The 57,671-nt window shown below is 57.7% G+C and carries 50 protein-coding genes and 1 pseudogene; 9 read left to right on the forward strand and 42 right to left on the reverse strand.

The genetic code is table 11. The annotated features are described in order from the left end of the window. From AC2FEE_RS12805 to AC2FEE_RS12815, 3 genes are all read right to left on the reverse strand, one after another. Positions 1-542 (reverse strand): sugar phosphate nucleotidyltransferase (locus tag AC2FEE_RS12805; protein ID WP_496865715.1); only part of this gene is annotated, 542 nt, incomplete at its 3' end. Between the two features lie 515 nt (positions 543-1,057). After that, positions 1,058-1,399, reverse strand: a complete 342-nt coding sequence (locus tag AC2FEE_RS12810; RefSeq protein ID WP_496865716.1) for a Pepco domain-containing protein — start codon at positions 1,397-1,399, stop codon at positions 1,058-1,060. Between the two features lie 18 nt (positions 1,400-1,417). Then, complete coding sequence (locus tag AC2FEE_RS12815) at positions 1,418-4,525, reverse strand: CHAT domain-containing protein (protein ID WP_496865717.1); 3,108 nt, start codon at positions 4,523-4,525, stop codon at positions 1,418-1,420. Positions 4,526-4,935: 410 nt separating this feature from the next. Between AC2FEE_RS12815 and AC2FEE_RS12820 the strand changes: the two genes are divergently transcribed. The 3 genes from AC2FEE_RS12820 to AC2FEE_RS12830 all read left to right on the forward strand — a co-directional run bounded on the left by AC2FEE_RS12820 (position 4,936) and on the right by AC2FEE_RS12830 (position 6,751). Continuing rightward, on the forward strand, positions 4,936-5,178 hold the full coding sequence (locus tag AC2FEE_RS12820) for a hypothetical protein (RefSeq protein WP_496865718.1): 243 nt from the start codon (positions 4,936-4,938) through the stop codon (positions 5,176-5,178). A gap of 222 nt (positions 5,179-5,400) precedes the next feature. Beyond that, entirely contained in the window at positions 5,401-6,501 is a 1,101-nt protein-coding gene (locus AC2FEE_RS12825) for a hypothetical protein (RefSeq protein WP_496865719.1), read from the forward strand. Positions 6,502-6,535: 34 nt separating this feature from the next. Continuing rightward, positions 6,536-6,751 (forward strand): hypothetical protein, encoded by a 216-nt coding sequence (locus tag AC2FEE_RS12830; protein WP_496865720.1) that lies wholly within the window; start codon positions 6,536-6,538, stop codon positions 6,749-6,751. 186 nt (positions 6,752-6,937) lie between these two features. On the opposite strand, the gene AC2FEE_RS12835 is transcribed toward AC2FEE_RS12830, so the two are convergent. From AC2FEE_RS12835 to AC2FEE_RS12920, 18 genes are all read right to left on the reverse strand, one after another. Beyond that, a complete protein-coding gene (locus AC2FEE_RS12835; RefSeq protein ID WP_496865721.1) occupies positions 6,938-8,884 on the reverse strand; it encodes a DUF6519 domain-containing protein in 1,947 nt (648 codons plus the stop codon). A gap of 12 nt (positions 8,885-8,896) precedes the next feature. After that, positions 8,897-11,473, reverse strand: coding sequence for a hypothetical protein (locus tag AC2FEE_RS12840; protein ID WP_496865722.1), 2,577 nt, complete (start codon positions 11,471-11,473; stop codon positions 8,897-8,899). Continuing rightward, a complete protein-coding gene (locus AC2FEE_RS12845; protein WP_496865723.1) occupies positions 11,470-14,880 on the reverse strand; it encodes a putative baseplate assembly protein in 3,411 nt (1,136 codons plus the stop codon). The genes AC2FEE_RS12840 and AC2FEE_RS12845 overlap by 4 nt, the downstream gene beginning before the upstream one ends. Then, a complete protein-coding gene (locus tag AC2FEE_RS12850; protein WP_496865724.1) occupies positions 14,877-17,510 on the reverse strand; it encodes a putative baseplate assembly protein in 2,634 nt (877 codons plus the stop codon). The genes AC2FEE_RS12845 and AC2FEE_RS12850 overlap by 4 nt, the downstream gene beginning before the upstream one ends. Beyond that, positions 17,507-18,049 (reverse strand): GPW/gp25 family protein, encoded by a 543-nt coding sequence (locus AC2FEE_RS12855; RefSeq protein ID WP_496865725.1) that lies wholly within the window; start codon positions 18,047-18,049, stop codon positions 17,507-17,509. The genes AC2FEE_RS12850 and AC2FEE_RS12855 overlap by 4 nt, the downstream gene beginning before the upstream one ends. A gap of 139 nt (positions 18,050-18,188) precedes the next feature. Beyond that, positions 18,189-18,686, reverse strand: coding sequence for a phage baseplate assembly protein V (locus tag AC2FEE_RS12860; protein ID WP_496865726.1), 498 nt, complete (start codon positions 18,684-18,686; stop codon positions 18,189-18,191). Next, positions 18,683-19,819 carry a hypothetical protein gene (locus tag AC2FEE_RS12865; RefSeq protein ID WP_496865727.1) on the reverse strand — a complete coding sequence of 379 codons (1,137 nt, stop codon included), beginning with the start codon at positions 19,817-19,819 and terminating at the stop codon, positions 18,683-18,685. Before AC2FEE_RS12865 ends, AC2FEE_RS12860 begins: the two co-directional genes overlap by 4 nt. After that, positions 19,816-20,115, reverse strand: coding sequence for a hypothetical protein (locus AC2FEE_RS12870; protein ID WP_496865728.1), 300 nt, complete (start codon positions 20,113-20,115; stop codon positions 19,816-19,818). Before AC2FEE_RS12870 ends, AC2FEE_RS12865 begins: the two co-directional genes overlap by 4 nt. 9 nt (positions 20,116-20,124) lie before the next feature. After that, entirely contained in the window at positions 20,125-20,742 is a 618-nt protein-coding gene (locus AC2FEE_RS12875; protein WP_480595092.1) for a hypothetical protein, read from the reverse strand. Positions 20,743-20,793: 51 nt separating this feature from the next. Further along, positions 20,794-22,080, reverse strand: a complete 1,287-nt coding sequence (locus AC2FEE_RS12880) for an eCIS core domain-containing protein (RefSeq protein ID WP_496865729.1) — start codon at positions 22,078-22,080, stop codon at positions 20,794-20,796. A 164-nt stretch (positions 22,081-22,244) separates the two neighbouring features. After that, positions 22,245-22,475: a hypothetical protein gene (locus tag AC2FEE_RS12885; protein ID WP_496865730.1), complete on the reverse strand. Its 231-nt coding sequence runs from the start codon at positions 22,473-22,475 to the stop codon at positions 22,245-22,247. Next, complete coding sequence (locus AC2FEE_RS12890; RefSeq protein WP_496865731.1) at positions 22,472-24,580, reverse strand: ATP-binding protein; 2,109 nt, start codon at positions 24,578-24,580, stop codon at positions 22,472-22,474. Before AC2FEE_RS12890 ends, AC2FEE_RS12885 begins: the two co-directional genes overlap by 4 nt. Next, complete coding sequence (locus AC2FEE_RS12895; RefSeq protein WP_496865732.1) at positions 24,577-25,878, reverse strand: Pvc16 family protein; 1,302 nt, start codon at positions 25,876-25,878, stop codon at positions 24,577-24,579. The genes AC2FEE_RS12890 and AC2FEE_RS12895 overlap by 4 nt, the downstream gene beginning before the upstream one ends. Continuing rightward, on the reverse strand, positions 25,875-26,927 hold the full coding sequence (locus AC2FEE_RS12900) for a hypothetical protein (RefSeq protein ID WP_496865733.1): 1,053 nt from the start codon (positions 26,925-26,927) through the stop codon (positions 25,875-25,877). The genes AC2FEE_RS12895 and AC2FEE_RS12900 overlap by 4 nt, the downstream gene beginning before the upstream one ends. After that, positions 26,924-27,646, reverse strand: coding sequence for a T4 family baseplate hub assembly chaperone (locus AC2FEE_RS12905; RefSeq protein ID WP_496865734.1), 723 nt, complete (start codon positions 27,644-27,646; stop codon positions 26,924-26,926). The genes AC2FEE_RS12900 and AC2FEE_RS12905 overlap by 4 nt, the downstream gene beginning before the upstream one ends. Before the next feature lie 6 nt (positions 27,647-27,652). Beyond that, entirely contained in the window at positions 27,653-28,180 is a 528-nt protein-coding gene (locus AC2FEE_RS12910; RefSeq protein ID WP_496865735.1) for a phage tail protein, read from the reverse strand. A gap of 26 nt (positions 28,181-28,206) precedes the next feature. Next, positions 28,207-29,805: a phage tail sheath family protein gene (locus AC2FEE_RS12915; RefSeq protein ID WP_496865736.1), complete on the reverse strand. Its 1,599-nt coding sequence runs from the start codon at positions 29,803-29,805 to the stop codon at positions 28,207-28,209. A 401-nt stretch (positions 29,806-30,206) separates the two neighbouring features. Continuing rightward, positions 30,207-31,103: an AfsR/SARP family transcriptional regulator gene (locus AC2FEE_RS12920; protein WP_496865737.1), complete on the reverse strand. Its 897-nt coding sequence runs from the start codon at positions 31,101-31,103 to the stop codon at positions 30,207-30,209. A gap of 139 nt (positions 31,104-31,242) precedes the next feature. Between AC2FEE_RS12920 and AC2FEE_RS12925 the strand changes: the two genes are divergently transcribed. Together AC2FEE_RS12925 and AC2FEE_RS12930 are read left to right on the forward strand one after the other, a co-directional pair. Further along, entirely contained in the window at positions 31,243-31,488 is a 246-nt protein-coding gene (locus tag AC2FEE_RS12925; protein WP_496865738.1) for a hypothetical protein, read from the forward strand. Positions 31,489-32,483: 995 nt separating this feature from the next. After that, positions 32,484-32,912, forward strand: a pseudogene (locus AC2FEE_RS12930) (IS6 family transposase); the annotation flags it as partial. 294 nt (positions 32,913-33,206) lie between these two features. Here AC2FEE_RS12930 and AC2FEE_RS12935 read toward each other — a convergent pair. The 13 genes from AC2FEE_RS12935 to AC2FEE_RS12995 form a co-directional block, all read right to left on the reverse strand. After that, positions 33,207-34,757, reverse strand: a complete 1,551-nt coding sequence (locus AC2FEE_RS12935) for a polyamine aminopropyltransferase (protein ID WP_496865739.1) — start codon at positions 34,755-34,757, stop codon at positions 33,207-33,209. A gap of 77 nt (positions 34,758-34,834) precedes the next feature. Next, positions 34,835-35,422, reverse strand: a complete 588-nt coding sequence (locus AC2FEE_RS12940; RefSeq protein WP_496865740.1) for a hypothetical protein — start codon at positions 35,420-35,422, stop codon at positions 34,835-34,837. A 19-nt stretch (positions 35,423-35,441) separates the two neighbouring features. Then, a complete protein-coding gene (locus tag AC2FEE_RS12945; protein ID WP_496865741.1) occupies positions 35,442-36,641 on the reverse strand; it encodes a GNAT family N-acetyltransferase in 1,200 nt (399 codons plus the stop codon). Positions 36,642-36,747: 106 nt separating this feature from the next. Continuing rightward, positions 36,748-37,137, reverse strand: coding sequence for an adenosylmethionine decarboxylase (gene speD / locus AC2FEE_RS12950; protein WP_496865742.1), 390 nt, complete (start codon positions 37,135-37,137; stop codon positions 36,748-36,750). A 284-nt stretch (positions 37,138-37,421) separates the two neighbouring features. Continuing rightward, complete coding sequence (locus tag AC2FEE_RS12955) at positions 37,422-38,993, reverse strand: GMC family oxidoreductase (protein WP_496865743.1); 1,572 nt, start codon at positions 38,991-38,993, stop codon at positions 37,422-37,424. A 15-nt stretch (positions 38,994-39,008) separates the two neighbouring features. Further along, complete coding sequence (locus AC2FEE_RS12960) at positions 39,009-39,530, reverse strand: Twin-arginine translocation pathway signal (protein WP_496865744.1); 522 nt, start codon at positions 39,528-39,530, stop codon at positions 39,009-39,011. 26 nt (positions 39,531-39,556) lie between these two features. Further along, complete coding sequence (locus tag AC2FEE_RS12965) at positions 39,557-39,952, reverse strand: VOC family protein (RefSeq protein WP_496865745.1); 396 nt, start codon at positions 39,950-39,952, stop codon at positions 39,557-39,559. A 104-nt stretch (positions 39,953-40,056) separates the two neighbouring features. Further along, positions 40,057-40,350: a ribbon-helix-helix domain-containing protein gene (locus AC2FEE_RS12970; protein WP_496865746.1), complete on the reverse strand. Its 294-nt coding sequence runs from the start codon at positions 40,348-40,350 to the stop codon at positions 40,057-40,059. A gap of 235 nt (positions 40,351-40,585) precedes the next feature. Next, positions 40,586-41,050 carry a preQ(1) synthase gene (queF, locus tag AC2FEE_RS12975; protein ID WP_496865747.1) on the reverse strand — a complete coding sequence of 155 codons (465 nt, stop codon included), beginning with the start codon at positions 41,048-41,050 and terminating at the stop codon, positions 40,586-40,588. A 15-nt stretch (positions 41,051-41,065) separates the two neighbouring features. Next, complete coding sequence (gene queE / locus AC2FEE_RS12980; RefSeq protein ID WP_496865748.1) at positions 41,066-41,776, reverse strand: 7-carboxy-7-deazaguanine synthase QueE; 711 nt, start codon at positions 41,774-41,776, stop codon at positions 41,066-41,068. Continuing rightward, entirely contained in the window at positions 41,773-42,126 is a 354-nt protein-coding gene (gene queD / locus AC2FEE_RS12985; RefSeq protein WP_496865749.1) for a 6-carboxytetrahydropterin synthase QueD, read from the reverse strand. Before queD ends, queE begins: the two co-directional genes overlap by 4 nt. After that, positions 42,126-42,827, reverse strand: a complete 702-nt coding sequence (queC, locus tag AC2FEE_RS12990; protein WP_496865750.1) for a 7-cyano-7-deazaguanine synthase QueC — start codon at positions 42,825-42,827, stop codon at positions 42,126-42,128. Before queC ends, queD begins: the two co-directional genes overlap by 1 nt. A gap of 623 nt (positions 42,828-43,450) precedes the next feature. Then, a complete protein-coding gene (locus AC2FEE_RS12995; protein WP_496865751.1) occupies positions 43,451-44,143 on the reverse strand; it encodes a winged helix-turn-helix transcriptional regulator in 693 nt (230 codons plus the stop codon). 96 nt (positions 44,144-44,239) lie between these two features. Between AC2FEE_RS12995 and AC2FEE_RS13000 the strand changes: the two genes are divergently transcribed. Continuing rightward, entirely contained in the window at positions 44,240-45,046 is an 807-nt protein-coding gene (locus AC2FEE_RS13000) for a class I SAM-dependent methyltransferase (RefSeq protein ID WP_496865752.1), read from the forward strand. Between the two features lie 77 nt (positions 45,047-45,123). Here AC2FEE_RS13000 and AC2FEE_RS13005 read toward each other — a convergent pair whose 3' ends face one another. Further along, positions 45,124-45,978: a DUF1868 domain-containing protein gene (locus tag AC2FEE_RS13005; RefSeq protein ID WP_496865753.1), complete on the reverse strand. Its 855-nt coding sequence runs from the start codon at positions 45,976-45,978 to the stop codon at positions 45,124-45,126. Here AC2FEE_RS13005 and AC2FEE_RS13010 point away from each other — a divergent pair. Continuing rightward, positions 45,978-46,211: a MerR family transcriptional regulator gene (locus AC2FEE_RS13010; RefSeq protein WP_496865754.1), complete on the forward strand. Its 234-nt coding sequence runs from the start codon at positions 45,978-45,980 to the stop codon at positions 46,209-46,211. The genes AC2FEE_RS13005 and AC2FEE_RS13010 overlap by 1 nt on opposite strands. 128 nt (positions 46,212-46,339) lie before the next feature. Then, positions 46,340-47,218 (forward strand): DMT family transporter, encoded by an 879-nt coding sequence (locus AC2FEE_RS13015; protein WP_496865755.1) that lies wholly within the window; start codon positions 46,340-46,342, stop codon positions 47,216-47,218. A gap of 91 nt (positions 47,219-47,309) precedes the next feature. On the opposite strand, the gene AC2FEE_RS13020 is transcribed toward AC2FEE_RS13015, so the two are convergent. From AC2FEE_RS13020 to AC2FEE_RS13040, 5 genes are read right to left on the reverse strand one after another with little or no spacing between them, the layout of a single operon-like run. Continuing rightward, complete coding sequence (locus AC2FEE_RS13020; protein ID WP_496865756.1) at positions 47,310-48,320, reverse strand: Ldh family oxidoreductase; 1,011 nt, start codon at positions 48,318-48,320, stop codon at positions 47,310-47,312. A gap of 12 nt (positions 48,321-48,332) precedes the next feature. After that, complete coding sequence (locus AC2FEE_RS13025; protein WP_496865757.1) at positions 48,333-48,962, reverse strand: DUF3726 domain-containing protein; 630 nt, start codon at positions 48,960-48,962, stop codon at positions 48,333-48,335. After that, positions 48,959-50,647 (reverse strand): hypothetical protein, encoded by a 1,689-nt coding sequence (locus AC2FEE_RS13030; protein WP_496865758.1) that lies wholly within the window; start codon positions 50,645-50,647, stop codon positions 48,959-48,961. The genes AC2FEE_RS13025 and AC2FEE_RS13030 overlap by 4 nt, the downstream gene beginning before the upstream one ends. Beyond that, complete coding sequence (locus AC2FEE_RS13035; protein WP_496865839.1) at positions 50,619-51,626, reverse strand: membrane dipeptidase; 1,008 nt, start codon at positions 51,624-51,626, stop codon at positions 50,619-50,621. The genes AC2FEE_RS13030 and AC2FEE_RS13035 overlap by 29 nt, the downstream gene beginning before the upstream one ends. Next, positions 51,626-53,083: an aldehyde dehydrogenase family protein gene (locus AC2FEE_RS13040; RefSeq protein WP_496865840.1), complete on the reverse strand. Its 1,458-nt coding sequence runs from the start codon at positions 53,081-53,083 to the stop codon at positions 51,626-51,628. The genes AC2FEE_RS13035 and AC2FEE_RS13040 overlap by 1 nt, the downstream gene beginning before the upstream one ends. Before the next feature lie 87 nt (positions 53,084-53,170). Between AC2FEE_RS13040 and AC2FEE_RS13045 the strand changes: the two genes are divergently transcribed. Then, on the forward strand, positions 53,171-54,043 hold the full coding sequence (locus tag AC2FEE_RS13045) for a LysR family transcriptional regulator (protein WP_496865759.1): 873 nt from the start codon (positions 53,171-53,173) through the stop codon (positions 54,041-54,043). A 166-nt stretch (positions 54,044-54,209) separates the two neighbouring features. Here AC2FEE_RS13045 and AC2FEE_RS13050 read toward each other — a convergent pair whose 3' ends face one another. Both AC2FEE_RS13050 and AC2FEE_RS13055 read right to left on the reverse strand, forming a co-directional pair. Beyond that, on the reverse strand, positions 54,210-55,208 hold the full coding sequence (locus AC2FEE_RS13050) for an isopenicillin N synthase family dioxygenase (RefSeq protein WP_496865760.1): 999 nt from the start codon (positions 55,206-55,208) through the stop codon (positions 54,210-54,212). A gap of 491 nt (positions 55,209-55,699) precedes the next feature. After that, a complete protein-coding gene (locus AC2FEE_RS13055; RefSeq protein WP_496865761.1) occupies positions 55,700-57,514 on the reverse strand; it encodes an ATP-binding protein in 1,815 nt (604 codons plus the stop codon). Positions 57,515-57,671: the final 157 nt, after the last annotated feature.

Here is a 57,671-nt window from a genome sequence, read left to right on the forward strand (position 1 = left end):
TTTTCGACAAACTGCTTCAGCGGGACGGGGGACCCGTCGCCGTTTGCCGCGCTTGTCAGTTCGAGATAGCCATAGGCGGTTTCCGGATGCGTCGGGGTGATCCCGAAGGTCACCAGCTGCCCCTGCGCCACGGCGTCCAGCCCGCGAGCAACCGCCGCCTGGAATGCGGCGGCATCGGGGACAACGTGATCGGAGGGCGCCACCAGCAACACGGCATCCGCGTCCTCAGCATGGGCGCGCAGCGCCGCAGCCAGCACGGCGGGGGCGGTGTTGCGCCCCTCGGGTTCGATCAGAATGGCACCGGGGTCGATTCCGACGGCCTGCAGTTGCTCGGCCACGATGAACCGGAAATCCGAGTTGGTCAGGACCATGGGGGCCGCAAACGTCAGCCCGTCCGTGGCACCGGACAGGCGCCGCGCAGAGGCCTGAAACAGGGTTTCATCGCCGATAAGAGATACAAATTGTTTAGGATAGCTCTTACGCGACAAGGGCCACAAACGGGTTCCAGAACCCCCGCAAAGGAGGATGGGCGTAATCAACATAACTGAACCATTCGATTAGAGGTAATTCGCGCTCGGTCCTAGAGAATGGCTATTCCTTTGACAAGCCTCGGGGCTTTTTTTTGATGGAGTTTTCGCAAAACTGCAAAAAATGGGACGTAGCGTGCATATTTGCCCGGAAAATACTCTTAACAGATTGGTTATCGGCTCCGGTGCAACTCCATCCAAGTGGTCCAGATCGATTGCTCAGGCATGACTTGCCTTTGGTCCATCGCGACGACGGTTTCCGGGGCTGGTGGATGATAGCTCAGAACAGTATGCGGTCATTTAGTTTTGCAGTGTTTCTTCCATTTCCCGATCAGGATTTGTGTCTCACGCATGCTGCGGAAAAGCCCTTTTAGCTGGCATCTATTCAACTGGAAACGGTTGGTTTGTCTGCGCCTTTGTCCAGAATATTGCCTGTCCGATGAACCGTAACGATCTCTGCTCGCGAACCTTCGCATCAGCGTCGGAGGCGATTGATCAGAACTTCAATCGTTCTCGTGGTGACCCGAGTCCTAGTTTTCCCTGGTTCTTCTTTTGAACACGATTTTCATGCTGGAGGTTGCGTTGGCGCCCAGGCCTATGCCCATGAACCCCACTTTTCCGTCTGCGCCGACCTGAACGGATATCTCAACGGTATCAAGGTTCACTTCGCCAACCACCGCCTTTTCAGCGGCATCGATCATCGTGGAGACACTTTCAACGAAAGAGGTAACGTTCTGCTCCATCACATCCACACCAATTTCTACAGCGTTCGCCAGTTGTGTGCTCCGGGATTCGCCACGCGCAGAGGTGGGCCGTCCCAGCGCCGAACTCTGAGGTTCAGGAGCGAATATAACAACCTTGTCGGATTTCATTGGTCTACTCCGTTTGTTTCAGGAAATTGCGGGCGGTACACCAAAATGCTGGAACCCAGCCCAGTAAAGCGGTGCGTTAAAGGGTTTTTCGGGCCCTGCAAAACTCTCCTTCAGCCACTGCTCCTGCTCTACCAGGGCGTTAAGCACCGCATCAGAGTCACCAGAAGCGCCTGTCCCCGCCCCCGTTTTTAGCCCGGAAAGACAATCAAGCGTTTCATGGGCCGAAAGCTGTCTGAGCCAGTGGCTGGCCAAACCTACCGCACGCGCCTGAGCGCATCCGTTACCCAGCTCAAGCAGCATGCGTGACACCAACAGGCATGTTGCCAGATCGTCCACGCGCCACGTCGGCGCAATTACGCAGGAAACTCCGGCGGCCTGAAGAATGCTTGGAAAACCGAAAGGCTCGTCCGAATTGCTGGATTGCGACAGGCCCGCCTCGCAACATGATAGGATCATAAGGCGGGTCGCCAGCCGACGTTCGGATACAAGATCGGACAGCGCCATACGACCATCTGAAAACGCTATTTGAGATGACCACGGATCGTTCGGGCAGAATTCGCCATGTGCTGAAACCAATACGCGCGCGTCTTCTGAAATGGCGTTCAGAAACTCTTGCCTTGTGGCCTGTTTGCCCATTGCTACCCGTTCGGCAGGGACGTCGCATGCCTCGAGCCGCGCAAAGGGCAGATCGCCGCACGGATCAAGTATCAGGCGTGGACCAACACCCGTTTCTGAACTGCGGAGATCGGTGCCTGTGTCGGTATTCAGGAACTCGGCAATCGAATGCGCGACCGAAACCTCATCAAACAGTTGGGATAGAAACGTGCCATCGGGCAATCGTGCATTGCACAGCGGCATAGACCGAAGGACCCGATGAGGCACAATGACGAGCTGGCTGCCGCCACGTCTCAGCTGTGGCGCCAGTTCGTCGATCAAGCTGCCAAGTTTATCAAGAACCATGCTGCTCATGGATTCTGCAGCGTCCAAAAGCAGGTCCGGCGGGGCGCGTTGGGATGCAAGCGCTTGCTGAATCCGGCGATCGAGTGACCAGTCTGTTACTTTCTGCCACGGAGAAAAGACATGATCGCGAAACTCGTCATAGATACAACCATCCATCCAGCGATACGCAACGTCGGCCTCTGAGCCTTGAACAGTGAACAATGCCAGACCGTTGGTGCTGCAAAAGAACGAGAGAATCTGGCGCCCGGATTTCGCCCGAACCCAATCTCTGGCGGCCTCGACTGCGGGCATCATGCCTATAGGTGCCAGCAACCTCTTTTCGTCATCGCCCCCGACGCGGGTGAGCAGCCGCATGAGCCGACCCTTCGCCGCTTCGGCAAATCCCAATGTTTCGTCGGGCGGGCGTTCTGCTTTGACCTTTGTCAGCATCCCAAGCCCGTCAAATCTGCTCCATTCCTGAAGCATCGAGGTCCAAACGATGGGGTCTGCACCCCCATGCGTCAGGCGCTCGAACAATTGGTCGATTGCGTGTTCACATGTCTCGTGTGCTTTGGTGTATTCACCTTTCTGCAGCAGAACCTGAGTGCGCAGCCCGGCTGATCGAATTTTCTCATCACCGATTGGTGCATTTGCTGCCATCAGACGTGCGGCTTCGTCGATTTCATGTTCCGCTTCTTCTGGGCGCGATAGCTCCAGCAGAATGCGGCCGCGGTTCGTATGAAGCATCGGCCCCAGTTGATCGATGTATTCACCGGGGTCGGGTTTCACTGCGATCGCTTTGTCTATCGAAACAAGCGCCCGATCAAACAGCTGCAATTCGCGCAGCGCGTTGGAAAAGGAGTTCCAGAATATGCAGCGCGTCCGTGCGTCGGTCTCTTGCATTAGCGGTTCAAGGTCTTCGTGCAGCAGAAGGGCCTCCCGCTTTCTGCGCGCTTCGGATAGCCGCATCGCCTTTTCCAGCAAAACATCGATGCGTCGTTCCCCTTCAAGACCGGGCAGCATCTGATCCAGCACCTCGAGGGCAAAATCCGGCTGCGCGATGGCGCTCAATAGGTTGTTGTATTGAAGGCCGATCAGAAAAACCTGATCCTTGTCGCCAATTTCCCTTGCAGCAGTATATGAGGCTTCCAGTGCCGCGCGCGCTTCTCCCAGGCCTGAGATGCCGGTATCCGCCGCAATGCCCAACTGTACTGCATAGTCGAGCACTCTCTTCAAGAGGTCGACCAACCTGTTTTCATCGACCGTGTTGGAGGCCGCGCGTTTGAGGCGCAATGCGGTGGTATAGGCCGCAAATGTCCGGGCAACGTCCAGATTCCCGGGGCGGCCGGTTCCTTGCCCAAGCGCCAGCCACAAATCCGCATGAAGGTCCGGATCGAGCGGAACTTGCGTCGTCTCAACAATATCCAAACCGCGGCGCGCCAGCCTGACGGCCTTGCGCAAACCGTGATCCGACGGCTGGCCTTCGGATTCATGAAACGAGAAATCCCGCAGATAGCAGGCCAGCTCAGCCAACGCGTGACGCGCTGCATTTTCGTTGCTGCCTGCTTCGGCTGCGCGAAAAACAAACTCGAGCCCGTAATCGAGCGCGTCAGCGGTGACGAGCCGTGCCAAAGACAGTTGCTGAAACCCATCGAAAAGAAGTTTCGTGTCCGCCCCGTCCTTGGCCAGATCCCTGGCTTGCGCCAGGTAGTCGTCGAAGTTGACCGGCAGGTTGTGGCCTGATGTAGGCCCGATCACCCCTCCGAAGTCGCCGTCTGCTGTGGTGTGTATCAAACGCAATAACAATCTGAGCAATGCTTCGGTCGGCGTGGCGTCGGGCTTGGCTGATCCATCCGCATCGTGAATTAAAGATTGGAGGCGAGGTAACATTGGATGAGACATTCCGTGTTGTAGCGCCAGGTCAAGCGACGCCTGTGCCGCCTCGAAGTCACTCAAGAAACGGCTCTGGATGACTGCTTTGTCCCAATACAGGTCTGGAATTGTTGGATAAATTTCTGCGGCATAATCGAGCTGCGTCAGAAGGTCCCCGGAAATATCAGAGGGTGGGGTGACCTGCAAAGCCTCAGCGACTTTCAGGCGATATTCAACACCCGCACCGATCGTATAGGCTTCGGCCCTGCGTAAAGCGCCACTGTCACGTTTGGATCGTGCGCTGGCTATCAGCATTGCCGCACGAAAATAACGCCGAGCTCGCTTCTCGAATTCTGCGCGATCAATAGTTTCAGTCTCGAAATCGTTTGGCTGGCTCATCCGACGCCCCGCTCAAAGACACGAGAAGTCTAGCATATTTTCCGGTCTTGATCGAAGTTGCGAAGGTCGAAAGCTTGATTTGCCTCGGAAAACCAATATTTCCTTGTTGAGCCGCGGGAACAATCGGTGTTCATAAAAATCCACCGTATTAAGCGGTTAAGCTCCCGAACCCGTTTGCGTCGCTTGATCAAGGCGCGGGTTCAAGCGGAACAGGCACTTCATTCAATTGAAAAATTACGTGAAATATATTAGAATTGGTGCATTCAAGATGATCGGAAATCTATCAGTTCGGATGCGGTTTATGCGCGGACGAACAGGAGGCTTGAATGGCAAACCAATCAAAAGGAAAACACAGTACCCGCAAGGGCAAGGTTCAGGTCAGACCGCAGCCGTCGGCAGTGTCCGCTCTGGGACAGCGTGCCGAAGCGTCAGGCCTGATGACCCCTCAAATGCTGAGCGAGCGTGACGAAAAAGTTTCAAGAAAGCGTCGCAAGGGTGGCCCCGCTCTCGAAGAGGACAACTCCGAGAGCAGTGGCAGTGACGTGAACCCAACCGATTTGGACTTCTGATCAGATGATCGCATTTTTTACGGCAATACAGCCACGGAGGTCGCTATGCCCTCGACTCATCAACCAAGGATATTCAATACAGTAAACCTTACCGATTTTGACACCAACGGCCAAACCTCGACGGTTGGCGAACCTACGGTTTCCCAGAACGGAAACCAGCTTTTGGCAACTGGAAACTGGTTTGCGAGCCGTTCTTTGGATGGCGGCCAAAGCTGGTCCCATATGAGCCCTTTCACGCTTTTTCCCCCGGTCGACAACGGGTTCTGCTGCGACCAGACCACCGTATATGACCCAAGCCGTGATCTGCTGATCTGGCTGCTGCAATATGTTGAGAGGGACGGAAGCAACACGCTCAGGCTTGCCGCCAAACAGGGACGAACCCTGGGAAACGATGCGTGGAACCTGTGGGATTTTACACCGTCAGGTGTTGATCCGGACTGGGACGATGAATGGTTTGATTACAACCATGTTTCGCTGTCCGAGAATTATCTCTACGCTGGTACCAACGTATTTTCAGTTGGTACCAACATCTTTACACGATCCATTATCCTGCGGATTTCATTGGATGAAATTGCTGCTGCGGCCGGGCTTTCTTTTGATATTTTCGACACGCAGGGCAACTTTTCCCTTAGATGCGTTCAGGGCGCACGCGGCGCTATGTACTTCGCCAGCCATAATTCGAACTCACAGATACGCGTATTCAGGTGGCCCGAAACCTCGCCGGATGTTGAAGAGTTTGATATCGACGTCACACCCTGGTTCGCTGGAAATTACTCTTCGCTGACGGCAGGTGGTGGTGACTGGATGTCGCGGACGGATCCGCGCATTACTGCCGGATGGGTGGGGCGCGGAACGTTGGGCTTTATGTGGACGGCCAATCGACAGGCCAACAGGCAGCGCCCGTTCGTCCGAACCGTTCGTATCGATGAGGCGACGATGACCCTGATTGACGAGCCGGATATCTGGAACAGTCAAATCGCATTTGCCTACCCATCCACCGCAGTCAATCGGTTCGGAGATGTCGGGCTGTCGATCTTTGCTGGCGGAGGCAATCTGCATCCAAGCCATGTCGTCGGAACCTATGACGATATCGACAGGCTATGGCGGTTGCTTCTTGCGCGACGTGGAACGGACACGCCCACCTTGTTGAAATGGGGCGATTACACCAATTGCGCCGAGGTTGCCCATGACGGGTTCACCTGGTTGGCGGCAGGGTACACCTTACAGGGCGGAGGCAATCAGAGCGACATTGAACCGACAATGACCTGGTTTGGACAACAGCGGTACGACACGCCAAGTCGTCGACCGCCGGTGATCGTCTGATCCTGCATCTTTTATTTATTCAGGGACCGAAATCATGCACAGAGCCATTAAATCACAAGGTGTTTCAGCGTTTGTACGTCAGGAAGGGCCTTGGCTGCTTATTGCCTTCGTAATTGCCGATCTGTTCTACAAATGGGGATCTTTCGCGCTGGAGTGTGTCGGTTTTCTGGCAACTTGGTACGGGCTGAGCCTTATGGCCAGCCTGATCCTCCGCCTTTTGGGAGGGCAAAAATCCGCCCTAGAAGACTGAGCTGACGAACACAGGTTATACTGAGGATGACCCAGACCATTGCGAATGCCTGAAGCGGGCGTTGAACCGGGCTTTCATCTGCAAATCAATATTCAAATCGGGACTATCAAGGTCGGAAGGGCCTGAAAACGCATCCGTGCAACTTTGCCTGAACGGGCAGTAACAAGACTCGGGTCGCAATTGCCGTCAGTCAAAGCGTTTTGCTTCCCGAAGGATTTCGCTGGCCCTGCTGCGGGGAAAAGCGCGACCACTTGCCGGGCTCAGAATGTCAACCAGCTTGTCAAGGCTCAGCCGGGCCAACGCTGCTGCGTCTTCGATCCCGGCGGCTATCAATCGTTCAGCAGAGATGTCGCCGACTCCCGGAACGTCATTCACCGGTGTGATAGCGGTGTTTGATGATCCTGAAGGTGCGGGTGACGACTGTTTCACACGCCGGATCAGATCACTTTCAACCCGTGGGTCTCCATCGTCTGCTATCCGAACTGCCGTCCTGACAATACCTGCCGCCGGAACTCCGGCTTCAAGATAGGATTCCGCGACCAATTCAGCCCGGCGTGCACCCAGTGCCAATCCGACCGGTTCGGGCTCGATTGAGATCGAGCGGATCTCGACCTGATGAAACGTGCCGGTTTCGATAGAACTGCGTAGGTGAGAAATGTTTGCTGACAGCGTCTCGATCGAGGCGTCGAGTGGTGTCGCCGTTTCGGCTTCGAATTCGATGATGCCCAACGTCTGGCGCGAGAATTCGGGTTCCGGTTCCGGAGGCTCGGATTCACTTGGCGATGTCAGCGCGCAAAGCGTCGGGAAAACACAGCGGCACTCGTCTTCTGCACAGGTTACGCGCCCGTTTTCGTCCAGATCGATGCGGCGCAGCGGTGCCAGATGGTGTCGGATGCCGCGCGGCGACAGGGCTTTGGGCCAGGGCGCACCATCCGGGCCGGTTTCCTGCGGCCACAACACATCCGCAGTCGCGGTGCGGGCCGGGATTTGCCAGTAGTCGCCGGTTTTGTAGTCGCCGCCCTGTTCGAACCAGATCTGCACGCCGTCCTCAAGCTCGATCCATTTGGCTTCCTGTACCGGGATTGCAGCTGATCCCTGATCCCAGCGCCGCAGTATCGGGTGGGTGTTCGCGGCTTCGGTGAAAACCGGCAGCACTGTGTCTTCGGGTACCAACAAGGTTATCTCGGTGTTTACACGATCGACTGCAGCCACTTCAAACAAGGGCCAGGGGGTCGACGTAAGCTCGGATACATCATCGAGGATTTCGACCCAGTCGCCCTCTTTCAACCCCCGTGCCTGATCCGGTCCGAGGCTTTCAAGTGTTGCGGTTGCGCCCTCAAGGCTGCGTATTCCGAACACAACCGAACCGTTGTCGCGCGACCATTTGAAGGTTGCTTGTCCCTTTGCGCCACCCACAGCGCCCGCGTCATGTATCTCGACACGGTAGAGCTGGTTTTCGGGTCCCCGGTACTGCGCTGTCGGCGGCACCAAACAGGGGTGTTCGGATGGCATGTCGACCTTTGCTCGTGCCCGAAGGCAGCGCGGCAAAGTCAACGGGTCGCGGACCAGGGCATCCAGTAATTCTTCGCAACCCAGGTCTTCGTCGCCCTCTTTGCCCAGAGCTGCAACTTTGACCTGGCAGACGATCTTGGCCCGTGTTGCGGTGTCCGGCCCGCCCAGGGCCAGTTCGCGGATACCGTCGGCCTGAAGGTGGTTCAGATGCCGTTCCCATACATCGAGATATACAAGATACCGCCCGCCGGGGTTGAGTTCTTCCTTACCGCCTTCGGTGACGGGGAAGTCGGGTTGCGTCGTATAACGGATCGGTGCTGTTTCACCCTGCGGCGGGCAATGCAATTCGGGCATCAATTCGCAGGCTATGCCATCAACATAGTAGCGCCCCCAGCCGATTTCGAAGTCGCATAGCAGATCGTCAGAACAAGAGATCTTGAACCCGTCACCTGGCCCGCCGTGCGGCCCAATCAGGTCGGCGGCCAAATTTCGGGTCTGCTCCAGCAGGATGGACACCTGTTCGTTCCAGTCGGCGTCCAGCAAAACGCGCCCTTGTTGCATCAGGACTCGGGCGTATCCGTGCTGTCGGTGGTAACTGTCGCGGCTGAGGTCGGCTTTCATGGTTCCACCCTCCTAATTGGCAAAAATGAGCCCGGCGGACATTCCGGCGGGAACGTAATCAGCAAGCCGCGCAGTCAGCGCAGCCGTGCGTTGCGGTTGGAAAAGACTATGGAATGCACCCATCTCAGAAGCATCGCTCGCGCCCTCGAGAATGCCAGGCGAGGTGCACAAATCAAGCTGACAATATGCAGGTCTTCCATATCGCCGGGCGGTAAATCTCGGCCGCATTCCGGATGCCGCCGCGCTGCGCAATCCGGCCATATATTCGGCGGGGTCACCTTCGAATTCGTATGCCGAGATTTTTGCGCTCAGATGCGGTGGGTCGGCCGGAGCGGCGGCAACCAAATTGGCCGTCAGCACGGCACATTCACCAGGGCTCAGCCTTGACAGCTCCCATACAGGCGGATCGCTGTCCGCGATCAGGGCACCTCGGCTGACGGTCACATCGGAGCCGCTTTCAAAGGCACTGTCGGTCGGATCATCTGCGTCTCGGGGTGGCAGGATTGTGACAACGAGGTTTCTGGCAGAATTGGGTCCAAGATTGTCAATGCCGAGCGTCAGTGTGAAGGCTTCACCGATGCCGGGGGCCACCTCGGTCGTTTCGAGTCTAAGTCGCAGATTGGCTGCTTCGGGTGAAGCGCCGGATGGTCCGACCGGCGTGCTGCCAATTTCGACAGGCACTGAAACTGAGCCGCTTACAGGTGTGTCGGGCAAACCGGACAGCGCCGCTTCGATCGCAAGATCCGGTTGGCACCGGTAACGGCGCGGCGTTCGCGAGCCGACCGGAACATGCGAAAACCGGATACAGCCGACTTGCCGGCGAGCGACCCGAACTTCGCCGGTGAATATGCTGTCTTCGGCCAGAAGGATTGCGTGTGTTTGCACCTTGCCGATCAGGGTCGAGCGGCGGATGTCCAGAGTTGCGTGCGCCAATGGCCAGGATGGCGCACCAATCACCTCGCGCGTGTCCGAAGAGGCATCGATGATGCTGTCCTGAATGGAAACGGCGACCGGGTCCGCACCCACTTCATCCAGGCTGATCTGGATCGGTCCGAGAATCGAGCGATCGATCACCAAAGAGACAGGTCCGTCAACCAGATCGAGGCTCGGTTCGCCGGGTCGGTCCGGGATACAATCCGGGGTCAGGCTCCAGCCGGGCACCAGCGTGACATGGCGTATCCGCAGTTCCGCGAGCGGTCCCCTGATTTGCAGACCGCGCCCGGCGACGACAAGGCCATCGATGCAAAAACGACTGCCTGCGCCACCTCTGATCACCAAAGCGTCGCCGCGGGCAGAGCGATAATCCAGCAGGCGCAATACAGCGCGGCCCTCCTCCCGGCTGCGCAATTGCAGGCTTTGACCATCGCGCAGATCGACAGACAGCCGTTCGGTATAGACGCCGCCGTCGGTGATTTCGATGACCGCATCGTCGGGATCCTCTTCCCGCCATTTGGCAAGGGCGGCCGTGATTTCGCTGAACTCTGCCTCTTTGCCTACGAAGTACCGAGATGCCGCCGCAGGTTCGGTAGGGTTGCGCAGGTATGGCCCGCCGCCTGTTTCGTCCGAGAACCCGTAGTGGTAGCGCACAAGCACATCTCCGCCGGGAATCTGGCGAGTGTGAAAGGCTATGCGACCGAGCTCGGGATCAACGGCCACCTGATCGCGCGCCGGGCGATAATGCCATCCGCTGAGATTCGTCGAAACGATCCGTTCCGGAGGTACAAGACCGCTTTGCCCGGTCTCCGGCCAGTCGCTGACCCATATCGCAAGGCTTTTGCCCGGCCCATAGTAGGTTTCCGTGTTGTCCGCAAAAAGCCGCCGTCCGATCTGGATCGGTAGATTTTGAGGTTCGGCGATGGCGTCCCCACCGGTTTCGGGAACTGGCAACGCGAACAAAGGCGCGTCGTTTCCTAGAACGCTGAAGGTATACAACCCCGATCCCTGATCCTCGCGCGCATAGGCGGGCTCGTGTTCGATCGTGTAGGATTTCAGGCGCCAGGCAAACAGGCCAACACTGGGAATGTTGTGCCTGCCTGGTGTGCGGGTCGAGGTGATCCGGCGGACATCGACACCATGTGCGAGCTGCTCAAAAGGCCCGCCGAGATGCGCCAGGGCTATCCCATCGCGCAGATCGACTGTGCGTCCGCGGGCAAGGCGTTGGTGATTGAGCGGCTGCATCCAGGCCAGTAATCGATAAAACTCAACCGCGCGGGACGGCCAGTCTGCCGTATCCGCCGCAATTAGTTCCAGCAGGGGCAGCGTCCCCTTGCGGCGGCGATCCCGGATGCTGTTGGCCACGGCTCGGCGCGGCGTCAGGACCGATGACAGCGCGGCACCGCGCGCACCGTCGCTATGAACCTGTGGGGGCGCTTCATAACCGATCAAGGCGCCAATGTATGGAACGACCCAGTCTTCACAGGTTTCGATGAACCAATTGTCGTATTGCTGTTCAATGTCGGCCTCAAGGACGTCAACCTGTTCGGTGATGACCTGCAGCAAAGCGCGCAGCGCTTCGCCGCGCTCGACGTCGCGCTTGCGGTGGACAGCGGGTAACAGCTTATAAAGCCGGTCTGGATCGCGCAGTGTCATGTCGTCACCTCGGTCAGGATGAGAGTGTCGGGCAGATTTGCATTCAGAAACACAAGCTGCGCCGATCTGATCGTTCCGTTTTCCCGATGGGCAAGTCCCGCGCTCAGATACGAAGGCACAGGTTCGTGCGCCGAACGATTGGTAAACTCAGCGAGCCGCTCGGCAAGGATTTCAGGCGAGGCGGCATCGCTCTCACGGAGGGCCTCGAACAGATCCACATCGACATAAGCGACGCCGGGAACCTGCTGCATGGTGGCGACAATCTCGCTCAGACGAACGGGTTGGCCGAGATCGCGCCCGGTAAACCCGAATTGCTCAAGGAGCGCGGCACGCAAGGGCGGTTCGACATGTTCCCACAGGTGGTCCGGATGAACAGCAACCTTTGCGCTCAGGAACAGATAGGCCGCCTGCCTCGGGGCCAGAACGACCGGGACCGAGGGATCGCCAAACGCGGCAAGCGCTGTTTTCAGGTTCCGGCACAGCGGTGATTGCAGATCGATCGGCGTATCATCGGCCCCCGCCAGCGTCACATGCACGACATCCCGGCCGCCATCCGACAGCCGGACGGCATGGGCCTTGTCGATACCGGCATAAAGAACCGAGAAATCCGTGTAATCCTCGACCGAAACCAGACGATCCAGCGCGCGGGTGGCAAGCGGCACGCGCTTTCGGGCCTGATCGCGGGTTTCACGATTGGCGCCTCCGCTGGCGGCCCGAGGATTGAACACCTCTTTGACCCCAAGCGGCTTGGACCCAAGCGTGGAAATCTGGCCAGCGTTGACATTGCCCGGTGCGCCGATCCCGACGCGATAAGTCGCGCGGACGTTTTCGGACCCACTCGGCAATCTTGCGCCCGTCAGACCATCGCCGAAGGTAGTAAATGTACTATCGTCATTGTCGGTGCTGGTCTGGTATTCCCGATCATCTGGCCCCAGTGTCAGAAGCGTTTCGCTTTGATGCCAGAGAATGTCGTTTACCCGGACCGAAAGCGTGCTGTCCGTCCCTTTGGGTGTTGGCGCCGAGACATGCGTCACAGGGCCATGGGCCAGCGCAAAGGTTTGCAGGCGGGCTGCGCTGTTACCGCTGCCGATGGTTTCAGAAACGGTTTCTCCATGGGTTGCAAGCACGACGTTGGCGTTCAGCGACACGCTGTCGCGCCTGTACGTATAGGCGAGCGGTTCAGCTAGGGTGATCCGCGTGTGCAGCGTATCTCCGGGCAGGTCGATGACGTTGCCGTCTGGTCCGATGATCTGCGCCGGGCGATGTGCAATGCCTGCAATCATGGCCAGTTCGGTGGCTTCCACTTCTGGAACGACCTGACCATCACTTGACAGAACATCCGTGCGATATCCGGTGATGGCAAGCCAACGACCGGCCTCCAGACCTTCATACAATCCGTCGAGCTGGATCTCGGCCCCGGATACGTCCGAGGTGATCGGCTCCAGAGCCAGTGGCAGGGGGTCGTTTGCAGCCAGAACCTTCAACCCGCGAATGTCGCCCAGCGTCGCCTCGCGCCCGGTCAGCCATGGTTCATCAAGCAGCACGTGGGTCACGGATTGAGAGATGCCATAGTCAGATCGCGCGGCGGTCCGAACCGCCAGCACATCGAATACGCGGCAGCCCTCGGCAGGGTGATCGATCAGAAGTAGGCCACCGGGGACTATTCCGTCGTATTCAGCGTCTAATGACAGGATGCTTGCGGCCGTTGACGTGCCTGCAAAACCGGTGTCGTTGCGCTGAACGATCAATGTCGTTCCGGCGGCGTCCATAGTCAACGTTGCTTGCCGATCTCGAGAAACGTCAACTTGGACAGGAGGTTGTCCGGCGAAGATTCCCTCCGAAACGCCGTCGATGCTCACTCTGATCCCCGAATTGGGCACAACTGCCGCAGCAAACACAGGCCCATGCGTCGTCGCGGTAATCGCTATCATACGTCCCGAGCCGGCTGAGTCCGTATCCGCACCCCAGATGACGCGAATTTCGCTCAACCTGAATTCCGTCGAAGAATCGAGCGGGCCGACATACTGCGCCTCGATGCGGATGGGCACATCTTCGATGTCGGTATTCAGGCTTTGTTGACGACCGCCTGGCACTGTGTCTGCGTTGGAAAGCTCGGACAGGCGTATCGTAATCTCTGGCGACGAAACCATCGGGTCCCAGATGCGAAGGGACAGAGTGATTGGCGCTGCTTGTCCGGCGTTCAAATCGACCTCTTGCTGAAATACTGCCGCCAATAGGGGCGGACCACCGGCATCCACCCGCGCTTCGACCAAGAAACTGCTCCGCATCTCGGCCAGCGGCCATTCGCGTCGCAGAACTTCGCCTTCATCGCGATAGATAAAGTCCAGCGGCGCGGTGGCACCAAACGGTGTTGCCGAAACACGGAGCGCTTCTGCTCCAAGCCGATCCTCGGGTCTGCTGCCAGTCACCGATGCGTTTGCATAGGCTGCAAACAGCGGTTGGCGAATGCCGGGCATCAGTTCGGCGATGACCTGCGGCCCCAGATCGGCAGTGGCGTCATATACACGGGCGGAATCGCGGACGAGCTTGAACCGCGAGACCGGTTGGTCAGATGGCGGTTCACGCAGCGCGGTAAGCACCTCACCAAGCTGTTGCAGTGGGCTTGTCGGGTCTCTAACCTCGATGTCGGGCGCAGTGGGGATGTGCCTGACCGCTCTGTCCGCATATTTGATCTGGGTCCAGCCAGCGTCGGTATCGGTTTCCACCGCCCGCACGTCAAAGGGCAGCCGATGCGCCGGACCTGTAAGCAAAATGACCTCACCGGCCTCGATACTGGTGGTGGTGCCATCCAGATAAATCTCTTGGACACCCTCAAAACCCGTCACGGGGAACAGCGCCTGTGGCTGTGACAGTCTGGGCGTCAGGGTGCCCCATCTGTCCCGCGCCTCAAGATCATAGCTGGTTTCGAAAGGTTCGGCGTTTTCGCCGGGCTCTGGCAGGCTGCGCGCCAGTGTACCCGCCGGAATTGTCACCTCGAAACCGTCTTCCAACGTGAAGGCGAGATAGACGCTGGCGGCGACACCCGGACGCAACCGATACCCCACGAGCCGCCCCAGCTCCAGGATCGAGCGCCGCTCTGTTGCGGTGGCCAAATAGCCCTCGTTGGCGATTCGTTCCTGATAGAAGGCCAGTACGTCCGATACCACGGCCCAGGCATCCAGCAGTGCAATCGACGGATCGTCCATGTCGCGCGTGGTCAGGCGCTGCAAGGGACGCGAGCCGCCCGGCAATTCGTGACTCGTAAGTCGCGCGATCATTGTTGCAAAAAACTCGGGATGCGAACCGACCCGTGTTGCGATCTCGGTCAGGCCGGATCGGTTATGGATGGTTCGGGGGGTGATGGGGCTGACGCCTTCGCAGCACCCGCATGTGGGGTCGATACTCATCTGCCACCTTTCATGTCAAAGACAACGCGACCGTTTTCGGGTGCATTGTGATCGCTGTCCGCCCGTGCAATTTCGAGAGGGCCAATCGGCAGCACCCCGGCCGCCAGTTCGCCATTGGGACCTTGGTAGCGGCGCTCGAGGCGCGTCATCGTTACGCTCTCAACCCCATCGATCGCTTGCGCTGCTGCCAAAAGCGAGCTGAGTGCGACATCCTCGCCAAAACTCAGCCTATCGGGATGAAACAGCCCCAAACTGCCGTCCGGCAGGCATTCGGACCCGAAGACAGCCTCCAGATCGCGCCTGACTACAGCCCGCAAATGGGTTGGGGCGACACAAACGACCATGCAGATATCAATCGGCACCTGCAGGGCCGGGCGTACTGCCAAATCATGCCCGATACGGCGATACCGGTTCAGGTCCTTGAGAACCTCAGCCAACAAGCCCTCGTCTGCGATGGCCTGTCCTGTCGGGTCGACGGCAACGCGTATCTCGTACCAGCTGCCGTTCCAGCGCTGTTCTGCCGCTGCACGATGAACTTTCGGGTGCCGCTCAGCAATTTCGGCGTAGTCGGCAGGTGTGACGGCACGTGCCAGATGGTGTCCAAATCCGTGCGGCGCGAAAAGCTTGGCCTCGTCGATGGGTTCCGGTGCGGAGCCCCCGATGGCAGGCAGCGGATTTCTTGGGGTCAGGATCAGCCCGTCAATTAACGTTTCATGCACAGGGTTCGTCAACTTGTCGGCCCCGACATTGCCCTGCGGCCCGCTGCCAATACGACGCCTAGCGTGGATGCGGTGGAACGGGTCCGGGATGCGGCCGGTGCGGTTGTCGCCAAACCGCAGGATCGCTTGGTGCCGGGCGTCGATATCCGCAACGACATGTGCATCGCGCGCGCCGCTTGTCAGCAAGTCGCGGACCACCGTCCAGTTCCGCGAGACCTGGCCGGGCGGGATGCTGATCGGGGTGTCGGACGGTACACAGTCAGGGTCTGGTTCACTAACGATGATCAGACCAGGCAGGGCCTGACGGGGATCCTGACGCAGACTTAGGGTCGCGGGTGCGGCGTGATCAACGGGTGATGCAAAGGTCAGCGGACCCTGAATTGGCACATGAGTGAAGCAACCGGCGCGAGGGGTGATCTCGGCTATTCGTCCCTCGGCCAGACAGACCGGTGGAACATCTGCTAGGGGTACGCATCCCAGATCCTCGAATGGTCGCCAGTGCCCGTGATCCGCAAGAACGACATTGCCGCGCACGACCGAAACATTCTCGAGAAGTTTGCATTCCGGTGGAGGCCCGACGGTTGAGATGCAAAACGGCACGGGAAGCGCGTCTTCTTCGCCCCATTTCACGTTCAGCACAGGCTGGCCGTTTAGGGGATCGATTGCCGGTTCAACGGCGGTCAGTCGTACTGCGTGACGGTGCGTCGGATCTGCGTCAGCACCGTTTCCAGTACCCGGCCCAAGGCACTCTTCAAAAATCAGAATGTCACCGGGTTGCAGATCAAGCGCGCGTGTCCCTTTCCAATCCTGATCATTCCCGGGGTCTGCCGGATCGCAATCGGAGTCATCAGGATTGGTTGTGTCCTGCTCACCGGGATCGGGAACCGGGTCCGGTTCGGGTGGTGACCCATCTACCAACGTAGTCCCGGTGGCACCCTTGGGCAGGCAGCACAACCGGTCGCCCCAAGTATAAACTTGAATTTCATTATGAGCCGCCCGCAGGCGCAGCACAGTATCAGGGTCGGGGGCAAGCGGCGCGAACACCTCGTAAAGCGACTCGTCGATATCATCGAATGCAGACCAATCCGGAACTGCCCCGCTGGTGTCCGGTGCGCCGACAAAGCTGGTGGTGAAGGACAAGCTGCCTGCACGGATATCCCTGTCCTGACTGGTTTCGATCGCCACCCAGGTACGGGCATTGCACCCTTCGTGAAGGTGATAGTCGACCAGCCGAGCATGGCGTTTCACCGAGACCCGGCGGCGCGCTGTGCCCAGATAGGCTTCGGTGGCAACGGCGTCCTGATAGTAGCTCAGATAGTCACCCGCATAGGCCAGAAGCTCGACCAGAGTGATGCCGATATCGGGGATGTGGCGCTCGGTCCAGCCGGGCATCGTGACCGCAAGGCGATCAAGGATCAATGCGCGAAAACTGGCATAATCCTTGGCGAGATAATCGATTTCGGGCTGTGGCGGTGTGATCTCGGGGCAGGAGCGCTCGACCTTGCAGTCGATATCTGAAGGGCAGTTGGCCTTGAAACTGAATTCAAGACATCGGTAGCGCGGGTCAAACGGGGCGCCCTCGGCCAAATTGGTCAGGCACAGGCAATACGTCGAGAAATCACCGGGCCGATCCACCGTCAGCACAACGCAGTTGTCGCGTTCGGGGTCTGTTTGAGGACATAGCCGCAGATCGATTACGGTTATCCCGGTCTCGCGCACACCACCGCAAATCTCAAAGTTCTCCAACTGCAATTCTTCAGGCGCTGGTCCCAGGAAATAGACCGTCAATTCACGCTGGTCGTCGCTGACCTCAACGTAGTCTAATCCGTTTATGTCAGCGGCCCGCACCAGGTTCCGGCGACCTTCGTCGCGGCAGGTCAAACCTGTTTCGTTATGGCATCCACAACTCATGGCAGGCTCCGTTGGAAACTGTCTGTGCGTGTTTCGCCCGTGCGTTTGACATGATAGCGAACCTCGACCTGCAGCACGGCGTCTTGCGCTGATGCGACCAGAACCTGCACAGTGATCAAATCACCCAGGTATTGCTGCAACCCGGCTTGCGCATTTCGCTGCAAGGTCGAGGCCAGAGCGTCGCTGTTGGGCTCGAACACAATTTCGGCCAGCCCGGCGCCGAAATCGGGGCGGTTCACACGTTCCCCGGCGCGCGTGAACAGGAATTGCTCGATCATATCCCGGATATGATCGTCTCCGTCTGTCAATGCGGTGCGTCCGCGGGCGTCGAAGTCAAAGGGGTAATCGATCTGTATCATGTCGCCTTCACCCTTGTCTGTGTCTGCACGATGATCACGCCGGTCCCAGTGGGCGCGCAGACTGCCTGCGAGCTTTGAATCAAGAGCGGTTGACCACTTGCCATGACCCGAGTGGCTCCACTGGTCCATTGAGCCGTCACACAGGGTCCGTTGCCGGCGGTTGGCGGTGGTAAAGTACATCCCGCAATCGTATAAGGCACCGGCTGCACGGTGACCTTCGTGCCGCTTACACTAACCCGAAGATCCGGTTTGGTCGGCTGCGCCTGACCACCATGCAGGCAGTTCACGGTTGCTCCCTGGTGCAGAACAAATCCCGGCATCACGTCACCTCCAATGCGGTACCATTGACCGAAGTCTTGGGACCCTGCAGGGCCACGGTTGCCCCCTGTCCGGTTGTGATTTCGATGCCTTGCGGCCCCATAGTGATCTTGAGCCCGCCCTGGGCTTCTATGGTGATCGACGCGGGACCCGGACCATCGGCGATGGTGACGGTTGCCGTGTCGGTCTTCAGCACTTTCATCTCGGCGATCTGCGGGCTGGCGGGCACATCGCCGGAACTGTCCCAGAATCCTCCCATCCAGACCGGGTGTTCTGGATCACCACGCTCGAACAGAATCCAGAGTTTGGCACCTACCGGCGGGATGAAAAAGAAGCCGACCCCCGGCCCCGCATAGGGTGCGCAGGGCATGGCCCATGTCAGCGTGTTGCTTCCGAACACGCTTGGCAGGCTGAATTGCACACGCCCCTGCCGCTGCGGGTCGATATTGTTGGTGACCTCGCCGCGAAAGAGACCATCGAGCTGAACACTGTTGCTCATGGCATCACCAGTGGCGTGGTCGTCCCCAGCCCCTCACGCGACAGGTTGAATTTCTGTTTGTATTGCCCCTTTTTGACATCGATTGAATGGGTTACGGACTTGACGTAGAACCGGCCGTCAAAGCTGTCTCCGGCGCCGCGGACATCGACAAGGCTGCGGGGTTTCAGAATGCGCCCATAGCGCAGCGCATCAAGGGTCCCCTCGGCGGTGACGACACTGTCATAGGAGGTGTTGACCTTGCCCTGCGCTCGCACGCGTTTCTGGGCATCGCTCTCCCCGTCCGGTCCATCGCCAAGAAAGTCCTTCTTCCGCGGACTCGGGATGCGCGCAGCGAGCGGCACACCGCGGTTGTAGCTGTCGATGGTTTCGGTGCCGCCCGAAGTCTTAGTGTAGGTCATCGAAGTCGGTGACAACTCGCCATAGGAAAATGTCATCGTCTCGACATTACTTCCCGGTCCCATATTCACTGACAGCGCAGGCTGCGGCACGCTCAGGCGCTGTGGCGGCCCCCAATACGCGATGTTCGAAAGCGGTAGCAGGCCTGGTTCCACATAGAAGACAAACCCGTGTTTTCCCGCGAGCTTTTTGATGTATTCCAGATCCGTTTCCCTAGTGGTCTGACTGCGCGTCTGTTCCGTAACCGGAGTTGTCAGCGCGTCGTCTGGCGGCATCACCTGCGGGACGATCCCGTAGTCGATGATATAGGGAAGCAAAATAAACGGGACGATGAGATTGTCGCCCAACTGCGGGTAGGGTCGTTCTTCTTTCTTCAGGTCCATCATGACGCTGACATCTTCACCGGTCACCGTCAGTTTCGACTGGCCGGGCTCATCGCTGGGTGCCAGCTGATGAGTGGTAATGATCCCGTCCATGATAGGCAGTGGTTTGACGCCAAAGAGAACCGACAGCACAACCCGTGTGAAGGGTTTCAGCTTGGCCTCTTTCAGCAGAGCAAAATCTTTGCGATCAGCGAGCCCACGGCCGACCTGGAACACCATTTGAAAGCCCGAGCGTTCACTGTCCTTGGCCGTCACTTCGACACTTTGTAACGCTTCGTTGACCTTAAGAGGGGCCGGTGTGGGCAAGGTCTCGCCCAGCAGAAGCTGAAGATGAAGGCCAAAGAGGTTGATCATGGCGATGCTCCGGGCAGCAGGGCTACGATCAGGCGCGTACCCGTCCGTACGACCAATGCCTCGGCACGCATGGCATTGTTCGCATCCGCGATCTGCCAGAACAATTCCGGATCACCCAGGTAGAGGGCTGAAAGATGATCCAGCCGATCGCCTTCTTTCACCGTGTGTTCGCGGGTTACGGTGCCATCTGCGGCCCGTGGCAGAAATCTGCGCGCAACAAATCGGATCATGGTACCGTCCGGCCTGATGTGTGTCAGGACGTCCAGGTCGGCATATCGACTGCCGGGTTCGAACATGTCTATACCTCACTCAAATAACTCATCCAAATTGTCGATGTTGGCGACGCTGCCGATTGTGGCGAAAACCTCCTTGGCGATCTGATGCAGCAGAAATATCCAGTAACCCGGGTGGGTCAGGGACAAGTCGTTGTAACTCAGGACCCGCAGGCCAAGCGTGGCCTTGGCCTCTATCGGATTGAGGTTGCCATCGAATTTCTGCTCTTCGATCGAGAATTCCTTGATCTGAACCGGGAGGATCCGCTGCGGTCCCCAGACAAAGAGCGTCAGAGGCCCGGTGGGCGGAATGACCTCGATGGTGCCGGTTGCCAGCAGAACGGTATTGGTGATCACCAGCGCGCTTTTGGGGTAGACCAGCATCTCGAGCGCCGAGAGTTGCGGATAGAGCCCCAAGGCTTCGGTGATGCTGTCGCCGATATCAAGGTCGTCGGCGGCATCGAATTTCAGGTCGAACTTGATCACCTCTTCCGGCGGCCCTTTCAGGCGTTCGGTCTCGAAGATCGAACCCTTCGTGCCTGCGGTCTGCGGCGTCAGCGTCCGGGTTATCTTTTCCGGATTGAACTGGAACACCGTGATCGAGGCCACGGGGTTGAAGGGGTCAAGACCTATGAGAGCGCCTTTACGCATGGGTCAGTTGCCTCCGGTTGGGGAGGCGTGCGGCGATATGAGCCCGGCCGGTCATGGTGTCAGATTGTCCGGGTTGTTGTCGTCGTCCTTGACCGAACAACTGCCGATGCGGGCTGTGCCTTGGGTCACATGCGGGCCGCCGACGCGGTCGATGACTGGACCCCAGAACGTGTTGCGCAACCGGAAATCGGATTGTTTGTAGTAGCGCGAGTTGTAATTCAGGCTGACATCGTAGTCATGCTCGAAATAGTTGGTTGAGGTCGCCGTGGTCGAAGACGTTCTGCCCGTGGTGGTAGACGAGGAGGCCGAGGCGGACAATTCCAGAATGCTGTAGGACAGTTTCGCCCCGACGCTAAGTTCGGTGGTTGTACTGCGCGAGCTTCCGTTCGATGAGGCAAACGAGCCGTTTCGCTCGCGGGTGGCGGTGTGCGCATAGCTGAACGTAAAGTCATGCTTATCTGTCGCCCACCACACGTAGTTTGAAGCCGTATGCGAGGCGAGCCATGAGCGTGTCGCGTAGACCGAACGGGTAAAAACCGGATTGTAGTAATACCAGGTGTCAGAGACACTCATACTTGTGACGGGGTTGCGAGCGCTAAAATGGTTTAGTGCCGTGGTTTCCATCTCGCGCAGCACCGAACTGACCGAACCGCCGCTCAGCGGTACGGCGCCGTTGAGGTCGGACAGGCTGTAGGTGTCGAATTGGATGCTGAGGTCGATCGCCCGTTGCACATCGTCCTGAGAGGTGCCAGCGGATTGCACCGGTGTATCCGTGGCAGCAGGGGCCGCACCCTGTTGTACCGTATGCGCAAGCTCATGGGCCAAAAGGCGCTGGCCTTCGGTGCTGTGCGGCCGGTATTCTCCAGCCGCCATATGGATGTGGTTGGCGCTGGTCAGCGCGCGTGCGCCGAACGACTTGCAGACGTTATCCGCCTCGGGTCCGGTGTGGAGCCTCACATTACTGAAGTCGGCCGAAAAGCCGCTTTCCATCTGGTGCCTCAGCGACTTGGGCAGAGCCACGCCGCCGGGCCCGCCCAGACCGTTCGCCGGAGGTGCGCTGGCGGTAGGACGGGCCGCCGGGCGTGCCTTGGCCTGAACCGTCTGATCGGCGTCGGGTTGGTCGTTCTCGTTGCGCAGATCGACAAAGACAGGCTCTTCCGATTCCTCGACCTGCTTCGCTCCGGTTCCGTTTGCGTCGGTCTTGGCCTGCGCCGCCTGTCCGGTTTCGAGTGGCCTGCCATGGGACATCATAGAGGCTGCGCTCATGCCTGACACGACACGGTCCGCAGCCACATCCGCTTCGCGTTCAAGCGGGTCGCTCGGGCTGCTGACGCGCAACCCCGGGCGTCCGAAGTTTGGGGTTCGGCTCAGGTCCCAACCGATGCCCGCTGTGGGACCAGGCGCCGGGTGTGACGGCCTGACGGGTCCGACCCTGTGCGGAACCGAAAGGGCGATTGCCTCTGTGGATTGCTTTGACGCTGTGACTGGCCGAACGCGTTGTCTCATCGTTGAGAACCTCCCAATATCCGAACAGCGATCTCATTACTGGCACGTGTCATCGGTCCCTGTGCAAATGAACCGGACGTGCCTGCTCCGTCAGGCTGATGCCGCGCCAGATGGGGGCCGATCTTCGCTTGCAGAGCGTCTGTGATCCGGTTCTGCAATACCTCCAGCGAGGTGCCATCCGACATCACATCGATTTCGATTACTCCAATTTGCAACTCGATATTCATGCGCTTGCCTCCTTCAGGGGGCCCGGGTCCCGCCACAGGAAATCGGCCTCGTTGATCGGGCGCTCAAGCTTTTCGTACTCTGCCCGCGCGGCGGACAGGACCAGTGGCATAGACACCGGCTCGTTCGTTCCGGCCGCCATGAAGGCCGCGTTCATCGCAACAGTTGCGATATTGCCGCCCGAAAGGTTCAGGCGAGCCAGCCAGTCATAATCAAGTTCGACAAGCGGGACGTTCGACGGCCAGGCGCGCCGCCAGATTTCGGTGCGGCGCGAGGGTCCGGGATAGGGGAAATTGATCACGAAGCGCAGCCTGCGCAGAAATGCGGCATCCAGCGCCCGGCGCATGTTTGTCGACAGGATCGCCAAGCCGCTGAAACTCTCGATCCGCTGGAGCAGATAGCTGGTTTCGATATTGGCATAGCGATCATGGCTGTCGCGCACTTCGGATCGTTTGCCAAACAGCGCGTCGGCTTCGTCGAAGAACAGGATTGCGCCGCCGCCTTCTGCCGCATCGAACAATTTTCGCAGGTTCTTCTCGGTCTCGCCAATGTATTTTGAAACAACCGCAGACAGGTCGATCCGATAAAGCCGCAGGTCGAGCGCATTGGCGATCACTTCGGCAGCCATGGTCTTGCCTGTACCGCTGTCACCGGCAAAAAGTGCACTAATGCCCAGGCCGCGGTTTGTGCGTTCCCGGAAACCCCAGTCGTCGTAAACCTTGGCCCGTCGCGAGACCTGTGCCGACAGTTGCCGCAGCAGGGACATTTCCGCGCCCGGCAATACAATATCATTCCAATGCGCGACCGGTCGGATGCGTTCGGCCAGGCGATCCAGGCCAGGGGCCGTAACCTCGATGCAAGCCTTCCAAAGCGTATCAGATGCCCCGTTGCCCACCTGCGCGGACCGGGAAATGCGCCGGATCGCCGGAGCATTGAAATCAAACTGGGCAGCAATCCTTGTGATTACTTCGGGGTCTGCATCCGGCATTGCATCGGACCAAAGCGCACCTTGTTCCGTTGCTGTTGGACGCTCGACTTCGACCAATGGACCGAGGTCACTTTGGCCTTCCCGAACCCCGATCACCAGAACGCCCCCGCTGCGCGAGATGAACTGTGCAATCGGCGGGTTTTGTGCTGGGGAATCGCCGCTATCGACATGGGTGTCCAGATAGAGCGCAATCGGCATCAAAAGGCTTTCGCGATGCCAGAGCCGGGCAAGGCGTTCCAGCTCAGCGGGTTTGTGCGGCAGCAGTCCTGCGGGCATTCTGCAGGGTGTCAGCCCCTGCACGCGCGCCGCGCGCTGCGCGACCATTTGTTGACTGGCGGGATCGGAACCAACAAGTTGAACCGAGGATGGGTGGCCTTCGCCATTCTGGCGCATCAGATGAACGGCCCTCGTCACAGCGACTTCCTGCGACGCTGGTAAAGCCCCGCGCGTTTTATCATCAAACGGCAGCAGCAGGGGCGACAAACGATCATCGAGGTATGTCAGGCCCTTGAGGAAATTGGTTACTTTCTCATCGGCGCGTAACGGGCTGATCGTCAATGGTCTGTTGTCGGACTGCGAGATTTCCAGCAACCGCCAATAGCGCAGTGGCCGGAGTGGAGACAGGACGTCCCAGGCGGGGTCGTCGAACAACGCTAAAGCCAAAGCAAAAGTCGGGTAATCTCGCGCGGCGTTTCCTTGCGCTGCTGCACAAAGCCCGGCCATTCTGGTGTCGAGCTCGACGGCTGCGCATAACAGAAGGACTTCACGCTCGAATTCGGTCAAATCAAACCGATTTCCCAATAGGTGCAGCGCTGGCTCGCCATTGATGTCCGCTTCGGCCTTGGCGCGGGTGCTCGCGGCGCGTTCAATTTCGCTTTGGCTTGGCGCTGGCGGAGGTCTTGGGGCGCTCTCGGAGCGGTCGCCGAAAATGGCAGTCCAACGGTTGCTGCCGCGCGGTGCTTCGGCGACCTTATGCTGTTTTGCTGCAAAGGCTGTAAGCACCAGCCGCAGATGAGCAATCGCGGCGGACAGATAAGCGTCGTTGGCCAAATGCCAGTCTTCGGTCGTCGGTGCGACGGCAGTTGGCCTTGTGGCGGTATTGTCGGCGGTGTTGCTCATGGTGCTATCGTCAATATCTGAGCGGCATCAAACGCGGGCGGTACGGCCAGCGGATCAACTGGCAAGCTGTCAATCCCGTCGACACGCAGCCGGGTCACGTGGTCGCCCGGCGTCAGATTGTCGACGGTCACGGTTACGGTGCTGGGTGCGTCCGGATCGGCCGGTGTCACGATGGACCCGGGAGCAGGGGTCAGCGCGTGGTCGCCCAGAAGAACCACAACACGTTGGTCCGATTGCAGTTGAGGCATGCAGGTGATCGTCAGCGCGAAAGGTTGGGCAGCTTCGGGCTGACTGGTCGGAACCAGACTGCTGACTTGCGGGGCAAGCGCAAAAGTCAGGCGGTTGGTCGTCCACGAGCGCGCGTCGGAATGCGTGACCTCAAACTCGAGCCGATAGAATCCTGCGGGCCAATCCCGCGATACATCCGCTTCGGTAATTTGCGGCAGTGAGACCCGCACCGTGCTGTCTTCGCGTTCGGGCATCAGAGGCCGACTATGGGTGACGTCGTTGTCGCCGGTAAGCCGTGCCGTCATTGTGGCACCGGAAAAATTTCTTCCCCTGACCACGATGACATCGCCCAGTTCTGCGGACGGTTTTGCCAACACGGGCGGCGTCGGCAAAGCAGGGTTCAGAATGGCGTCGATCCGGCTTAAGCTGGGCGCGCCACCCGAGACAACGGCCGGACCACGATCCGCATCGCCGCGACGCAGAACAGGGAGCGGGGCTGAAGGTTGCAGGGCGCTTTCGATCAGCAAAACGCCAACCTTGTAACCGGCCGAAAGCCGATATTCCGACTGGAATCCCGACCAAATGGTTGTCAACTCGTCGGGCGTGTAGGTCAACGCGGTCACGCGGACACGCTCAATCTGCTCGTCCAGCTCGGCATCCTCCAGGGCGGATTCGATTTCGGCCCGCCCCAACACCGGGTGATCGTGCAGGATACGCATGGCATTACCGAGCAGAACCTGTGCGATCAGCTCATTGTCATTCTCGGCATAGATTGTGAGCAGATAGTACAGGTTCAGCGGCAGCACTGGTGGGTGTCTTTCGCCCGGACGACCCTGACGAGGCAGATCGGTATTGCGCCAGGCTGCGTTGTATTCCGTGTGGTAGAGAAAAAGATTGATGCGGTTGCGGGTGGCATCAGGGCGGACCTGATCGGGTGGTTGCGTTGTGATATCGATTTGATTGAGCGGTCGAGCATCTATCGGCAGTGCACCGTAGTCCGCTGTTGCAACAGGGTTGAGAAGATTGCGCAGTGTCAGCGTTGTTGCAGCAATGGCAAGGGGCGTACTCATGATCCGCCTCCTGAACCGCGTGTTTCAAGATATTCGTCAAGGCTCATCAGCTTGGGCGCCGGGCGTTTTGGCCGGGTGTCGGTGGCTGGCTGCTCCGGTACTCCGGTCTTGACCTCAATACGCCCGATATTGATCCGGATCGTTGTTTCAGGGGCTTTTGGCTCGAGCGGTGCAGGAAGATCCGGTACAGGCGCCAGCGGCGGTGTCCGGTTTTCAACAAGTCTACGCGGGTGAAGCGGTGCAATGTCTCGTGCATCGCGTTCTGGCTCGGGGATTGGCTGAATTGGCTTGGGCAGAGGTTCAATATGTTCTTCGGATGGATCGCTTTTCGAATCCCGGTCGGGGTAAATGCTGTGTTCCGGCCGGGCTTCGAGTTCGTCCGTGTTTCGCGCCTCACGCCTCGGGATAAGAACCATTTGTCTAACGATGCGTTCGAGCGGTGCATCCACGCGTCGAACCGACTTCAAAGGTTTCACAGGTGCAAGCTCGGCTGCGACTTGCGGCGCTGCGCGATCACGTTCAGGAGGCTTTGGCGGTTCTGGTGCTGCAGTTTTGAGTTTCGATCTAGATTTGTTATTTTCGATCGCTGTGCTTTGCGCTGCCTCAGGTGTTGTTTCGACTGCGGGCAGGGGTGCTTCCGTGGCCTTGGGCTGCAGGTTGGGTTCTTCTGTGACCGGGCGCGGTTCCAGATGCTTCACCATCGGGGTTTCAGGTGCAACTTCCTGCGGCTCGGCAGGTGGTTTCGGTGCGACCGTCGGCGATAACGGGGTTTCATCCGGGTGGTCTGAGCGATCTGCGATATTGGCATTCGTCGGCTCTGGCTGGGCGGGCCGTTCAGGCTCGACCGGGGTCGGAGGGACAACCGGACTCTGGGTCGGAACCGGGGTGGCTATGTCCTCGGACGGTTCCAAAGGTTCCGGCGGTACACCGGCGCCTTCGGCCTCAAAGGCTGCTGCCGGGCGTGGACGAACGCCGCCACCTTCTGCTGCTGGTGTTTCGGATGGCGGACCCAGATTGCGAGCGGCAAGGGAGGCGAGGAAATCACTCATGATCTTGCCAGCGCCAGATATTGCTTTCGTCGCCAGGGGCTGAGCTCGAGGATATCGCTCTCATTCCAGCCATAGGCCCGGGCCAGCACGTGAACTTCACACAGGAAACGGCGCACCCATGCGCCGATTTCTTCCCAGAAAAACGCGAGGATGTCGAACTGAGCCGACCATTTATGCGCGCAGTGGGGGCAAATCATCCCGGCTTTCATGTCTGCGCGGGGGTCTGCCCTGCTGATTGCTTCGATCAGTGCAGCCCGCTGCCCGTGATCAAGCGCGTCAATCGAAGCGCTGGCACCGTCGACCGTCACGTCGCGAATACAAGCCGTCAGTAGCGCTTTGCTCGGATCGACGCCCGGTATCAGAGATTCAAGATCGTGAGTGTCTGGTAGTTTGAACTTGACCGCCAAAGCACCGTCCGCAAACGTCCAGGGGCCGCTGGTTTCGGGGGGCGGCAATGCCACATCATCAACCGAGAAACTCAGCTCCAGCTGCTCGCCGCACCCGGGGCAGTCCGCGAGGCTGCTCAACGCGTTGCCGAATGCCGTTTGCCGAAGCCGCAGAAGCCGGGCGTCACGTTCCCCGATAGGCAGCAGGGTCAAATCCTGTCGGGACAGGTCTGGCTCGACGGCTTCGAGTAACAGCATAGCGCGCGCGTAAGGAGCGGCGGTTTGTCCGTCCTCCCAAATCTGCAATATCTTACGGGGCGTCAGCGGCAACATTGCGCATTAGTCCTCAGGGTCTGTGAAGCTTTCCTCGGTCGGCTCTGTTACGGCCTGATCACGCTCCCACCCTTCGTTTTCCAGTTTCAGGGTCTGGATCGCGACCGCATTGGCCGTTGCGTCAAGTTCGGGAAGGGACTGATATTCCGAAGGCCAGCAGCGCAATACGTTGTAGCTGATCGCAAGCTGCCCGGCTTCGTTGTACAACTCGATTATGATGTCCTTGCGAAAATCTCTGAGGGACACTTCGGCGCCCAGCCCCGAGCCCAGATTCCAGACTTTGTTCGCCCATTTTTCGAACTCGGTATCGTGGGTCACCCCGCGTTCCAGCGTGATGGCCTCGAACTTGGTCTGGCCCGGAGATTTTCGCACACTAGACGGATCACCGCCTTCACGGTGTTCGACGACCTCGGTGGTTCTGCCAAGCGCGCTGATCTTGCTAACGCCTGCAACATATCGACCGTCCCATTTCACGCGGAACTTGAAATTCTTGTAGGGGTCGAAACGTTCGGTATTGACGGAAAACTGTGCCATTGCCCTGCAATTCCCTTTCTGCCGGTTCAGGTTTCGATATCGCCGGCCATTTGCTGGATCTTAAGGACGACGAATTCAGCCGGACGCAGAGGCGCAAAGCCCACGACGATGTTTACAATGCCGAGATTGATGTCGTTTTGCGTAGTGGTCTCACTGTCGACCTTGACGAAATACGCGTCGCGGGGTGAACTGCCCTGGAAGGCGCCCTGCCGGAACAGGTTGCGCATGAAGGCGCCGATGTTCAGGCGTATCTGAGCCCAAAGCGGTTCGTCGTTGGGTTCAAAGACAACCCATTGTGTGCCTCGGTAGAGGCTTTCTTCGATGAACAGTGCCAGTCGCCGTATCGGAACATATTTATATTCGTCGCCCAATTGATCGGCGCCGCGCAATGTGCGAGCACCCCAGACAACACGCCCGGTAATCGGGAACGCGCGGAGCGAGTTGATACCCAGCGGATTGATCTGCCCGTTTTCGTCGTCGGTGAGCTTGACCGAGAGGCGCTGGACCCCGCGCGTTGCTGCGTCGACACCGGCGGGGGCTTTCCACACACCACGAGAGACATCAGTGCGTGACCAGACCCCTGCGATGATACCGCAGGCGGCAAAGGTGTCCTGTTGACCCTGTCTTAACGGGTCGGACATGACGACACGGGGGAAGTAAAGCGCTGCGTTGCGGGCCCGAACTCCGGTGAGGTTCAGCGCCGCCAGCCCGCCAGACGCCGCCGCCGCGCTGGTCCAGCCAACAGGAGAATCGACGATCATCATGGCGCGCCGCTCGACGCAGTAATTTAGCGCCTCATCGTAGACTGGCTGCGGTGTATCCCCGCCGCGCGTATCGGGTGGTATGCAGAGGATATTGAACAGATCCGCGTCTTCCAAAGCGTAGAGCCGGGTTTTCCCGGCCCGGCTTCCGGTGAAATCGGTTGTCGATGTCAGAAACGCGCTGTCCTCGCCATCTGTCGAAACCGGGCTGGACAACGAGTCGTCTGTCCAGACGGTAGCAGGGTCCACGATGGGGTCATCCGCCGTCGGGATTGCTCCGGCAAGCGGGCTGGGTGCCCGGATTAGTGCCGATTGTGCGGCAAGGACGCGGTCAACGCGACGCTGGCTCTCGGCAACCGTCAGGTTCACAAAAACCTCTTGGGTACCCGTGACCGTGTCGCGCACCGTCAGATTGAACAGATCAGTGCTGGTCAGGCCTTCGGCATCCACCCACGGAAGCGGGTGCGGAGTGGCCTGTGCCGGCACGTCGTGGTCGATCCGCACCCGCAGGTTGTTCGCCCAGCCTCCGGGGCTTGCAGCTGCGAGTGTCAATCCGTTGGCGTCGATCTGGGCGGTATCGGAACCACCCCCGGCAGCAGTAGTGTAGGCCCGGACTATGATGGCTTGACCGCCGCCATTGGCAAAGAAATCGCGCACAGCGTAGCTCATCGGGAAGGCGATGCCCAAACCGCCGAAATTGCGCTCAAAGTCGCCGAAATTGTTAATGATAAAAGGCGTATCGATGGGCCCTTTCGACGCCCGCCCAAGAAAGGCGGTGATCGACGTGGCCACTCCTGCAATGGTGCGGACACCGCTGGGAATTTCCTCGATATAGACGCCGGGATACGTCAGGACTGCGGGCATGGCTGAGCTTCCTTACGATTGGGGAGATCAAGTTTGATGGGAGTTTTGGCTTCGCGATTTGACAAGGGAGGAATACGGCGCGAAGCCAATCGAAAGCGGGCCGATTTACAGCAACGATAACGCACGTCGTGGGGGGGTCGGATCTGTCGCATTACGTCGAACGCTCCGCTTCCGGATGAAATTCCACCCATGATAGCGCGACGCTATAACGGGCGGATTATTCGATAATCCAACGTAGGCCACGTTGCCGTTTGTCGGCTCTTGCCTGACTCTCACACAGCCATCACACAACTCTCAAAGGCTGAGTTTTGGTCTATGTAATCTCCGCCAGCGAAAACGCTGTTTCACAGGCTTCTGATAACGGATTGATGGGAAGCGTTCGGTTCGTTAACCCGATCGGTTCAAAGCTCACCGAGATCGGGTTCAAGAATAGTGCCGAGAACTGCGTTGCGCTGCGCGCCCACTTCTCGCAGCCTCTGATTGATGCTGGACGCGGCGGTATTCGAGCGTGCGTTCTTGTAGAAGTTCGGTCCGGTCGATCTGTCTTTGCCGAGGATGTAACGATAGAGCATGGTCGTTTCTGCCATCGGATCCACGTCTATTTCTTCGCGCAGTCTGCGCCTGAGTGTCAGGTATTGCTCAATCGCCTTGCCGCGCTGACCGTTCATCACGTAAAGCCACATAACGGCCCGTTGCGTGGTTTCTTTCAGCGCGTCGCTTTCCAAAATGATCGATCCACAGGCCAGAGCCTCGTCCAGACGCCCTGATAACGCGTTGTCCCGCATGAGAATGGTCATGCCGCGTTCAAACAGACAGCGGTACCGCTCCCGTTCCCGCATGACCCAGTCACTTGCGGCCCCTTCCATGAAACCATCGCAATACTGTGTTAGCGCACACTGCAACTCGTCGCGCATCTCACGCATCAGCGGTCCTTTTGCAGCCGCAATCGTGCAGGTTTCGACCTGTCGTGCAAGGTTTGCACAATCTAAGTCTACCTCTGATCCCATATTCATAACCACCGCTGCTTCGCTGGCCCGAACGATGGAAACCTGGTCGTCTATTTTGGAAGATTTCAGCGAACTGTTGATCCGCCACAACGCGGTATTGAGTGATGCCCGGGACCGTGAGCGCGTTTTCTCTGGCCAGAAGATTTCAGCGATACGCTCGCGACGCAGAGACGCATCCGAATGAACCGCCAGATAGCTGAACAACTCGCGTGTAATGGGGCCTAAATTCTTACAGACCAAGCGTGGCCCGTCATAAATTGATAAACCGCCAAATGTACGGATATGAATCATTTTGGTAGTCCCGACGTCCATAAATTGACTAGTCGAGCCGATGACCCGTTATTGCTAGAATCCACAGACGCCAATTCTATCACAAAGTCCTTTCCATGTAATGCCTTTGGGTTGAATTCACGGCTCGGGTCACACCCAAATGCTGCGCATCTTTGAAATTCTGGGAAATGTTCGTGATTTGGCGGTGTTGCGCTTTTTGCGGGGTCAAAGGCGGTGCAAGATAGCCAGAAAGATCGGCGAAAACTTGCCGGGTGTGGTGTTGAAATGCAATCCCGGGCCGCAGTTTGGGGCGAGCCTAGCCCTTGCGGATAATCCAGATGATGCTTTCGACGTTAATGTCCAGGCGCTCGTTCAACGCCTGTTCATCCATTATGCCGCATTGTAGAAAGTAGGACCCGGTAAACCGGTGGATCAGGTAGCAGTACCCGATCGCAGCGATAGCGATTTTCAACTGGGCCCGTCAATTCCAGAACGACGCGCGAACGCCTTTCATTCCGTGTGCTGATGGAAAAGGGAGGGCATCATGCCATTCATCATGAAATACATCGAACCGAAGGCGATTACCCTTCGTAACCTGCTGCTTGCATCTGCCTAAGGGGTAGGGGGTGCTGCGATCTCAACCCTGCTGGGATGCACGGCGCGTGGCGCATGGGCTTCAGATCCCGTCGGTGATCGATGGATTGCCGTCCCAGTCCAAGGCGCGACCTGATTTCGCATGGGTGAAACTGGCGCTTCGAATAACTGGTTTTTCTTAACCGAGACACAATTCGCGCTGAAATACACGTGGTTGGAAAGCGCGAAACCTCATCCGGCCGGAGCAGGGTCGCAGCTTCCAGATTCAATGTTTTCAATCAGGAGGGGCAAAGGGTGCAAAACGGTATGAATGAGCTGATCTTCGACCTGTGATCGAAATCGCACCAAACTGAGATCAAGAGGAGTACATGCCTGTTTCCTTCACCAGACGCTTCATCTCGCAGCGGGCCGCCAATTCTGCAGGTCAGGTGGCTATTGCTCACGCCGCTTGAAATGATTGGTAGGTTGCGTCTGTTGTTGTCTGTCCAGGAGATCAAATGATTGCTGCGTGGCGCACGGATGACGCGCCGGCAGCGGTGGTCGAGTTCGCGTTGGATAAGGCCAGAAACGCCGTGATTGGCAAAACCACACACGCCTTTGCAAAGCGGATGTTGTCGGGTCCCGATTGCAGCTGGGCCTGGAAAACTGCCCCAACCTGTGTGCCTGGGACAGCGGGATGCTCATTCTGGAAGATGGTTAACAGACCGGCGCTGTTGGTCCGGATCTGTCGCTAATTCTGTTCCCACCTGTCAGATTGAGCGCAGTTTTGATTGCAGGTGCTCGTAACGGCAGGATCAAGCCGTTACGATCTCATTCAAGGGCGCGCATTGTCCGATAGAAGTGATCTTGTACGCGGATTTCTTTCATCTCCGTTACGGTGCGCCCTATCGAGATCCGGAACAAGCAATGGCCGGGCGGAGCGTTAAACTGGATCACGCGGCACGAACCGCTGGGTCAGCCGCCATGCCGGTCTTGTGGCTGAAGCAGCAAGACATCAAAAGCGCACCACGGGTCGTTCATGGCGCATGGACGAGACATGTGTGAAAGTAACGGGTGAGCGGGCATACCTGTATCGGGCCGTTGACAAAGCCGGAAAGACGCTTGGTTTCATGCTGTCCAAGCGTCGGAACAAGGCTGCGGCGACCAAGTTCTTCGCCCGAGCACTCGAAGTGACCGATCTCCCGCGCAAGATTATCATCGACAAAAGCGGGGCGAATACGGCAGGGATCGACCTGGTCAACATGATCCGCAAAGGTCTGTTCACCCCCGGGCTCTGTCCAATTCAGCACTTTAAAACGTTAGACGGCTGAACAACTTTGCTGGAAACACTGCCGTCCAGTTTTACTCTTAAGACAAAAGCCATCCTGTGTGCCGAGGCCGGGTTGCGGGCAATGGGCCTGACGGGTGATGTTTGAAGCGCATCGCAAGCAATCAGCGCCGAATACGCGGATCGCGGAAACTGGGCAAAATTCTGTCCCACGTCGTTAACCGCAGTGTACGGTGCCCGAAGTATTCAATTGCCAGTGTACCTCAGTAACCGGACACATCGCGCGAGTATTCGTGGTAAATGCCGGGGTCAAAGATCGAGTTGACGGCAAGTTCACGCTTGGGCCGTAGATCATCGGAAAACACCTGGGCGGCCGCGAATACTTCAGGAGTAATGAACTTCAGGCCATCGGGCAGGTCACCTAGCGTTGATGCCGGATCATTGGCAGCAAGATTGTATCCCCAGATTCCGAAAGAGGGGATCGACATCTGATAGTTCACGACCTTCGGAAAAATCTCGGACAAGGTTTCTGAAACGGTCCAGTAGGTATGGGGCGAAAAGAAGGGTGAGCTGCTTTGCGTGACCAGCACACCATCCTCGGACAGAATGCTCTGAACCATGGCGTAGAACTCGACCGAGTAGAGTTTTGACAGCGCCTCGTTATGGGGATCGGGGAAATCGATGATGATCCGATCATAGGTCTGATCCGTGGATTTGACATAGTTGAACGCGTCGGTGTTGTGGATGTTCAACGACGACGCCTCCATGCTGTTGCCGTTCAGACGGGCGATGGGGGCCAAATTACGCCCCAGATCGGTCATCGCCGGATCGAGGTCGACAAGGTCAATGCGCGACACGCTGGGGTGTTTCAGGATCTCGCGCACGGCGAGCCCGTCGCCTCCGCCCAGCACCAAGACGGATTTGGGGTCGTTTTCGTCCCAGGACAGAACGGGGTGAACCAGCGCCTCGTGATACCGATACTCGTCCGCTTCGGCGAATTGCAGATGGCCGTCGATATAAAGGCGAATGTCGTTCTTTTGCCAGGTATTGGTGACAACAAGTGACTGATATTGCGACTGTTTGCGCCAAACGATGCGGTCAAAATACAAGTGATCCTGAGCAAAAGCGGTGATACGCCCCGCCAGCAACGTCAGTGCGAACAGCAGAACAATGGTGCCAATTGCACAGGCCAGCATCCGTTTGGGCGCGTCCAGCTGGTTGCGCAGACACAGAACGCTCAGCAAGGCGACCATGGCATTGGTCAGGCCAATAGCGAACGAGGACGAGATAAGCCCAAGTGACGGCAGCAGCAGGATGGGGAAAAGAACTGATCCACCAAGCGCCCCGATATAGTCCAGCGACAGCACATCGGCGATGGATTCCCGCGTTGTACTGCTCTCCGACAAAACCCGCATCAGCAAGGGAATCTCCAGCCCGACCAAAAACCCGATGGCAGAGATAAAGGTGAACATTCCGACCGTGTAGAACCAGGGCGCATAGGGAAAGAGCATAAATAGCGAAACGCTGCACAGACCACCGATCAGCGCCAGGATCAGCTCAACCCAGATGAATGTCTGGATCAGGTTGCCGTGGAAAAAGCGGGACACGTAAGACCCGACGCCCATGGCGAACATGAAAAACCCGATTGTCAGCGAGAATTGATAGACCGAATTGCCAAGCAGGTAGCTGGACACCGTCCCGATGATCAGTTCGTAGACAATTCCACACAGGGCAACAATCAGGATTGCGCCCAGCAGAACCATTGCCTGCCGGCGGGGCAGGTCCGTATAGCGCGGTGTCAGAGTGTCGGTCATGCAGCTATCCAAGAAACCGGACAGCCCGGCGCGATCGATGCGCCGGGCCTGGATGGGGTGTAATGTATGCGCAGCGCTTACTTACCTGCGCGCAAACCGCCCGAGCGGGCGCTACGCGGGGCCGAGTAGCCGGTGCGCGGGGTAACGGTGCGGTTGTTGAAGCTGGCGGCGCTGATGCCGGCCGAACGCTGGCGGCTGATCAGGTTGCCGATTAGCGCACCCGCCAGGAATCCAGCGCCTGAGAACCGCAGGCCAGCGGATTGACCGGTCGTGTCGGTGGCGATCAGGCGGTTATTGGCCTCGTCGATCTCGATGGTGAAAACCTCACCTTCACCCGTATCACGGGTGCCGTTGGCATTTGGATCGGCGTAGCCCGAGAATTTGGCGTCAGACAGAATTTCCAGACCCAGCGGTTTGTCGTAAAAACGCGGCTCCGAATTCATTACCTGCGTCAGATAGCCGGTGAATTCATCTACCTGCTCGTCAGAGGCTTCGGCGATGCTGTTGGCGTCCAAGTACTCTTGGTATTGGATGATGGCGAATTCTGTGCGGTCCAGAACCTGCCCGAGATCAGCGGTCTGTTCCGATTTCGGTGCCAGGAAATACGAATAGGCAGCAAAGCCCAGTACGCCAACTATGACGATCGTTTTCAGTTTGCCAAACATTTATTACTCCTATGGATTTTCAGACTGTTGTTTTTTCAAGTTCGCAGTGCCACCAGACCTGATGCAGGTCTTTGCCGTAGAACTTTTTGAGCTCACCGCATTTTGTCAGGCCCTGCGCCTGCAGGTCCGCCGCGTTGACGTCGGACAGGTCGGATGGAACGGCCAGAACGGCCATGCGGTATTTCTGGGTGCGTGCCAGCGAAAGCTGCTGATCCAGCCCGCTCAGCCCGGCGTTGGTTTCGCGCCAACGCAGGCCCGCCACGTCGTCAGTTTCGGGTGCCTTGTGAATTTCAAAGATCGAAAGGCCGGTACTAGCAGAAGGATCCGCGCGCGGTGCCTCGGGTGCTTCGGGGTTATCCAACCCGTAGATGATCTTGGCTTCGTTCGGGCCGTGATATCCGGGCACGGTCAATTCGACGGAGGCACCGAACTCTTCATAGAGTTTATGTGCAGCGGCATAGAGCTTTTTTCCGAACTCTTCATAGTCGCTGGTTTCGATGAAAACCTTGCGTACCTGCAGTTGTGCCAACTTTCGCAGCAGATCATTCAGCATCAGGGCGCCCAACCCCTTTCCGGTATGGGCCTGATCCAGATAGGTCCAGGACAGCCACGCGACGTCGGGCACGTCTTCGTCCAGGCTGTAGCCGATCAGCCCAAGCACGTTGCCCTTTTCCTGCAGGACGAACATGTTGTCCGTCCCGCCGTTCACGAACGTGCTTTCAGCTTCGGCCGCGTCATCCTCATCGGTCTGCGCGATGATCTGGATGGCGGAAGACACGTGTCGCCACTCCATGGGTTTGAGCTTGGGCCCACTCCAGCCGAAAAGGGCGTTAAACATGGCCAATCCTCCGCCGATCAAGGCGCTTGTGATATGGGTGAAAACGGCGATCTGAGAATGCAGGAACAGCCACTCGGCCCCGAGGACGATACAGATCAGGGCCAGCGTCCAGCCGCGTCGTTCCGGTCTGCTGACGACAATCAGGCCATAGGAAACCAAGCCGTATGCAACACCAGACAGGCCGATAAATCCCGGCCCGGCCAACAGCATCTCCACCGTCGTTCCGGCGAGGGCGAACAGGGTGACCAGACCAAGTGTTCGAAGCCCGCCCAGGACGGGTTCGGTAAAGCTCCCGCCGACAAGGATAAGCAGACAATTGAGCGTCAGGTGACTCAGATCGCCGTGCCGAAACATAAACAGCAGATGATCGGAAAAACTCACGATAGGCCCGGAATACCGGACCGGACCCAGCAAAGCATAACCCGCAATCGCGCTTAGTATGAGGCCTATCGTAACCGGGCATCTGCGCTGCTCTTCCATTCGCCTTTCAGAGACCCACGACCGCAAGCCGATGCGACGCGTGGCCAATCAGGCCGCGACGAATGGACTGCACATTGACGCGTTGCGGTCGGAAATAGGATTTCAGAACGTCCAGGCTGAGCTGCGGCTTTGCATCGCCACACATGAAAATATCGATGGCGGCGTATCCATGTTCGGGCCAGGTGTGGACCGAGATATGCGACTCCGCCAGTAAAGCGACCCCGGTGAACCCTGCCCGTTGCCCGAAATCATGGGTATTCACACCTAGAACATGCGCCTTGGCGGCAATCGCGGCGCGTGTCAGAGCGTCTTCGGCGGGAACGGGATCATAAAGTGCGCTTGAGTCAAAAAAATCTGCTATAAGGTGTGTACCCAGCGAAGACGAAGTGCCGTCCATAAAAAACCAACATCCCAAAACTCAAACTATCGAACCATGTCTAATATACTGTTCCGTATCGTCAATATCAGTTCGTGCTGGTCTGAGGCCGAGTATCATTCTGTGACAAAAAGACACAACTAACAGGAGATGAGTGACTCAACCAGTTGCTGGCTTTGACCAGGACTCCCAGTGTTTCCTGCGTCCGCTCGGAGTTGATTTGCGGCGGATAAACTTGGCTATGATACATGCTGTATGGCCCAACTACCGCACGACGGGCCATACAGGTTTCACATGCCTCGACTCTAAAGGTCGCCCGCATTCATTGCATTGGCCAAATGGTCGGCCTGGCGGATGGCCAGTGCCACAATGGTCAATGTCGGATTTTCCGCTGCGCCCGTTGTGAACTGCGAACCGTCCGAGATGAACAGGTTCGGGATGTCATGGGTTTGACCCCACTTGTTGACGACACCATCGCGTGGGTTCTCGGACATACGGTTGGTGCCCAGGTTGTGGGTAGACGGATATGGCGGCGTGGGGAATGTCCGGGTCGCGCCGGCGGCCTCGTAAACGGCCTGACCTTGTTTGTAGGCGTGGTTGCGCATGGCGATGTCATTTGGGTGATCGTCGAAATGCACATTCGCGACCGGCAACCCGTATTGATCCTTCACCTCCATGTTCAGAGTCACACGGTTTGTCTCCTGTGGCATGTCTTCTCCGACAATCCACATACCGGCCATGTTTTCATACCCGTCCAGTGCGGTGGTGAATTCACGCCCCCACGCACCGGGATCAAGGAACGCCGCCATGAACGGAAGGCCGAGTGACAGGGTTTCAAGTTCGTAGCCTCCGACAAACCCGCGGCTCGGGTCGTGTCGCGATTCATCCTGAATGATGCCAGCCATGGTTGTACCGCGCCACATCCGTACGGGCTTGTCGAAAACTGCGTAGACGGACCCGGTCATGTGCCGCATGTAATTGCGCCCGACCTGACCAGAGGTGTTGGCCAATCCGTCCGGAAACATGGACGACGCGGAATTCAGCAACAATCGGGGGCTTTCGAAAGAATTGCCCGCCACGCAAACAACCCGCGCCTTTTGCATCTGAAGGTTGCCGTCTGGGTCAAAATACTCGACGCCCGTTACCTTTCCGGTGTCGTCATGCAGAATGCGGGCCACATGCGCCTTCTCTCGGACTTCCAGATTGCCCGTGGCTTCGCCCTCAGGGATGTCGGTGTAGGCCGCCGACCATTTGGCACCCCACTTGCACCCCTGAAAGCAGAAACCAGTCTGCTGGCACATCTGCCGATCGCGGTTTTCGTCTGAGTTAATCGCCATGCGGCCCGTGTGGACCTGCTCGTAACCCAGTGCCTTGGCGCCCGCCTCGAACACTTTGTAGTTGTTGTTGCCGGGCAGCCCTGGGCGATCGCCGGTCCGTGTCACGCCCAGCTTGTCCTCGGCCTTGGTGTACCAGGGATCTATTTCCGCAGCATCAATGGGCCAGTCCAGCAGGCTTGCACCCTGAACGTCGCCATAAGTGGTTGCCGCCTTCCATTCGTGATCCTGGAACCGCAGCGATGCGCCCGCCCAGTGGGTCGTCGTGCCGCCAACAGCTTTTACGATCCAGGCTGGCAAGCCCGAGAAGTCCTTGGCCACCCGCCAGTCCCCGGACGTGGTGCGGGGGTCCAGCCACGCGAGCTGACCAAAGCTTTCCCATTCGTTATTGATGTAGTCTTCGGGCAGGTATCTGCCGCCAGCTTCCAAAGCTACGACGCTGATGCCTTTCTGCGCCAGTTCATTAGCCAGAACGCCGCCACCGGCGCCGGTTCCAATTATGACAACAACGGTGTCGTCGGTCAGGTCAAAAGGTGCCGTCATGGTGCCTACCTCCGCTTAAAGCCAGTTGATGTCGTCGAAGCCGCGGTCGATGTAACCGCCGAATTTGAATGAAGAGCCTTCGTAACCAAAGATCGGCCAAACCGCTTTCTGGTCGTAAAGCCCTGTGACAAGCCCGCCCCGGATCTGCTGAAAGAACGGGCCGTCCTCGATCCCCCGCAGAATGTCGACCCGATCGCGTTCCCAGCCGACATCCAGATAGCTGGCATATCCCTTTCCCTGAGCCGCCGCATCCAGTGCGGCAATACCGGCCTCGACGCCTTCGGCTGCTTCGGCCGTGTCATAGCCTTTGACCGCAATGACATAAAACTCATCGCCGACCTTGTCGTGCGGATAAATGTCCCGGGCCATCTGGACGAGGGTTGCAAAGGTCTCCGGCTTCAAGGCTTGGGTCTGGGTAGCCCAGGCCGCAGTGCTTGAGGCAAGAAAGCCTGCGCCGACAACAAAAGAAGCCCCCGTCGCCGTTGCGCGGGACAACAGCTGACGCCGTGTGAGTCCCTTCAGGTCCAAGTTGTGCATTTCTGTTTCTCCTCCCATTGTTCTTGTCACTTGAAACGCCCGCTGCGCTCGAGAACCTCGATCTGGTATCCGTCCGGATCCGCGACGAAGAAGAACCGTGCGACCAGTTCACCGGCCGGGGCGAATTCAACGATTTTGCGGGGTTGCAGGCCTTCGGCCTCGAACCTGGCATGTTCGGAAACCAGGTCGTCAACGGACACGGCCAGATGGCCGTAGCCGTCGCCAATGTCGTAAGGTTCTGTCCGATCCTTGTTGATCGTCAGTTCAAGTTCGAAATCGCTCTCGTCATTGCTGAGATACACAAGGGTAAAATCAGGAAAATCAAGCCGGTCGGCGACCTCTAGACCGAAGCCGTTCCTGTAAAACCCGATGGATCGCGCTTCATCCAGAACGCGGATCATGGAATGAATGTTCTTGGCCAAGCCGTTTCTCCCGTCATGTGTTTAATGACAGGGTACAGGGGCGATGGTCGGGTTGGGGTAGTATTGACCTACTACCTGTCGATCGTGACCTTTGTCAGCAGGTGCTACTCGGCAGCGATGCCTGCGGCGTTGTCCGCGTCTTGCATTTCTAGAAACTTGAGACAGGCACAGCGCAGGAGCGAGGTAAAGTTTTCTGGCTCTCCCTGTAGCTCCAGCACCTCGGAATGCAGTTTGGAAATGAAAATCGGCGTGGTCGTCCCTTCGCCTTTCGAGATGTCATCTATGACTGTCCAAAAGGCGTTCTCCAGCCGGATGCTGGTGCTTTGACCGTTCAACCTCAAACTGCGGGTCGTACTTGCATACCGTTCCGGGTCCTGCCCGGCAAAAATCTGGCACATGTTCTCCTCCCCATTCCGCAAAGCCGTTTGGCTCTGTCGTTTCGCGGCAATACTTCGATACTGCGCAACGCCATGCTGTTCATTCAAACAGCACTTGGCTCAAAGTCAAATCAAAGTACGGAGAAGGGGCGTCTGATGCTCGGAGAGTGGCAGATCTTGCGAGAAATGAGGTCGCAACAGAGCTGGGCGGTGAAACACGTTTGGCGCAGCACCGCGCTGTAGTTTTTGTGACTGCTTAGCCGCGTCCGCGATAGGGCGGCACGCCCTGATCGGGAATCCAGACGTAATCGGGGGTGGCTCCGGTTTGCCAGAACACGTCGATGGGAATGCCGCCGCGCGGATACCAGTACCCGCCGATCCGCAGCCACCGCGGGTTCAGGAATTCGACAAGACGGCGGGCGATGGACACGGTGCAATCCTCGTGAAACGCGCCGTGGTTGCGGAACGATCCCAGAAACAGTTTCAGGGATTTCGATTCCACCAGCCAGTCGCCCGGCACATAGTCGATCACTAGATGGGCAAAATCCGGCTGCCCGGTCATCGGGCAGAGCGAGGTGAACTCGGGTGCGGTGAAGCGCACGCAATAGTCGACATCGGCCTGCGGATTCTGTACCCGCTCCAGCTCGGCCACATCGGGCGAGGCCGGCAGTTCGGTTTTCCCGCCCAACTGGGTCAGGTCGCTGTAAATGGTTTCCATCATGTGCTCCTTTCGGGGTCAGACCCCGCGTTTGTTGCCCCATAGCAGGACGTGCAGTTGCGGCAGAACGCGTGGCGTGAACCAGCCATCGGCGGTCACCTTTTCTACCAGCCACAGCAACCGGTCAGACTGGGTTTGCGGATTGACGGGCAGGTCGGGATCGACCTCGGAATTGCCCGGTTGCAGATACAGAGGCAGCGCCGGATAAAGGTCGGCCACGGCGCGAGCCCATTCATAATCAGCCCCATCGAAGATCACGATTTTCATCACCACCTTCGGGCCATCTTGCGCGGCTTCGATACAGGCCGCGAAGGCGTTCCAGTCCACGTCTTCACCGCTCGACGGTGGCTTCGGGCTGAGGACCAGCGTATCCAGATCACCAAACCACGGCTTTGCAATCGACCCTTGGGTTTCGCAGGCAAAGCGGTACCCCTCGACCCGACCCCGCGCGATCAGGGGGGCAAAGTTCTGAATGGCCGGGTTCCCCCCGGACAGTGATACGGTCAGAGGTCGCCCTTTCGACAAGGCGCAAACCCGGTCCCAGACCGCATCCGTGCCCATCGCCGCCCAATCGTGACGAAAGGCGGTATCGACTGCATGCAGGCTGTCACACCAACTGCAGCGATAGTCACAGCCGCCGGTGCGTACAAATACCGTGGGTTCCCCGATTAGCGCGCCTTCGCCCTGAATCGTGGGGCCGAAAATCTCGGCTATGCGCAGGCGGGTCATGGGCGATACTCAGCCCATGTCTTTGGTGTTTCGCTGACCCGAACGGCGGCGGTTTCTGGCCAACGCGCCGCGCACCAGTCATAGAAATGACGTGCCATGTTTTCCGCCGTTGTCAGGAAATTCATCATGTCGTTCAGGTGCTGGTGATCGAAAGTCTCATCGATATAGGTCTTAAACGGCTTCAACTCGCCATAGTCTCGCACGAACCCGTCGGCGTTCAATGCGGGAGCGGCCAATTCTACTTCGACTATATAGTTGTGTCCGTGCATCCGCGCGCATTGATGACCCCCCGGCAAATGGACCAACTGATGTGATGCGGAAAAGTGGAATTCCTTGGTGATCCGATACATCAGGCGATTTCCTTTTGAGCCGTGGCCGCGACCCAGAAACCAGGATCCTCATAAGTGGTTGGGTCCTCGATTCCGGCCAGATGGAAAGCCTCGCGCCGTTCGACACAGGTGCCGCATCGCCCGCAGTGGTGCTCCGCACCTTTGTAGCAGGACCATGTCTGGGCAAAGGGCGTGTCCACGCGGGCACCCTCGGTCACGATGTCGGCCTTGTTGCGATGAACGAACGGGGTAAACAACGACACGTTGGCATAGCCGTCCAGCGCGTGTTTTTGCATTTCCTCAAAGGCCTGCGTGAAGGTTGGACGGCAATCGGAGTAGATGAAGTGATCCCCACCATGCACGGCCGTGGCGATAGCATCGGCGCCGCGCGCGGCTGCCGCCCCAAAGGCAATGGTCAGCATAATGGCGTTGCGATTGGGCACCACGGTCACGCGCATACTGTCCTCGGCATAATGCCCATCAGGCACGTCCACATCATCAGTCAGTGCCGATCCGGTAAGGACCGCCCCGACCGAGCGCAGGTCGATGATGTCATGGGATACACCCAATCGCTGTGCGCAGAGTGCGGCATAGTCCAGCTCTTTTCGGTGGCGTTGGCCATAGTCAAAGGAAATCAAGCCCGCGAGCTGGTGGTCGCGCGCAACCATATGCGCCAGCGACACCGAATCCAGTCCGCCTGAGCAGATTACGATAGTCTTCATGTTTTGAACCCTTGTTTTGTTACCCGGGTAGGCTGCGACCGGGATGCGCCCTGTTATACCCGGGAACCGGGCGTGCCAAGACACATTTGCGCAATGATTGCCCCTTCGGCATCCGAACTGCGGCTAATGGCTCATGTTGCAATTGAAAGTGCGGCGGTTTTAAAGGCCAATGTAACTGAAGGCGCGCATGAGTTTGCCTGCGCACTTATCTAAGACGGTACCGGGGTGATTGTGGGCCACGAGACCCACGCAGCCCAGCTTTTGGAATTGGTTGACGGCAAACCTGTTGTGTATGGGCTTGGCAGCTTTTTCTGGAATACGCCTGACACTTAAGCGAAATACGGTACTCCCGGTTACAGCAAGCCAGCCTTGCTTGTTTTCCGTGACACTGGTGGATACGCGGGTTGTACGATTAGGCGTCACCCGCTTGATACGGGTAGCGTGGCCACCAAGCTCCGGACACGCACAACCTGTCCAGCTGAAGTTTCAGATTTGTAAATGGGCTGAGGACTGTCCTTACCCGCCGAGCGTCATTCTGGTCGGCGAGTTTACCTGTCCGTGGTCCAGTGTGCCGTGAACCGCAAGAGAGGCTGCAGCTTTTCCGGCAACGACAGCTTGGAGCCTCAACAATCAGTTTGACGGCATGAATTGATGGTCGTCAGCGGGCTGAGATTAAGCCATTTGATGAAAGCTCGCTTTGCCCACCCATCACCAAGAATTTCCAGCCTCTGGGTTTCTGTTGCCCTGGATGGGGTGATATCTCCCCTAACGATGTAGATGGCGTCCGGGAGCGTACAGGCCAGGTATAAGTTGACGCCTCCACCAGGGTCCTCGACGCAAAGCTCACACCGCCCATTCCTGTTCAGAAACCACCAATACCGTTTAGCTTTCGTCTGATCGGTTAGTTCCAGCCGAATGAGGCAGCGTTTCGTGCCGAACGCATTGGCATCGGTTGTGCTTTCAAGGCTCCAGACAAGCAATCCCAGGTCGATCTCATGTTCTTTGAGTTGGCGCCTTGTCCATCGTTGCCCCCAGATTCCAAGAGCCTCGACCAGGGGAACAAACTCACGTCCTGCGTCGGTCAGCGCGTAGCCCTGGCGTTTTTCGCCAATATCCTGGCGTGCCACGACCCCCTCTTCGATGAGCCATTTCAACCGGGAAGACAAAAGCGACGGCGACATCAATGGCACGCCGCGCTTCAATTCGGAGTACCTGCGGGGGCCAGTCGCAAGATCGCGGATGATCAGAGCATTCCAGCGCTCGCAAAAGAGCTCAGCCGCCTTGGCGACCGGGCAGAATTGGCCATAGGACTTCATCCTGAGCCACCTGTCCCGTTACTACAGATTTTGGACTATATCCTTTGAACCACAGCGTGTCACTATTGGTCAGAACTCAAAACAAGCGGGTGGATCATGTTGAAAGATGCTGCATCTGCGGGTCAGGTATCGAAAACCGCAGCTGAGATTTACGATGAGTTTTTTGTTCCGGCACTGTTTGGCGAATGGGCAGGACGGTTATGCGAACGTGCTATAATCACCGCGGAAAATGCCGTATTGGATGTTGCCTGCGGTACCGGTGCCACAACACGTGACGCCGTCGCACGGGTTGGTCCGACGGGCCGCGTCGTTGGTCTGGACCGAAATCCGGATATGCTTGACGTGGCGCGCAGGCGTGCCCCTGAAATCGACTGGATTGAGGGCTGTGCCGACGCGCTCCCATTCTCGGGCCGTTCATTTGATGTCGTTCTTTGTCAGTTCGGGCTGATGTTCTTTGACGACAGACGCCAAGCCCTTGAGGAAATGCGGCGCGTGCTGCGACCCGGTGGAAGGATTGCGGTATCCGTCTGGGATGAAGCCGAAAACTCCCTCGGATATGCCCGCATGATCGAGCTGATAGACGAGATGTTCGGCGCGACCGCCGCAAATGCGCTGCGAGCGCCTTTTGTCCTTGGTCGCAAGCAGTCTTTTGTCAGTGTTCTTGGGGAAGGGGGGCTGCAGGACGCTACTGTGACCACCATCACCGGCGCTGCGCGATTTGCATCAATCCGCGAATGGGTTCGCATGGATGTCCGCGGGTGGACTCTGGCCGAGTTCATCGACGATGCCGGGTACGAGGCATTGGTCGCGGAAGCGGAAAATCGGCTCGGACAATTTGCTGCCCAGGACGGATCGGTGGAATTTCCTGCGCCTGCGCATCTGGCTGTGTGGACAACTGAATGAAGCAAGCGCACGAAGCTGTGCAAACGTTGGCGGCCCAAACCGACCGCTTTTTATGCGCGTGCCGTTGAATTGGCTGCTCAGGTATTCAACACTTGGATTTCTTCGAACCGCGTCATGTCTGCAAACTGACAAAAGGCAGGGGCAGTGAGCGGAATGACAGGCGCGGCATCTGCAAGATCTGCAAGGATTGCACTAAGTTCAGTTTCCCAGACGGGCAGCACAGAATCCGGCAGCCACTTGTTTGGGTAGGCAAAGGTCATGTGGTGTCGGTATGCGTCGTGGTTTTCGTGACGATAAGCGAATGGTTCGGTCAGTGCCTCGCGCCAGGCCCGCATCTTCGCCTCGTCTTCTTCGGTGGCACCGTTGAGCGCAAGACCCGCAGGGCTTAAACCTGCCACGCTTACATCAAAACCCGGAGGAGCTTTAAAACCAGCGAGGCGATCGACCATGGCGTCGGTAATGCTGCTTACAGAAGCATCCCGTTCAAGATCACGGGGCCAAGTGTCGGGTGTGCGGCGAGTTTCGACAACCCCTTCGAACACGGTCATGTGCAAGCTTTCGACAGGCGTGAAAAGAAAGCACTCGGCTTCTGGCAATGCCATCATTCTTTTGCGGGCGTCCAGCACTGCCTTGTGAGCCGGGACATCGAAATCAAGATGGCAGACAACGGTGTTGCCCGCCTCGGGAAGGAACTCTTCGGGGTTGTATCGCTGGCCAAGCCGCCGTGGAGGGTCCGAGTTTCTGCTGGCTGCGAATGGTGCCACGTCAATGCTAATAGACAAGGTAAAGCTCCGTTTTTTCAACACCCTATCCGAGGTCTGTTGCAAGGTCATGACCGGATTGAGTTTTGGCACCAGAAAACCCCTTTCGTCGATTGGACTTTTAGCGTGCTCTAACTGGTAAAAAGTGTCTTGGTGGAAAACTCTCTGCAATGAAAACCTGTGAATTCTCCAAGAGTCAGTTCGCTGCTTTACGCGTCGAGGGGGATCACACCGGCCCACAGCGTCAGGCAATACTGGAAACCCATGGAAATAAGGTGCAAGACCGGATCGCGACCTTGGGCGAATGTCTTCACGACCTGGATGCCAAGATCGTCGGCTACGCAGTGCAAGAAGAAGGTTGGCAAAATGACGGATCACAAACGGGTGGCCCCGGCGCGACGTGACAGCGGTATGCGGATCTGGCCGGGATTGGCCGAGATATCGACCAGAAGATGGTAGTCGAGTGGGCGGATACTGCCTCTGCGCGAGGCGTGGCAAAGCAACTCACGCGGTATTCAGAGGCGCATCAACTGTGACATCGCCAAGTCTTGTTAAACTTGCCTTGATTGTTTTCACTGCGGTGACCTTTGTCGTGATCGGTGACACCGCGGGAAAGCTTCTGACCAGCAGCGGTGTCGATCCGGTCGTCGTTGCTTGGTCGCGCTTTGCCCTGGGCGCAATTCTGTTATTGCCATTCAGTGGGCTCTCGGCAAAAGACTTCCCAAGTTTCCGAGACTGGCGTGTTCTGTTGCGGGCGTGTTTTATCACCGGCGGGATTTGCTGCATCCTGACGGCGTTACGAACCGAACCGATTGCCAATGTCTTTGGTGCATTTTTTATCGGGCCGGTAGTGTCATATGTCCTCGCCATCCTGTTTCTGGGCGAAAAGCCGTCGGGCCGCCGCAGCATGCTGCTGGCAATTGGATTCGCTGGGGTAATGCTGGTTGTGAAGCCGGGCTTTGGCGTGTCTTCCGGCATGATTTTCGCGCTTGCAGCCGGTGGATGTTACGGAGCGTTTCTGGTGATGACGCGAACGTTGGCGGGTGCTTATCGGCCCCGGTTCCTGCTGATGTCGCAACTCCTAATTGGTTCGGTGCTACTGTCGCCGCTGGGTCTGACAGCGGAGTTTCCTGTGCCAGACCTCTCGGTCGCTGCGTTGATCCTGTTGAGCGCCGTTGGTTCCGCTGCGGGCAATTACCTGTTGGTGATCGCAAACAAAACCGCCGAGGCCAGCCTCATTGCGCCGTTGGTTTACAGCCAATTGGTGTCTGCAACGGTTCTTGGGATTCTCGTTTTCGGAGATTGGCCGGATGCTTATTCGCTGTCGGGCCTCGTGCTGATTGCGTTTTCCGGGTTTGGGTCGCTGATCCTGCATCAGTCGGACAAATGGGCTTCTGCCGCCAAGGGATGAGTGCTTGGCGGCCAGTCCATGAATCCATATGTTTTCGTGGGCCATGCGGGTCCCGAAAGGTGGCAGAGTGAAATCCCGCCGTACCGATCATCTAGCGCAAGAGCGCCTCAATCCTGGACAGCGTTGCCGTGTTCACTGCGACACCCTCTTTGTGGGCTGCCAGACGTTTAGCCCCACGACCGTCACCGGGCAGATGCGCCCCGTCCTGAGAGCGAATGGACTCTATCAGACCGGCGACACCTGTCTCGAACGATCCTCCGGCCGTCGCGTCCGGGTCTATGGCTATGAAGAACTGGCCAGTTTTCGGCGGACCACCTGCCGTTCCCGAAAATGGCGAGGCATTGATCCCTAATGTGGCCCCGGTCAACGCCGCTGCCAGAACCTCGACCATCAGCGCGACGCCGACACCTTTGTATCCTCCTGACGGTGCCATTGACCCCTTGAGGCCAACCTCGGGATCGGTGGTCGGGTTGCCTTCGGCGTCCAACGCCCAGCCAACCGGGATCGGCTTGCCTTCGCGCGCATGTTTCATGACTTCGCTTTTGGCGATCGTGCTTGCGCTTTGGTCGATCAGCAACGCTGGTTGCCCATCGGTCCCCGGAACCGCGACAGAAAACGGATTGGTGCCCACGACAGGTTTCGAGCCACCGGACGGGGCAATCGAGGCCGGTGCGTTGGTGAACCCCAGCGCGACCAGCCCGGCTTGCGCAAGTCTGTATGTGTGATACCCCAGAACGCCGCAATTGTAGCTGTTCTTGATGGCCAGAACCGCCACGCCCTGTTCACGTGCGGCTGCGATCAGAGCGTCAAACCCCAGAACAACGGCGGAATGGGCAAAGCCGGTTGCGGCATCAACGGTCAATACACCCGGTCTGGGGTGTGACAGTACAGGCTTTGCCAGCCCATCGACCTTACCGCATTGCACATGCTCACAATAGATCGGGATATACGCCAGACCGTGACTTGCGACGCCATCGGCCTCGGTCGCGGCGGTCGCCTGTGCCAGCGGGCGGGCGTTGGCCTCGGATGTTCCGGCCGCGACCAGAGCGCGGAAGGAAAGGTCTTCTATTTCGGCGAGTGTTAGGGTCCGGGTTTCGGTCACTTGGATCTCTCTTCAGTCGTTGTCGGAAAGCCCGGCCCCTGCGCCCAGCAGGCGGGATTCCTCGGTTGCGGGGGCGTAGGTTCGGTGGGCAATTCGGTTCAGAATATCCCAATCTTCCGGCGCGGGCTGCGCGCGCGTTTGCCGGTTGCGCAAGGTCTCGGGCGCAACACCCGGCGAAACGGTGACCCGCCCGGCCGTCTCCGGCAAAATGTCGGGGGCTGCCAGGTGATCGCCATCTGTTTCCGCCAGCGCCCCGTCGATCTCGACGCTTATCCAGCATTGCATAACGTGTGCCGCGTTGGCGGCAAAGGGCAACAGGAGAACCGGCGCAACAACGTCGCTCATCTCGACCGGGCCAGTGTTCAGCAAATAGGCGCTGTCGGATAATAGAGGCCCTGCCGAAAGTGGGCACAAGACGTCATCGCCTCGCCACGGGCCATTAGCCTGCCGGGGACGGTGCGCGGCAAGCTCCGAAGCCAACCCGAGCTTCAATAACCGGGCAAGAGCCCCGGCACCATCCAGACCTTGGACACACAGCCAACGTGCCGCTTTTGACGCCTCTTCCGCCTGTCCCCAGGAATAGCCCGCCCCGCGCGTGGCGCGTTTGGCCGTTGCCTCTACCTCATTCATTGAAAAGCTCATGCGGACACCTCCGGATAAACCCAAAGATCGGCGTTCTCGATGGTCAGTTCCTCGGGGTAAGGCGCTCCGGCATACATGCAAATGCGAACCCAGCGGTCTGAACGCGGATCGAAATGCGTAGCCCCGAAGAACGACAGCTTTGCCCGCAACATGTCGAGGGGCACCACTGCTGCGCTGATCGTGTTGTCACGAATTTCGCCATAAGGTGCGGTTCGGGCCATTTGAGCGCGCCGGACGGTGTGGCGATGTTCCGGGTGACGCAGCAGAAAACTGGCAATTGGCTGGGCTTCGTCCCATTCGCTCAGTGCCGCGTGGGCCGCCGCGGCGTCCCGTGCGGGGGCCAACGGCTGCTCATAGTCCTCAATGGGTTCTTCGAACCGTTCACCCATACGGGGTTCCAGTTTCTCTTCGGACACGTACCAAGCCCGGGCGCAGTTTTCACGGGATACCCAATTCAGATCCAGCGCCCACCCAAAGACGCCCCGGATCAGGTTACGTACTTCGCTGATCGGCATCGCCCCGTCGATCACAAATGCCTCGGCATTGCCGTCAGCCATGCACGAGGCCAGCCCGTCCACGAGATCTCCGTATGATTCAAGGATCAGCGAGGCGAGATATTCCTGCCCTTCTTCGCTGAGTGCGGTTCGCGACCAGCTCACCAGCCGGTCCCAGGGGTGGCTGCCAGTCAAACCGCCCTGGTTCAGGTAATCCGAGATCGCCTGCAGGTCAGCTTTCAACGCCGCCAGTTTTTCGATTTGGATGGGATGGTCAGACCGCCACCAAGTCATCGAAAGCTGACTGCGTTCGAAAATCTGGCGGAAGTGGTCGATCTCGGCAGCAGATGCAGTTTCCACCGAACGGACGCGTGCAATCGCCTCTTCCCGCGCCATAACCCAGTTGTTGAACAGAACGGGATGGTTGACAATGAACGGCGCCATACCGAGACCCGTGGAATTACCAATGCCCAACCAACGGGCAATGTCCGGGTCCAGATTCGCCGCCTGATCGCCGCCTTTGGCGTTGGCCATGTGTTGCACCAGATCCCGCACGAAGGCTCGGGTCAAAAAAACCGACAGCATCTCGGCCTGAAAGGGAGCGCTCGTTTCCGGGCGGTTTGCGATCTTTTCGCGATCAGCTGCTCCAAACTTGCCCGAACCATAGACGGCCGTCGTTCGCATCAGATAACCGACCTGGTATATTCGTTGCTCATCCGGTTGCTGCCCTGCGGCCAGAGCATCAACGACATGTTCCCAAAGCCGGACCGAGCGGTTGGCGCGAGATAAGGACAGTTCGGTCTCACTGACGCGCCCGGCTTCCTGCAAGGGGACGTTTTTCGAAAGACGCTCAATATCCGCCTCGGTCGGGATGCCATCAAACAGGGCGAATGTGGCGTCCCAGGCGTCGGCAATCACACGGTCCGAGCGTTTCTCGGGCGGGAGGTCATGCGCGAAGGCAACCAGCGAATACTCCCTTTCCGGGCCGTGGGCGGTGTAGACCGCAGTGCCGACGCCATTGGCATCAATGTCGAAAACGGGGCGTGAAAACGACCAGTTCTCCTGCGCCATGCGGCGGGTCAGCTGTCGCATGAAGCTCAGACGACATTGGTGTAGTGAACCCAATCGCGATAACCGCATGACGGTGGCGGGGTCTCGTCGGTCAATGTGAATTTGCGCCTGTGTTTCCATTCGGCTTCCCCCGGGCAGCGAAGTTCTCGGCAAAGAACCTGTACCAGTTTCCCCCCATGATACCGGCCACTTCGTCATTGTTCAGACCGGTCGCGCGCAACCCTTGTTCTATATTTCCAAAGTCGCGGTTGTCCCGAAACCATGCTGGCATCGAAGGGAAGCCCGGGTTGCTGGCCGATCCCTCGCCATAGTCGATCTGTTTGGACCAGCGCCCAACCCGCATCCATTCGACAACACTGTCGGGCTGATCCTGACATAAGTCCGTGCCGATCCCGAGATGCTCTGCACCGTATTTCTCAGCCGTACGGGCGATCATCTCGCAAAAGCTGTCCAACGTGCAGTCCGACTTGTCCTTCAGGTGATGAGGATAGATCGAAAATCCCATCATCCCACCGTTTTCGGTCACTGCCTGGATCACCGCATCGCGCTTGTTGCGCAGTGCAGGTGACCACTCATGCGGGTTTGCGTGCGTGATAGCGATCGGGCGTTCAGACAGTTCAGCCGCTTCAATGGTGGACCGGTCTGCCGAGTGACTCATATCTACAACAAGGCCAACACGGTTCATTTCCTTGATCACCTGGCGACCCATGCGGGTGATGCCGGTATCTTCGGCTTCATAACATCCCGTGGCCAGCAGGGATTGATTGTTGTAGGTCAGTTGCATGAACCGGGCGCCCAGTGTGTGCACGATTTCGACCAAGCCTATGTCGTCTTCGATGGGCGACGGATTCTGGAAGCCAAAAAAGATCGCCGTGCGTCCGGTTTCGTGGGCTTTGTCAATGTCGCTGGCCCACAACCCTTTCATGATCAGATCGGGGTATTGCTCGAACCACCGGTTCCATTTTTCAAAGTTCAGAACAGTTTCGCGGAAGTTCTCATGATAGGCGATAGTGACGTGGATTGCGTCCACGCCGCCCTCGCGCAATTGCCGAAAGATCTTCTCGGACCAATTGGCGTATTGCAGCCCGTCGATCCGCATCACACGGGCTTTCCTGCGCTGATATAAGCGGTTTTGACCGTCGTGTAGAACTCGGCCGCGGCCTTACCCTGTTCGCGGGGACCGTAAGAGCTGTCGCCACGTCCTCCGAAAGGCACGTGATAGTCGGTGCCTGCGGTGGGCAGGTTCACAGCCACGACCCCAGTTCGTGCGTTGCGGCGGAAATGCGTGGCGCGGGCCAGGTTTTGCGTGACGATGCCCGAGGTTAGGCCAAAATTGGTGTCGTTGACGGTGGCCAGAGCCTCGTCATAGCTGCCCACCTTGATGACCGAAGTCAGCGGCGCGAACATCTCTTCCAGGTTGATGCGCATGTCGTTGGTGGTGTTCAGGAATACGCCCGGGCTCATGTAGTAGCCATCATGAGGCATGTCCAAGCGCTGGCCACCGCAGGCCAATTCTGCGCCTTCGGACTTGCCCAGATCGACATAAGCGAGGTTCTCAGCCAATTGCTGTGCGCTGACGACAGGCCCCATCTGAGTTCCATCTTCCAGTGCGTGACCCACTTTCATCGCCTTGGCACCTGCCACCAGTTTTTCGACAAAGGCATCATGAACGGAAGCATGGACCACAAGCCGAGAGGATGCCGTGCACTTCTGACCGGTGCCGCCAAAGGCACCACCCAGCGCGAGCGAGACAGCAAGGTCGAGATCGGCATCGTCCATGACGGCCAGCGCATTTTTCGATCCCATTTCCATCTGCACCTTGGTCAGGTTCTGAATGGCCGCCCCGGCGATGCCCTTGCCAACCGGGACAGAGCCGGTGAACGAGATGGCGTTGACCTTGGGGCTTTCCACCAGCCGCTGTCCGATCGACCGGCCCGATCCCATGACAAGGCTGAACAGGCCCTTGGGAATGTCCTGCCGGTTGATGATCTCGGTCAGGGCGACTGCCGAAGCCGGTGTGATGTTGGCAGGTTTCCAAACCACCGCATTGCCGTAGCAAAGCGCCGGGGCAATCTTCCAGGAGGCCGTGGCTGTCGGAAAGTTCCACGGGCTGATGACGGCTACAACGCCGACCGGCTCGCGGCGGACATCGACCTCGATATCGGGGCGCACTGAATCCGCGTTCTCGCCGATTTGGCGCAAACACTCGGCAGCATAGTAGGTGAAGAACTGCCCGGCGCGGAACACTTCGCCTTTGCCCTCGGCCAGCGGTTTACCCTCTTCACGGCTGAGGAGGGTTCCCAACTCTTCGGCGCGGGCCATCAGTTCGGTGCCGATATTCATCAGCACCGCCTGTTTGCGCTCAAGCCCATAAGCCGCCCATTCGGCCTGAGCGATACGCGCCCGATCCAAGGTTGCCTCAAGCTGATCCGCACTGGCCTGCGCAAACTGGCCGATCAGGTCGCTCAGATCCGAAGGATTGCGGTTTTCGATTTCGGTTTCACCGGCCAGCCATTCGCCGGCGATCAGGTTCAGGTTGGTCACAACAGGCCCCATGTCATAATTGGTCTGGCGCAGAATGGACTTTGCGACACGCATCAGTCAAACTCAAACAGCTGAAAGAAGCTTCAGGAAAATTGAAGTATGGCCATCAAGATAGAAATGCTGCGCTGCTTTTGTACGGTCGCGCAAACAGGCAACCTGACCGAAGCTGCCGACCGTTTGGGTCGCACACAATCGGCCGTTTCGATGACGCTCAAGCAGTTTGAGAGCCATTTGGGCAAAAAGCTGTTTGAAGGAGAACGAAAAACCCATCTGTCCGCCCTGGGAGAGCAGGTGTTTGAGATGTCATTGAAACAGGTTCGCCAGTTCGATCAGACGGTGCAGTCTATCGAAGCGGTCGCGGACGCAACCCATGGTCTGATGCGCATAGTGTCGGTTCCGTCGGTCGCCGCGTTGGTCTTTCCTGCGGTTCTTGAACACATGACTTCCTGTTTTCCCGGGTTGAAGGTCGAATTGCGGGACACGGATACGCAACAGGTGCTGGATTCGCTTGTTGAGGGCAAAGCGGACATCGGTATCGCTTCGGGTTTCCATCCATTGAAAGGTACCAAGGCCATTCCCCTGTTCGAGGACCATTTCGGGCTCGTGTGTGCGGCGGATCACCCACTTATCACAAGACCGTCTCCGCCAACTCTGGATGATGTGATGGCCGCCGCATTCGTAAGAAATGCCCTGTGTGATCTCATTCAGACACCGAAGTTTGTGGAGGCGATTGCAGATGCCGATGTCACTATTCACAACACGCATTCGCTCGTCACCATGGTCAGAACGGGCAAGTGGGTGACCGTGCTCCCGCAAACTGTCGCGCGTTTTATTCCAGAAACCACAGCTTTTCGTGCCCTGTCGGACCTGCCTGATAAAAGGCAGGTCTATTTGTACGTTAAGGAAAAAACGCGGTTTCAGGAACTGACGGATGAATGCAGCGCTTTCATCTTAAGCAGAAATTTGGTCTGAGGTGATTAATGAAATATGGGAATTCTGTGGTTTGCCGGATCCGCGGTCGAATAGGTGGCAGAAACTGAAATAAGGCGATGGCCGGAACATCGGGTATTTATTCAAGCTTCTGAACCCCGCCTATTCCGGCCATCGGTTTGATGGGTGCTTTTTTGCACCTCTCTGTTTAAACAGCTTCTTTCAGATGGGCGTAGCTGGCCGCGAAGCGGCCGAACTTATGTGCCCCGCACGTGACGCTTTCATAGCGACGCGGGTTGTTTTCAGAGATGCACGTGTCCAAGGGCGTGAACACCGCTTCATAGTCGGCATCAATGAAGAATGGGATCGAATAACGTTCACGACCCGACGTGTTGATGACGCGGTGCATGTTGGCCAGATAGACATCATTGGTCAGACGCTGGATCAAGTCTCCGATATTGATCACGAAGGTCCCGGGGATCGGAGAACCTTCGACCCAATTGCCTTCGCGGTTCATCACCTGAAGACCGCCAACATTATCCTGTGCAAGAATGGTCAGGTTGCCATAATCGGTATGCGCGCCGATACCGATGATCTTTTCATCTATCATGCCGTTTTGCGGTGGGTAGTGGAGCAGACGCTGGATGCTGATCGGATCATTCATCAGGCTTTCGAAGTGGGTTTCCGGCAGGCCCAAACTCAGCGCGATGCCACCCAGAAGCTGTTTGGACAACGTGACCATTTTCTGGTGATAGCTGTAAACAAGTTCCTGAAATTCCGGCAGCCTGTCCGTCCATTGATTGGGCCCGAAAAATGGGCCCTCCAATGCTTCGCACTCGGGCCCAATATCAAAACACTCTTTCAGGTCCTTGGTCTTGGTCGGATCGGTGTTTTCTCCATAGGGTTCGATGTAGCCGCGCAGCGCCACGTCCGAGTTGCTGACATGCAGCTTCATCTTATCTTTCATCGGCAAGTCGAAGAAACGACGGGTGACGTCGAAGACCTGTTCGACGAAATCCTGCGCGATGCCGTGGTTCTTTACATACATGAAGCCGGCGTTCGACAGTGCCCAGCGAATTTCCTTTGCCACTTTTTGTTTGTCGCTGCCGTCCAGCAGCGGAGCTACGTCGATCAGGGGAAGTTTGTCGAAGGATTCACGCTTTGCTCGCAACTTGTCATCCAGTTGAGCAACGAGATCTTGTGCCATTGGGGTTTTCCATCCTGAGAGAGGCCTGATTGCAGGCGCAACCTGACAGGGCCCGCTCCTTATTCAATATTTCAAAAATTCAGAGACGAGTGAATTGAGATCAACTAACGACATATTGCTGAGCGCCTTCATGGGTCCAAAGATGTATGCGAGAGCTAAAAGAGGTTTAAAATCATGTCGATGATCACGAAGAATGCAAAGTTTGCATACTCAAGAAGGAGTTGGTCGGTTTGCACGCTTTAGTATGCAACATCTGTACCTTTGACTAATGCCTGATTTTTTCTTGTTGGGTTCATTGCGCTCCCCATTCTTGGGGCGTGCGGGGCGTCGCTTTTGACGGCATTTTAAGGGGAGGTCCTGCAGAGCCATGGTGACCCTGTCCCGAAACCAGCCCGTCGGTCTGTGCGCGTCCAAGCATTGACCGGCAAATCTGAAAAAAGGCGGGGGCCTATGCCTGCGCGGAGGAAGGTTGGGTGTTAGTGCGCAACATATCAAGCTGTTCGCTTTTTAAGGTTCTTCAACACAGCCCCACATGAATCGATCAACTCTTTCAACTCGACGCCATAGTTTTCAGTACCACTTTGCAAAAGCGCCTCGACAGATTTTGCCATGTTCGCAAGTTCAGTTTCACCAAAGCTCGACACACTGCCATAAACTCGGTGAACGAGAAACTCTATCCGATCCCGATCACCCTGTTTCTGCGCTTTTTCGAGCTGTGAGTGGCACTCCTCCAATGACTCCCTGAACGCCAGAAAGACCTGCTCCATTTCTTCACCGCTCAAGAACTTGCTGAGGCGCGCCTTGGTGACTTCTGACTGTGAGGATACGTATGGGGTGTCCGAGGGACGTTTCTCGATCGACGCCCGGATCGCACCGTACAGAACACGTTCATCCAACGGCTTGGAGACGACCGCGTCGAAACCTGCTGCTGTATACTCATCAAGATCTTCGGGCATTACGTTCGCAGTTACGGCTATGGTCGCAATCGTCTTTTCGGGCCGCTTGACCTTTGCAATTCCTTTAAGGTCGCGGGCCAGTTGAACGCCCGTCGTATCAGGAAGACGTATATCAGTCAGGATGCAATCAACCTCGTCTGGCCGGAACACCTCTTTCGCGTCACGGCCATTTGCGGCTGCAGTGACTTCATGCCCGTCTCGCTCCAGCAGACTCTTGAGGATTTCCATACTCGTGGGATCGTCTTCGACAATCAGCACATTCTGCTGTGCACCCACAGTAACGGCCATCCCCGCTGCCTCGGATTGAGGCGACGGGGCCGGTGCGGCCTGAAACGGGACTTCTACCCGAAAAACCGTTCCTTCGCCGAGGCTGCTTTTCACGGAGACCTGCCCTTCCAGTGAGGACACAAGTCCGCGCACGATCGAAAGCCCCAGCCCGGTCCCCCCTGTTTTGCGGGAGTCAAAGTTCGATGCTTGCGTGAACGGTTCAAAAATACTGGCAACCTGATCCTCGGGCACACCGATCCCGGTGTCGCTGACTGTGAAGGCCACGGACTGTTTTGATTGCTCAAACGACAAGGTCACCGAGCCCTCTTGGGTGAATTTCACCGCATTCCCAAGCAGGTTCAGCAAGATGTGTCTCAGGTGACCACTATTGCCACTGAGATAAACACCATCGTCGAACTGAGGGATGATCAGTTGCAGATTTTTTGAACGGGCGAGGGGGCGAAGTACGGCCTCCAGATCCTGAAGGATTTCAGACAGGTTGAAAGTTTGAAAAACGAGGTCTTCGGCTTTTTCTTCCAGCCTTGCGATGTTCAGAACGTCATCGATGAGATTTCTCATCGCAAGGCTGGAGCGTTCGATTTCGTCCAGCCTCTGATCCAGCGACGCGCGGTCTTGCGGCGTCAGTTTGATCAGCCGGATATTCCCGACGATGCCGTTCAGCGGTGTACGTAGCTCGTGGCTTGCGGTTGCCAGAAACTGCGATTTTGCTTCATTTGCCTTTTCCGCGTCGTTGCGCGCCTTTTCAAGATAAACGCTTTGAACAAAGTTTGCCCGTAACGTCCTTTCCGAGAAAAACTTTGCATACAGGCCGATCAGAACCACTGAGCAAAGAACAAAGGAAGGACCGATCCAAGTGTCGATGCCGCTGCTGGCGCCGGAATTATCAAAAACCAGATAATAGGATACCGGGACAAAAAGCAGAAGCTGCAGCGCTGCCGAATGGGAAAAAACAAAGGGCAGGAATACAGTGCCCGCCAGGCTGATCAGCGCAAACCGATACAGGAAATCTTTCGACTCATGGTCGCCCGAAAACGCAAACGCGGCCCAGATAACCAGATACATCAAAGACCATCCCGTTGAAATGATGACGGGCAGCGTGCGCGCGGGAAGTTTGTGGGAGAAAAAGAAAAGTCCAAAGATGAAAGAGATGATGAAAAGCCTGGCGCCCCAGACCGCTAGATCCTGCCCAGAAAACGTGCGCGTATGCAGGACAAAGACT

This window comes from Ruegeria sp. YTSC199 (assembly GCF_059609725.1).

Excerpts from the sequence above, each read along its gene's own strand:
- AC2FEE_RS12960 (WP_496865744.1), bottom strand. The coding sequence starts at position 39,530 with ATGCACAACTTGGACCTGAAGGGACTCACACGGCGTCAGCTGTTGTCC.
- AC2FEE_RS12845 (WP_496865723.1), bottom strand. The coding sequence starts at position 14,880 with ATGAGTATCGACCCCACATGCGGGTGCTGCGAAGGCGTCAGCCCCATC.
- AC2FEE_RS13000 (WP_496865752.1), top strand. The coding sequence starts at position 44,240 with ATGTTGAAAGATGCTGCATCTGCGGGTCAGGTATCGAAAACCGCAGCT.
- AC2FEE_RS13050 (WP_496865760.1), bottom strand. The coding sequence starts at position 55,208 with ATGGCACAAGATCTCGTTGCTCAACTGGATGACAAGTTGCGAGCAAAG.
- AC2FEE_RS13040 (WP_496865840.1), bottom strand. The coding sequence starts at position 53,083 with ATGGGGCCTGTTGTGACCAACCTGAACCTGATCGCCGGCGAATGGCTG.
- AC2FEE_RS12915 (WP_496865736.1), bottom strand. The coding sequence starts at position 29,805 with ATGCCCGCAGTCCTGACGTATCCCGGCGTCTATATCGAGGAAATTCCC.
- AC2FEE_RS12860 (WP_496865726.1), bottom strand. The coding sequence starts at position 18,686 with ATGAGCAACAGTGTTCAGCTCGATGGTCTCTTTCGCGGCGAGGTCACC.
- AC2FEE_RS12970 (WP_496865746.1), bottom strand. The coding sequence starts at position 40,350 with ATGTGCCAGATTTTTGCCGGGCAGGACCCGGAACGGTATGCAAGTACG.
- AC2FEE_RS12815 (WP_496865717.1), bottom strand. The coding sequence starts at position 4,525 with ATGCTGATAGCCAGCGCACGATCCAAACGTGACAGTGGCGCTTTACGC.
- AC2FEE_RS13035 (WP_496865839.1), bottom strand. The coding sequence starts at position 51,626 with ATGCGGATCGACGGGCTGCAATACGCCAATTGGTCCGAGAAGATCTTT.
- AC2FEE_RS12920 (WP_496865737.1), bottom strand. The coding sequence starts at position 31,103 with ATGATTCATATCCGTACATTTGGCGGTTTATCAATTTATGACGGGCCA.
- AC2FEE_RS12820 (WP_496865718.1), top strand. The coding sequence starts at position 4,936 with ATGGCAAACCAATCAAAAGGAAAACACAGTACCCGCAAGGGCAAGGTT.
- AC2FEE_RS12910 (WP_496865735.1), bottom strand. The coding sequence starts at position 28,180 with ATGGCACAGTTTTCCGTCAATACCGAACGTTTCGACCCCTACAAGAAT.
- AC2FEE_RS12840 (WP_496865722.1), bottom strand. The coding sequence starts at position 11,473 with ATGACACTGCGCGATCCAGACCGGCTTTATAAGCTGTTACCCGCTGTC.
- AC2FEE_RS13055 (WP_496865761.1), bottom strand. The coding sequence starts at position 57,514 with ATGTATCTGGTTATCTGGGCCGCGTTTGCGTTTTCGGGCGACCATGAG.
- queE (WP_496865748.1), bottom strand. The coding sequence starts at position 41,776 with ATGACCCGCCTGCGCATAGCCGAGATTTTCGGCCCCACGATTCAGGGC.
- AC2FEE_RS13025 (WP_496865757.1), bottom strand. The coding sequence starts at position 48,962 with ATGAGCTTTTCAATGAATGAGGTAGAGGCAACGGCCAAACGCGCCACG.
- queC (WP_496865750.1), bottom strand. The coding sequence starts at position 42,827 with ATGAAGACTATCGTAATCTGCTCAGGCGGACTGGATTCGGTGTCGCTG.
- queD (WP_496865749.1), bottom strand. The coding sequence starts at position 42,126 with ATGTATCGGATCACCAAGGAATTCCACTTTTCCGCATCACATCAGTTG.
- AC2FEE_RS13030 (WP_496865758.1), bottom strand. The coding sequence starts at position 50,647 with ATGGAAACACAGGCGCAAATTCACATTGACCGACGAGACCCCGCCACC.
- AC2FEE_RS12900 (WP_496865733.1), bottom strand. The coding sequence starts at position 26,927 with ATGAGTGATTTCCTCGCCTCCCTTGCCGCTCGCAATCTGGGTCCGCCA.
- AC2FEE_RS13010 (WP_496865754.1), top strand. The coding sequence starts at position 45,978 with ATGAAAACCTGTGAATTCTCCAAGAGTCAGTTCGCTGCTTTACGCGTC.
- AC2FEE_RS12850 (WP_496865724.1), bottom strand. The coding sequence starts at position 17,510 with ATGAGTTGTGGATGCCATAACGAAACAGGTTTGACCTGCCGCGACGAA.
- AC2FEE_RS12925 (WP_496865738.1), top strand. The coding sequence starts at position 31,243 with ATGCTGCGCATCTTTGAAATTCTGGGAAATGTTCGTGATTTGGCGGTG.
- AC2FEE_RS12855 (WP_496865725.1), bottom strand. The coding sequence starts at position 18,049 with ATGTACTTTACCACCGCCAACCGCCGGCAACGGACCCTGTGTGACGGC.
- AC2FEE_RS12895 (WP_496865732.1), bottom strand. The coding sequence starts at position 25,878 with ATGAGTACGCCCCTTGCCATTGCTGCAACAACGCTGACACTGCGCAAT.
- AC2FEE_RS12830 (WP_496865720.1), top strand. The coding sequence starts at position 6,536 with ATGCACAGAGCCATTAAATCACAAGGTGTTTCAGCGTTTGTACGTCAG.
- AC2FEE_RS13045 (WP_496865759.1), top strand. The coding sequence starts at position 53,171 with ATGGCCATCAAGATAGAAATGCTGCGCTGCTTTTGTACGGTCGCGCAA.
- AC2FEE_RS12955 (WP_496865743.1), bottom strand. The coding sequence starts at position 38,993 with ATGACGGCACCTTTTGACCTGACCGACGACACCGTTGTTGTCATAATT.
- AC2FEE_RS12810 (WP_496865716.1), bottom strand. The coding sequence starts at position 1,399 with ATGAAATCCGACAAGGTTGTTATATTCGCTCCTGAACCTCAGAGTTCG.
- AC2FEE_RS12995 (WP_496865751.1), bottom strand. The coding sequence starts at position 44,143 with ATGAAGTCCTATGGCCAATTCTGCCCGGTCGCCAAGGCGGCTGAGCTC.
- AC2FEE_RS12940 (WP_496865740.1), bottom strand. The coding sequence starts at position 35,422 with ATGTTTGGCAAACTGAAAACGATCGTCATAGTTGGCGTACTGGGCTTT.
- AC2FEE_RS12935 (WP_496865739.1), bottom strand. The coding sequence starts at position 34,757 with ATGACCGACACTCTGACACCGCGCTATACGGACCTGCCCCGCCGGCAG.
- AC2FEE_RS12870 (WP_496865728.1), bottom strand. The coding sequence starts at position 20,115 with ATGTTCGAACCCGGCAGTCGATATGCCGACCTGGACGTCCTGACACAC.
- AC2FEE_RS12905 (WP_496865734.1), bottom strand. The coding sequence starts at position 27,646 with ATGTTGCCGCTGACGCCCCGTAAGATATTGCAGATTTGGGAGGACGGA.
- AC2FEE_RS12865 (WP_496865727.1), bottom strand. The coding sequence starts at position 19,819 with ATGATCAACCTCTTTGGCCTTCATCTTCAGCTTCTGCTGGGCGAGACC.
- queF (WP_496865747.1), bottom strand. The coding sequence starts at position 41,050 with ATGATGGAAACCATTTACAGCGACCTGACCCAGTTGGGCGGGAAAACC.
- AC2FEE_RS12890 (WP_496865731.1), bottom strand. The coding sequence starts at position 24,580 with ATGAGCAACACCGCCGACAATACCGCCACAAGGCCAACTGCCGTCGCA.
- AC2FEE_RS12825 (WP_496865719.1), top strand. The coding sequence starts at position 5,401 with ATGAGCCCTTTCACGCTTTTTCCCCCGGTCGACAACGGGTTCTGCTGC.
- speD (WP_496865742.1), bottom strand. The coding sequence starts at position 37,137 with ATGGACGGCACTTCGTCTTCGCTGGGTACACACCTTATAGCAGATTTT.
- AC2FEE_RS12875 (WP_480595092.1), bottom strand. The coding sequence starts at position 20,742 with ATGCGTAAAGGCGCTCTCATAGGTCTTGACCCCTTCAACCCCGTGGCC.
- AC2FEE_RS12835 (WP_496865721.1), bottom strand. The coding sequence starts at position 8,884 with ATGAAAGCCGACCTCAGCCGCGACAGTTACCACCGACAGCACGGATAC.
- AC2FEE_RS12885 (WP_496865730.1), bottom strand. The coding sequence starts at position 22,475 with ATGAATATCGAGTTGCAAATTGGAGTAATCGAAATCGATGTGATGTCG.